Source organism: Exiguobacterium sp. s166 (assembly GCF_018618855.1).
Lineage (GTDB): Bacteria > Bacillota > Bacilli > Exiguobacteriales > Exiguobacteriaceae > Exiguobacterium_A.
Window position 1 is genome coordinate 458,185 of record NZ_JACSMU010000002.1, and the last position, 57,671, is coordinate 515,855.

General features: G+C 46.1%; 52 protein-coding genes (1 of these 52 running past the window's edge). 7 read left to right on the forward strand and 45 right to left on the reverse strand.

Annotation, left to right across the window (positions count from 1 at the left end; genetic code table 11):
- Positions 1-4: 4 nt before the first annotated feature.
- The 5 genes from KNP93_RS06775 to KNP93_RS06795 all read right to left on the reverse strand — a co-directional run bounded on the left by KNP93_RS06775 (position 5) and on the right by KNP93_RS06795 (position 5,624).
- A complete protein-coding gene (locus tag KNP93_RS06775) occupies positions 5-1,849 on the reverse strand; it encodes a GGDEF domain-containing phosphodiesterase (RefSeq protein WP_188005243.1) in 1,845 nt (614 codons plus the stop codon).
- A 147-nt stretch (positions 1,850-1,996) separates the two neighbouring features.
- On the reverse strand, positions 1,997-3,439 hold the full coding sequence (locus tag KNP93_RS06780) for an NAD(P)H-hydrate dehydratase (RefSeq protein ID WP_214854272.1): 1,443 nt from the start codon (positions 3,437-3,439) through the stop codon (positions 1,997-1,999).
- A gap of 157 nt (positions 3,440-3,596) precedes the next feature.
- Positions 3,597-4,019, reverse strand: a complete 423-nt coding sequence (locus tag KNP93_RS06785) for a Fur family transcriptional regulator (protein WP_114596389.1) — start codon at positions 4,017-4,019, stop codon at positions 3,597-3,599.
- A complete protein-coding gene (locus tag KNP93_RS06790; protein WP_131503172.1) occupies positions 3,991-4,860 on the reverse strand; it encodes a metal ABC transporter permease in 870 nt (289 codons plus the stop codon). Before KNP93_RS06790 ends, KNP93_RS06785 begins: the two co-directional genes overlap by 29 nt.
- Positions 4,857-5,624, reverse strand: coding sequence for a metal ABC transporter ATP-binding protein (locus tag KNP93_RS06795; RefSeq protein ID WP_131503173.1), 768 nt, complete (start codon positions 5,622-5,624; stop codon positions 4,857-4,859). The genes KNP93_RS06790 and KNP93_RS06795 overlap by 4 nt, the downstream gene beginning before the upstream one ends.
- Positions 5,625-5,846: 222 nt before the next feature.
- Between KNP93_RS06795 and KNP93_RS06800 the strand changes: the two genes are divergently transcribed.
- The 3 genes from KNP93_RS06800 to KNP93_RS06810 all read left to right on the forward strand — a co-directional run bounded on the left by KNP93_RS06800 (position 5,847) and on the right by KNP93_RS06810 (position 9,796).
- Positions 5,847-7,391, forward strand: coding sequence for a Ppx/GppA family phosphatase (locus tag KNP93_RS06800; RefSeq protein WP_214854051.1), 1,545 nt, complete (start codon positions 5,847-5,849; stop codon positions 7,389-7,391).
- A complete protein-coding gene (locus KNP93_RS06805; protein ID WP_131973198.1) occupies positions 7,388-9,547 on the forward strand; it encodes an RNA degradosome polyphosphate kinase in 2,160 nt (719 codons plus the stop codon). Before KNP93_RS06800 ends, KNP93_RS06805 begins: the two co-directional genes overlap by 4 nt.
- Before the next feature lie 75 nt (positions 9,548-9,622).
- The gene (locus KNP93_RS06810) at positions 9,623-9,796 is read left to right on the forward strand and encodes a XapX domain-containing protein (protein ID WP_012369749.1); all 174 of its coding nucleotides are present in this window, start codon (positions 9,623-9,625) and stop codon (positions 9,794-9,796) included.
- Positions 9,797-10,161: 365 nt separating this feature from the next.
- Here the strand turns inward: KNP93_RS06810 and KNP93_RS06815 are convergent, their stop codons facing one another.
- The 5 genes from KNP93_RS06815 to KNP93_RS06835 form a co-directional block, all read right to left on the reverse strand.
- The gene (locus tag KNP93_RS06815; RefSeq protein ID WP_131973199.1) at positions 10,162-10,788 is read right to left on the reverse strand and encodes a hypothetical protein; all 627 of its coding nucleotides are present in this window, start codon (positions 10,786-10,788) and stop codon (positions 10,162-10,164) included.
- A gap of 20 nt (positions 10,789-10,808) precedes the next feature.
- Positions 10,809-11,708, reverse strand: coding sequence for a deoxyribonuclease IV (locus KNP93_RS06820; protein WP_188005241.1), 900 nt, complete (start codon positions 11,706-11,708; stop codon positions 10,809-10,811).
- Positions 11,709-11,848: 140 nt separating this feature from the next.
- Positions 11,849-13,201, reverse strand: a complete 1,353-nt coding sequence (locus KNP93_RS06825; protein WP_026828969.1) for a DEAD/DEAH box helicase — start codon at positions 13,199-13,201, stop codon at positions 11,849-11,851.
- Positions 13,202-13,269: 68 nt separating this feature from the next.
- Entirely contained in the window at positions 13,270-14,223 is a 954-nt protein-coding gene (locus KNP93_RS06830) for a sugar ABC transporter substrate-binding protein (RefSeq protein ID WP_188005240.1), read from the reverse strand.
- Between the two features lie 2 nt (positions 14,224-14,225).
- A complete protein-coding gene (locus KNP93_RS06835) occupies positions 14,226-15,983 on the reverse strand; it encodes a sensor histidine kinase (protein WP_131973201.1) in 1,758 nt (585 codons plus the stop codon).
- A 144-nt stretch (positions 15,984-16,127) separates the two neighbouring features.
- On the opposite strand from KNP93_RS06835, the gene KNP93_RS06840 reads away from it, so the two are divergent.
- Complete coding sequence (locus KNP93_RS06840) at positions 16,128-17,075, forward strand: 4-hydroxy-3-methylbut-2-enyl diphosphate reductase (RefSeq protein WP_114596400.1); 948 nt, start codon at positions 16,128-16,130, stop codon at positions 17,073-17,075.
- Between the two features lie 43 nt (positions 17,076-17,118).
- Here the strand turns inward: KNP93_RS06840 and KNP93_RS06845 are convergent, their stop codons facing one another.
- The 21 genes from KNP93_RS06845 to rpsU form a co-directional block, all read right to left on the reverse strand.
- Complete coding sequence (locus tag KNP93_RS06845; RefSeq protein ID WP_214854067.1) at positions 17,119-18,234, reverse strand: Nif3-like dinuclear metal center hexameric protein; 1,116 nt, start codon at positions 18,232-18,234, stop codon at positions 17,119-17,121.
- Positions 18,234-18,950, reverse strand: coding sequence for a tRNA (adenine(22)-N(1))-methyltransferase (locus tag KNP93_RS06850; RefSeq protein WP_131503961.1), 717 nt, complete (start codon positions 18,948-18,950; stop codon positions 18,234-18,236). Before KNP93_RS06850 ends, KNP93_RS06845 begins: the two co-directional genes overlap by 1 nt.
- Positions 18,951-19,080: 130 nt before the next feature.
- Positions 19,081-19,422: a cytochrome c550 gene (gene cccA / locus KNP93_RS06855; protein WP_026828975.1), complete on the reverse strand. Its 342-nt coding sequence runs from the start codon at positions 19,420-19,422 to the stop codon at positions 19,081-19,083.
- A gap of 153 nt (positions 19,423-19,575) precedes the next feature.
- Positions 19,576-20,661 (reverse strand): RNA polymerase sigma factor RpoD, encoded by a 1,086-nt coding sequence (gene rpoD / locus KNP93_RS06860; protein ID WP_012369736.1) that lies wholly within the window; start codon positions 20,659-20,661, stop codon positions 19,576-19,578.
- A 34-nt stretch (positions 20,662-20,695) separates the two neighbouring features.
- The gene (gene dnaG, locus KNP93_RS06865; protein WP_131503960.1) at positions 20,696-22,489 is read right to left on the reverse strand and encodes a DNA primase; all 1,794 of its coding nucleotides are present in this window, start codon (positions 22,487-22,489) and stop codon (positions 20,696-20,698) included.
- A 137-nt stretch (positions 22,490-22,626) separates the two neighbouring features.
- Positions 22,627-23,436: a pyruvate, water dikinase regulatory protein gene (locus tag KNP93_RS06870; RefSeq protein ID WP_026828977.1), complete on the reverse strand. Its 810-nt coding sequence runs from the start codon at positions 23,434-23,436 to the stop codon at positions 22,627-22,629.
- Between the two features lie 15 nt (positions 23,437-23,451).
- Positions 23,452-24,081: a transcriptional regulator CcpN gene (gene ccpN, locus KNP93_RS06875; RefSeq protein ID WP_026828978.1), complete on the reverse strand. Its 630-nt coding sequence runs from the start codon at positions 24,079-24,081 to the stop codon at positions 23,452-23,454.
- A gap of 19 nt (positions 24,082-24,100) precedes the next feature.
- The gene (glyS, locus tag KNP93_RS06880; RefSeq protein ID WP_131973204.1) at positions 24,101-26,161 is read right to left on the reverse strand and encodes a glycine--tRNA ligase subunit beta; all 2,061 of its coding nucleotides are present in this window, start codon (positions 26,159-26,161) and stop codon (positions 24,101-24,103) included.
- The gene (gene glyQ, locus KNP93_RS06885; RefSeq protein ID WP_012369731.1) at positions 26,154-27,044 is read right to left on the reverse strand and encodes a glycine--tRNA ligase subunit alpha; all 891 of its coding nucleotides are present in this window, start codon (positions 27,042-27,044) and stop codon (positions 26,154-26,156) included. Before glyQ ends, glyS begins: the two co-directional genes overlap by 8 nt.
- Positions 27,045-27,330: 286 nt before the next feature.
- On the reverse strand, positions 27,331-28,080 hold the full coding sequence (gene recO / locus KNP93_RS06890; RefSeq protein ID WP_214854070.1) for a DNA repair protein RecO: 750 nt from the start codon (positions 28,078-28,080) through the stop codon (positions 27,331-27,333).
- A gap of 3 nt (positions 28,081-28,083) precedes the next feature.
- Positions 28,084-28,992, reverse strand: coding sequence for a GTPase Era (era, locus tag KNP93_RS06895; protein ID WP_012369729.1), 909 nt, complete (start codon positions 28,990-28,992; stop codon positions 28,084-28,086).
- On the reverse strand, positions 28,985-29,383 hold the full coding sequence (locus KNP93_RS06900) for a cytidine deaminase (RefSeq protein ID WP_114596407.1): 399 nt from the start codon (positions 29,381-29,383) through the stop codon (positions 28,985-28,987). The genes era and KNP93_RS06900 overlap by 8 nt, the downstream gene beginning before the upstream one ends.
- A gap of 50 nt (positions 29,384-29,433) precedes the next feature.
- Positions 29,434-29,784: a diacylglycerol kinase family protein gene (locus KNP93_RS06905; protein WP_131503957.1), complete on the reverse strand. Its 351-nt coding sequence runs from the start codon at positions 29,782-29,784 to the stop codon at positions 29,434-29,436.
- The gene (gene ybeY, locus KNP93_RS06910) at positions 29,781-30,257 is read right to left on the reverse strand and encodes an rRNA maturation RNase YbeY (RefSeq protein WP_131503956.1); all 477 of its coding nucleotides are present in this window, start codon (positions 30,255-30,257) and stop codon (positions 29,781-29,783) included. Before ybeY ends, KNP93_RS06905 begins: the two co-directional genes overlap by 4 nt.
- Positions 30,254-32,311, reverse strand: coding sequence for an HD family phosphohydrolase (locus tag KNP93_RS06915; protein ID WP_131503955.1), 2,058 nt, complete (start codon positions 32,309-32,311; stop codon positions 30,254-30,256). The genes ybeY and KNP93_RS06915 overlap by 4 nt, the downstream gene beginning before the upstream one ends.
- Before the next feature lie 41 nt (positions 32,312-32,352).
- Positions 32,353-33,315, reverse strand: coding sequence for a PhoH family protein (locus KNP93_RS06920; protein WP_131503954.1), 963 nt, complete (start codon positions 33,313-33,315; stop codon positions 32,353-32,355).
- A gap of 227 nt (positions 33,316-33,542) precedes the next feature.
- A complete protein-coding gene (locus tag KNP93_RS06925; protein ID WP_131973205.1) occupies positions 33,543-34,010 on the reverse strand; it encodes a hypothetical protein in 468 nt (155 codons plus the stop codon).
- 13 nt (positions 34,011-34,023) lie between these two features.
- Entirely contained in the window at positions 34,024-35,007 is a 984-nt protein-coding gene (gene floA / locus KNP93_RS06930; RefSeq protein ID WP_131503952.1) for a flotillin-like protein FloA, read from the reverse strand.
- Complete coding sequence (locus tag KNP93_RS06935) at positions 35,004-35,513, reverse strand: NfeD family protein (protein WP_131973206.1); 510 nt, start codon at positions 35,511-35,513, stop codon at positions 35,004-35,006. The genes floA and KNP93_RS06935 overlap by 4 nt, the downstream gene beginning before the upstream one ends.
- A gap of 189 nt (positions 35,514-35,702) precedes the next feature.
- Positions 35,703-36,149, reverse strand: coding sequence for a GatB/YqeY domain-containing protein (locus KNP93_RS06940; RefSeq protein ID WP_026828988.1), 447 nt, complete (start codon positions 36,147-36,149; stop codon positions 35,703-35,705).
- A gap of 21 nt (positions 36,150-36,170) precedes the next feature.
- Positions 36,171-36,344, reverse strand: coding sequence for a 30S ribosomal protein S21 (gene rpsU, locus KNP93_RS06945; protein WP_012369719.1), 174 nt, complete (start codon positions 36,342-36,344; stop codon positions 36,171-36,173).
- 308 nt (positions 36,345-36,652) lie between these two features.
- On the opposite strand from rpsU, the gene KNP93_RS06950 reads away from it, so the two are divergent.
- Positions 36,653-37,906 carry a dicarboxylate/amino acid:cation symporter gene (locus KNP93_RS06950; RefSeq protein WP_188005236.1) on the forward strand — a complete coding sequence of 418 codons (1,254 nt, stop codon included), beginning with the start codon at positions 36,653-36,655 and terminating at the stop codon, positions 37,904-37,906.
- A gap of 68 nt (positions 37,907-37,974) precedes the next feature.
- Here KNP93_RS06950 and pulA read toward each other — a convergent pair whose 3' ends face one another.
- The 13 genes from pulA to KNP93_RS07015 form a co-directional block, all read right to left on the reverse strand.
- Positions 37,975-40,887: a type I pullulanase gene (pulA, locus tag KNP93_RS06955; protein WP_214854073.1), complete on the reverse strand. Its 2,913-nt coding sequence runs from the start codon at positions 40,885-40,887 to the stop codon at positions 37,975-37,977.
- A gap of 167 nt (positions 40,888-41,054) precedes the next feature.
- A complete protein-coding gene (locus KNP93_RS06960; protein WP_131973209.1) occupies positions 41,055-41,987 on the reverse strand; it encodes an LCP family protein in 933 nt (310 codons plus the stop codon).
- 11 nt (positions 41,988-41,998) lie between these two features.
- The gene (locus KNP93_RS06965; protein WP_214854076.1) at positions 41,999-43,180 is read right to left on the reverse strand and encodes a DHHW family protein; all 1,182 of its coding nucleotides are present in this window, start codon (positions 43,178-43,180) and stop codon (positions 41,999-42,001) included.
- Positions 43,181-43,195: 15 nt separating this feature from the next.
- A complete protein-coding gene (locus tag KNP93_RS06970; protein WP_131973211.1) occupies positions 43,196-44,584 on the reverse strand; it encodes an MBOAT family O-acyltransferase in 1,389 nt (462 codons plus the stop codon).
- A complete protein-coding gene (locus KNP93_RS06975; RefSeq protein ID WP_214854079.1) occupies positions 44,574-45,068 on the reverse strand; it encodes a hypothetical protein in 495 nt (164 codons plus the stop codon). Before KNP93_RS06975 ends, KNP93_RS06970 begins: the two co-directional genes overlap by 11 nt.
- Entirely contained in the window at positions 45,065-46,165 is a 1,101-nt protein-coding gene (wecB, locus tag KNP93_RS06980; protein ID WP_131973213.1) for a non-hydrolyzing UDP-N-acetylglucosamine 2-epimerase, read from the reverse strand. Before wecB ends, KNP93_RS06975 begins: the two co-directional genes overlap by 4 nt.
- 23 nt (positions 46,166-46,188) lie before the next feature.
- A complete protein-coding gene (locus tag KNP93_RS06985; protein ID WP_214854082.1) occupies positions 46,189-47,019 on the reverse strand; it encodes an ABC transporter ATP-binding protein in 831 nt (276 codons plus the stop codon).
- A gap of 11 nt (positions 47,020-47,030) precedes the next feature.
- Positions 47,031-47,831 carry an ABC transporter permease gene (locus KNP93_RS06990; RefSeq protein ID WP_214854085.1) on the reverse strand — a complete coding sequence of 267 codons (801 nt, stop codon included), beginning with the start codon at positions 47,829-47,831 and terminating at the stop codon, positions 47,031-47,033.
- Complete coding sequence (locus KNP93_RS06995; protein WP_214854101.1) at positions 47,828-49,120, reverse strand: nucleotide sugar dehydrogenase; 1,293 nt, start codon at positions 49,118-49,120, stop codon at positions 47,828-47,830. Before KNP93_RS06995 ends, KNP93_RS06990 begins: the two co-directional genes overlap by 4 nt.
- 301 nt (positions 49,121-49,421) lie before the next feature.
- A complete protein-coding gene (locus tag KNP93_RS07000) occupies positions 49,422-50,660 on the reverse strand; it encodes a glycosyltransferase (RefSeq protein WP_214854104.1) in 1,239 nt (412 codons plus the stop codon).
- Positions 50,657-51,979, reverse strand: coding sequence for a glycosyltransferase family 4 protein (locus KNP93_RS07005; protein WP_251138684.1), 1,323 nt, complete (start codon positions 51,977-51,979; stop codon positions 50,657-50,659). Before KNP93_RS07005 ends, KNP93_RS07000 begins: the two co-directional genes overlap by 4 nt.
- The gene (locus KNP93_RS07010; RefSeq protein ID WP_131503940.1) at positions 51,871-52,875 is read right to left on the reverse strand and encodes a methyltransferase domain-containing protein; all 1,005 of its coding nucleotides are present in this window, start codon (positions 52,873-52,875) and stop codon (positions 51,871-51,873) included. Before KNP93_RS07010 ends, KNP93_RS07005 begins: the two co-directional genes overlap by 109 nt.
- Positions 52,875-55,517 (reverse strand): glycosyltransferase, encoded by a 2,643-nt coding sequence (locus KNP93_RS07015; RefSeq protein ID WP_214854107.1) that lies wholly within the window; start codon positions 55,515-55,517, stop codon positions 52,875-52,877. The genes KNP93_RS07010 and KNP93_RS07015 overlap by 1 nt, the downstream gene beginning before the upstream one ends.
- 274 nt (positions 55,518-55,791) lie before the next feature.
- Here KNP93_RS07015 and KNP93_RS07020 point away from each other — a divergent pair, with 274 nt between their 5' ends.
- Positions 55,792-55,953: a hypothetical protein gene (locus tag KNP93_RS07020; RefSeq protein ID WP_165871660.1), complete on the forward strand. Its 162-nt coding sequence runs from the start codon at positions 55,792-55,794 to the stop codon at positions 55,951-55,953.
- Positions 55,954-56,021: 68 nt separating this feature from the next.
- Here KNP93_RS07020 and KNP93_RS07025 read toward each other — a convergent pair whose 3' ends face one another.
- Positions 56,022-57,014: an NADP-dependent oxidoreductase gene (locus KNP93_RS07025; protein WP_131973215.1), complete on the reverse strand. Its 993-nt coding sequence runs from the start codon at positions 57,012-57,014 to the stop codon at positions 56,022-56,024.
- Between the two features lie 190 nt (positions 57,015-57,204).
- On the opposite strand from KNP93_RS07025, the gene KNP93_RS07030 reads away from it, so the two are divergent.
- Positions 57,205-57,671, forward strand: partial view of a PTS sugar transporter subunit IIC gene (locus KNP93_RS07030; protein WP_131973216.1) — the start only. The gene runs 595 nt beyond the window's last position; the window shows 467 of its 1,062 coding nt (coding positions 1-467); it begins with the start codon at positions 57,205-57,207; its stop codon lies beyond the right edge, outside the window.

Sequence of the window (57,671 nt, forward strand, 5' to 3'; positions counted from 1 at the left end):
GACGTCACTCTGTCGTTTCCGTTTGTTTCGTTTCCAGCAAACAAATGATTTCTTCCAGCAGAACAGGTTTTGCAAAAAAATAACCTTGGAATAAATGAATACCGATGTCCTTTGCAATTTGAACCTCTTCTCCTGTCTCAACTCCTTCGACGATACATTCCACATGCATCGACTGACTCAGTTGAAAAATCGATTCCAAGATGGACTGTCGCTTTTCAGACTCTTCGACTTGTTCAATGAATTGCTTCGGTACCTTAAGCTGACGAAGCGGTAATAAACGTTCGAGAACATGATAAGAGGCATGTCCCGTTCCAAAATCATCCAGTGATACCGGGAAATCCAATGTCTTAATCCGGCGCAAAGCCCGGAGAATCGGTTGGCTTTCAAAATCCAAAGACTGACTTTCTGTAATTTCAATCTTAATTTGTTTTGGTTTTAAGCTGTACTTTAACAACATCCGTTCAATAAACGGCATAAAAGAATCATGTGTCAATTGCCGGCGAGATACGTTGACGGACAGACTAAAATCGTCTGGAACCAGACTAATCAGTCGTTTTCTTGTTTTACATCCCTCTTCAAAAATCCACTCGCCTAGACGGATGATCAGGTCACTTTTTTCTGCGATTGGAATGAATACCGTCGGACGTCCGGCTCCCGGAATCATCGTATTCCAGCGAATCAAAGCCTCTAATCCAATGAAGCGGTCCTGATTCGAATCATACTGTAATTGGTAAACGAGGTAAAAATCGCGATTCACATCGGCTCTTGATAAGGCTTTTGCTGCTGCTATGCGAAGTGACTGTTCGTGCCGCCATTCTTGATTCAAGCACATCACTTTTTCTGAATCCCGGATACTCTCCGGGAAGGCGGACGTGATTTGATGAATCCGTTTCGTCATACTAGTTTGATCCACTTCTCCATCATCGATGACCATATACAGGTTCACATAAATCTGATGGTGTTCGATTTGATACGGAGTGGACATCCGCTGACTGAGACGTGTCATTTCTTCCCGGCACGATACTCCAGGCGGCTTTTTCATGACGACCACCAGTGTTCCTCCCTCGACTCGAACCATCGTCAAATAAGGCGGTAACAATGTCTTTAATCGTTCGATACAATCAAATAAGACCTGTTGCTGAATTTCCTCTCCAAAATACCGCACGAGTTCATGATAGTTTTCCAAATGAACACCGACTAAGATAAGATCTGTTTGATTTGTGTTCATAAATCGTTCTTCGAGTCCCCGGACATTCAGTAATTGTGTCTGTAGATCATGACGAGCGGACTCATGTAATTGATCAGCCAATTGCTGAAGACGACTGAGATTACGAAGGTGCAGATGATTGATGATTAAGGCGATACAGATTGCAATCCCAATCATCCCTAGTCGGGCATAATGATCTGTCGGATCAATTTCAACAAGTATCGTATTCGATCGAACCATGATAAATACGTTAGTCGCGACGATGATGACAATGGCGTACCAAATCATAATCCGGTCATAGGCAATCAAGGCAATCATTAAAAATAAAAAACAGTTGGCCCAGACGGTGACTGCCGCATAGGGCAACATACTGATAGATACGAACGGGATGCTCAGTAACATGATGGACAAAAAATGTGATTTATAGTGAGTGGACAACTGACTCCGGCTAATCAAAAATGTCGCTATCCCAACACAAAATAAAACGGCCACAGTCGTCGATTGATTTAAGTACGCGTTTTGAATCGTTTGATCTGTCGTCCCTAAAAAAATCAGTGCTCCGACACTCATTAAGAACAACGCAAAATTCCCAATCCACCGCTGCTGATTGCGGACAATCTCATCTACTGGTTTAACAGGCATCTGTTTCCTCCTTTCTTAAAAATTCAGGCTGTCATAGCCATTCGGCGCCACTTCATCATACTCCTGCTCTTCCACTACTAGCAATTATTTCCTTGAAAATAGGCATCTTTCTTCTGTGCTGAAGAAACATACCTATTCTTGACGCTTTTACTGATGCTTTACCTGTCCGAGCTGATCAATCACATCAGTCGCGACAATACTACTGGGATGAAGCTGTTGTTCCACCTGTTTGGATGCTTGAGCATACCAAGAAGCACCAAGTGCAATCAATTGTTCGACCGAAATATGTTTAAAATAATCTTTTTGACCAATCAGACTCGTGAGGATACCAAACAATGTATCACCACTGCCTCCTTTCGCTAATCCACTCGATGCCCCGTTGATGACATAACCGCCACCCTCCGGCGTCGCGACAAGAATCACGTGGGCTTTCAAGACAACAATCACTTGATGTAAGACAGCATATTCGCTTGCTTGTCCAAATAAATCATCCTGAACCTCTTCAACAGTTTGATTTGTCATCCGTGCGAATTCACCGATGTGTGGTGTAACAACAATCGCTTCCTTCCGTTCCGGATAGCTGTCGCGAATCAAGGCACCTGCATCGAGGATTACCGGAACGTCTTGTGCGAGCAGGAACTCCACCCAGTCAGCGGTCGAATCCGAGGTAAGTCCTGGTCCGATTCCAACGACATCCACCTGCTTCATCATTTCTTGGATTGCTGTCATCGTCTGTTCGAGAACCATCGCTTCCGGCGCGTTAACGATGAGTCCGATCTGAGCTGCCGGTACCGTCGCAACTTGTAATTTCCCCACTCCTGACCGAAGTGCTGCACGCGCAGCCAGTTGAATCGATCCCGGCATCGTCTCGCTTCCACCAATCAGTAATGCCGTTCCGTAGGTTCCTTTGTGCCCGTAAGGATCGCGGGTCAACAACGGAGCAATCGATTCGGTCACTAATTGCCATCCGCCAAAGGCCGGCAAACCCAAATCAATCTGTTCCGGTTTTCCAAAAAATGAGGCTGTCTTCAACAAGAAGGCAGACCGTTTAAAGGCATGAAGTAAAAACGTAACATCTGCTTTTAGTGCTTGTCCGGAAAAATCGGTCGTTTGGTCGGACGGCACGCCACTTGGTATGTCAATCGCATACAATTTCGCCCCTTGCTGTTGTTGTTCACTGACCCATTCAAATAAATCATGTATTGTTTCCGTCAGTCGGGTTCCGTCAAATCCGGTTCCAAAGACACCATCTACAATCAAATCGTATTGCCCGCAGACCGCCTCCGTCACGAGTCCGAAGTTTTCCGCATAATGCTGATGAAGTTGAGCCGTCGTAGTCTTCGTCTTACCGAATGGCGCATGTATCGTAATATCGTATCCATCACGAACGAGTTCACGGCCAATCACATAACCGTCTCCCCCATTGTTTCCCGTCCCACAAATGATCAGAATCCGTTCTTTTTTCGTATGCATGCTCTTGATTCGCTTCGCGATTTCACTACCTGCTCGTTCCATCAAAACTTCCAGCGGCAGACCGGATGTCTTGGCCCATTCATCAATTTGGCGTGCTTCCTGTGCATCATAAATCATTTTTATCACCTCTGTTCGTCCTATTCCCGTTTTGTTTCATTTCAAGCCAGAACAAATCGAGAGGGGTCAACCCAAAAAAAGGGGAACGGATATAAATCTCCGTCCTCCCTCTCTTGCGTTGAATGATGCTTTCACTTGGAATACACCGGATAACTCCTTATTTCTGACAGGCGGCACAACGGCCATAAATCTCAAATTTATGATCTTCGACCTCAAATCCTGAATCTTTAATCGGTGACACCCATTCCATCGGACAAACATCCAGTGTTTCCGTCTTTCCACACGTCCGGCAAATCAAATGATGATGGTGATGACCAGACTGACAGGCGGCCCGGAATTTCATTTCCCCGTCCAGTTCAGTTGTCTCTAAAATATCGATTTCCGCAAAATCATTTAAATTCCGGTAAATCGTATCGTAACTGAGCGAAGGATGTGATGGGCGCAACTCTTCCGCGACTTCCCGCGCACTGACATACCGATTGGCTTCAAACAGATACGCCAATAAATCAAGACGCTTCGGTGTCATTTTGAATCCGGATGCTTTCATCCGTTCACGCGCTTGTTCGATGTTTTTTTTCATGCATTTTCCCTCCGATCCAAAAACGTTCAATCAGCATCACGAGAATAAGCTCTGCGACCGCCAGCATGACAATCATGCCGCCGGGCGCTAAATCAAATTGATACGCCAAAATCAAACCGCTAATCGTCGCCACTTCGCCAAACACGATGGCATAAAAAATCGTCGCCTTAAAACTTTTGGCAAGTCGAAGCGCCGCTGCGACAGGCAAGGTGATTAGACTCGATACCAGTAAAATCCCGACGACACGCATACTAATCGCAATCACCAGGGCAACAACGATCATGAACAAAATGTGCACCAGCCGAAGACGAATTCCGGACACGCGCGCCTGTTCCTCGTCAAACGATAAAAATAACAACTCTTTATAAAACGAAATCACAAATAAAATGACGACACCTGTAACAATCAAAATCGTATAAACATCTGTCAAAGTCACAGCCGAGACCGTTCCAAATAAAAAGGATACAAGATCCATTGAAAAGCCGTTCGCCAGACTGATGAAAATAGCACCTAGCCCCATTCCCGTCGCCATGATGATCGGTATGGCAAGCTCTTGAAAATGTTTGTACTTCGCGCGCAGCCAATCAATCGTCAACGCTGCCATGACCGATGTCACGATTCCGAGATAAAGCGGATTTAAATCGACCAGACTCGCAACCATACCGGATATCAACAGGCTGAGGGCAATTCCGGCTAGTGTGACGTGTGATAACGCATCCGCAATCAAACTCATTCGCCGGACGACGACGAATGAACCGATCAACGGAGCCGTAAAACCGATCAATACCGCCGCAACAAGCGCATATTGTAAAAACTTTAATGTCATGAACGCTTCAATCACTGGACGACCTCCCCTTGGTGGACAAGAACACGTCCCGGAACAGGATACAAGGACCGAATCGTCTGCTCGTCCAGTTCCCAGTATTCTTTAATACCGCAATTACAACCGAGTCGCCCGTCAACGAGATGAATCACATCCGTCACGAGCTTGCTGACGAAGTGGATATCATGTGTCACAAGGACGAAAGTCCGTTTTTTATCACGTCGCAATTCTTCCAAGATTTCATAAAACTCTTTGACGTACCGTTGATCGACTCCGACCGTTGGTTCATCTAAAATCATCAAATCCGGATCGTTGACGAGCGCCCGGGCGATAAAGACCCGCTGTTGCTGACCGCCTGACAAGTCACCGACTTTCGAATCGCGTCGATCCCACATGCCGACTGTTTCAAGCGCCGTCTTTACTTTTTCACGGTCCTGCTTCGTCACACGCCGAAATAATCCTTTTTTCGCATACAACCCCATCTCGACGACTTCAGCGACCGTGACCGGAAATCCTGAATTGAACGATGCCGCTTTTTGAGATACGTAACTGATCCGCCACCAGTCACTGAAGGCTGCTTGATCCTGTCCGAACAAACGAATCGAACCTTTAGGTTTTAATAAACCGAGCATACATTTGATTAACGTCGATTTGCCGGATCCATTTTCTCCGACGATGGCCAGGAATTGTCCCTGTTGTACATTAAACGTCACTTCATTCAAGACACGTCGATCCGGATAATCATATGTCAGTTGTTTAATTTCAATAATGGGTTCTGTCATGTTTATTCTCTCCTTCCGTCTCATGTTAAAACGGAATAGTTACGTCTTATCAACTGTCTTATTATAGCGCCAGCCTTCATTCGTTGCAACCGATGTAACTTTTTTGTGAATAGACGCTTTTAGGGAGAGGCACAAGGTACAATAAAAGGATACAAGCTGTCGTTTTCAGAATCCCTGATTCGGGAAAAGATGGATTGAGTACTCAAAGGGGGCGGATTTGTTTTGAAGAATGAATTAGCAGTCATCGATATCGGATCCAACTCGATCCGGTATGTCGTTTTCCATCCAATCGATTCCGGTCGATATATCGAAAAAATTAATGTTAAGGTCGTCGCTCGCCTCTCCGCTCATATTGATGAGAATGGTGCCCTCGACTCAGTCGGTATCCGGTTACTGTGCGAAACGCTACAACGGTTTCACGAAATCGGCATTACCCACCACGTTGAAGAAACCATTTGCGTGGCGACAGCGGCCATTCGAAATGCGAGTAATCGGCAGGACATCGTCCAAGCTGTCGAACAGGAAACGCCCTTTACGATGCAGGTCCTGTCTGATGAACAAGAAGCTTACTACGGCTATTTCGCGATTATCAATTCCACTTTCCTGACCGATGGATATTCCGTTGATATCGGCGGCGGATCCATGGAAGTCACGTTGATTGAGAACCGGGAAATGATTGCTTATCATAGTTTTCCTTTCGGTGCTGTCACGTTGACTCGTCAATTTCTCTCTGGAGAAACCATGACGTCAGGTGAACAAAAGAAACTGATTAAATTCCTGCGTGAACAATTCGACGAGATTCCTTGGATGAAAAATAAAAAACTTCCATTAATCGGTGTCGGCGGATCCGCACGAAACTTCGTCCGCATTCATCAGTCTACACTCGACTATCCATTGCATGGGATCCATCAATACCAAGTCCGGTCGAAAGAGTTAGGGAAACTGATTGACGAACTGGAGGACAAAGCGCCTAAACAGTTGATGAAAGTCGAAGGGTTATCCAAGGACCGGGTCGATATCTTCTTACCAGCGTTAATCGCAATTCATGAACTGGCACTACATATCGAGGCAGACCAGTTCGTGATGAGTAATTACGGGTTACGGGAAGGTCTTGTCTACGAATATGATTTACACGAACAGGAACAGCGGCGTATCGAGAATGTACGCGAAGAAAGTCTTTATCAACTGGAAAGTGATTACAAAGTCAACCGTGACCGGATGAACTATCTCGGCACGATTGCCAAATCAATTTACCGCCAATTGGTGACGCTCGAAATTATTCCGGAACGGGCCGCTGACTTACGATTACTGGATTCCGCCAGTCGCTTACTTTATTGTGGGCAGTACATCAATCCGGATACCCGGTCGAATCAAACGTTTTATCTTTTGACGAATACCGATTTAAAAGGAATGACGCATAAAGACCGTTTAGCTTTGGCACTCGTCAGTTCATATTCGTCTTCGAAACGGATGCAACAGCTCTTAAAACCGTTTAAGGATTGGTTCACGGATAAATCGATCGAGCGGTTTGATTTACTCGGATCCATTCTGAAATTGACGGAAGCACTTGATGTGACAGAACGTCGTGCCGTCGACAGTCTTGAAGTTACTCTTGAAAAAGATAAAAAAGATATCCGGATCATTCTCGATACCGGTGATCATGATTACGGTTTTGAAGTCGAAAAAGCAGAGAAACAAAAAAAACACCTGGAACGTATCATTGATCGGTCCATTCAGTTTGACAATAAAGGAGGCGGCCTTAAGTGAAGATTGACTCCCCAGAGTTTTTTAATAACCGGGAAATCAGCTGGTTACAATTCAACGAACGTGTCTTAGGAGAAGTGACGGATACACGAAATCCATTGATGGAACGATTTAAGTTTTTAGGTATCTTCAGTTCCAACCTAGATGAGTTTTATATGGTTCGTGTCGGTGGATTAAAGGATGAAGTACTGGCTGGATTCAATAAACCCGAAAACAAACAGCAACTCACACCGAAACAACAGTTACGTGCCATCGCTACGAAAACAAAAGAGCTTGTCGATCAACAATACGAAGCGTTTAAAGACGTCACCCAGGCGCTAAAAGCAGAAGGAATTTCTTTCCTGAAGAATGACGAGTTAAATGAAATGCAAGCAGAATATGTGAAAGCATTCTTCAGAGAACAAGTTTTTCCGGTTCTGACACCTGTTGCGGTCGATGCGTACCGTCCGTTCCCGATGCTTTCGTCTAAATCGTTGAACATTGCGACGGCCCTTGAAGCGGAAGACGGTTCAAAACGGAACCTGGCACTTGTTCAAGTGCCGGCCGTCCTGCCGCGTTTCGTTGATTTACCGGTAGAGGATGAGGAAACGACTGCTGTAATTTTACTGGAAGATGTCATCATTTCCTTCATTGACTCTTTGTTTAAAGGCTATCGTGTCTTATCAGCGATGCCGTTTCGGATTACACGAAACGCAGATTTACCGTTCCATGAAGAAGGAACACACGACTTATTAAAATTGATTGAAAAAGAACTGAAAAAACGGCGGTGGGGAGTCGGCATTCGACTTGAAATTCAGAAGAATGCCATCAACACGAACTTACTCAATATGTTACGCGATGTGCTCGACTTACAAGACCGGGATATTTATGCCGTCGATGGTCCAATTGATTTGACATTCGCTTTTGCGTTTTACAGCCAGATCGGGGTCGAATACGACCATTTGATTTATCAGACGATCATGCCTGTCGAACCGCCGGCACTTGAAAAATCGAAGAATTTGTTTGATCAAATTCTGCAACAGGATTATTTGCTGCATCACCCGTATCATACGTTTGATCCGATCGTCCGTCTGATTGTGCAGGCTGCTAACGACCCGAACGTCCTGGCGATTAAACAAACGTTATACCGCGTGTCCGGCGACTCTCCGATCATCAAAGCATTGAAGACTGCTGCAGAGAACGGGAAACAGGTTACGGTGCTCGTTGAATTAAAAGCACGTTTTGACGAAGCGAAAAATATCGAATGGGCCAAACAGTTGGAAAAAGTAGGTGCTCACGTCATTTACGGTTACAGCGATTTAAAGACACACTCAAAAATTACATTGATTGTCCGGTTACAGGAAGGCCGGATTCAACGGTTTGTCCATCTCGGAACAGGTAATTATAATGATTCCACAGCTAAATTATATACCGATATCGGTCTTTTGACGGCACGGGAACAAATTGCAGAAGATGCAACGAACTTCTTCAACTGGTTGTCCGGTTATGGAGAGCAACCTAAATGGAATGCCCTTCACACCTCCCCGAACTCGATGCTCGAGAAATTTTTATCATTGATTGATGAAGAAATCAAATATCATAAAAAACATGGTAATGGTCGAATCGTCGCTAAAATGAACAGTTTGACGGAAAAAGACATTATCGTGAAACTGTATCAAGCGTCACGCGCAGGAGTCAGAATTGAATTGATTGTTCGCGGCGTCTGTTGCCTTCGCCCTCAAATCAAAGGTATCTCGGAAAATATCCGTGTCACGTCCGTCGTCGATCGTTATTTGGAGCATTCCCGGATTTTTTACTTCCACCACAATGGAGACGATTTGATTTATTGTTCCAGTGCCGACTGGATGACACGTAATATGCGGAAACGGATTGAAATTCTTTTCCCGATCATTGATGAGGAACAGAAAAACTACATCAAGGATTGTTTGGCTTTAACGATGGCGGATAACGTCAAAGCACGCGAACAGGATGAATCAGGAAATTATCATTATGTAACAAAAGGCAAGCAAGCCTGTGAATCACAAATCCTGATTCAGCTCTATACGAACGGGAAATTAAAAGTAAAACCGTCTTTTGAACACCCACTCGAACAAAAATGGACACCGGTTGAACGGGCTGAAGAAAAGATCACCTTTGATCCAACTGCTGCTAAAAAATAATCGTTGTTTAACGTCAGACATCTTCATATAATAAGCTTGTAAGCGTTTTTTCATATGAAGAAAGGACTGGGCCTCATGCTTCAACAAATTTTATTATCATTGCTAGCAGGTATCATCTGTGGTGTCGTCTTTACTGCTCTTAAATTACCAATCCCTGCTCCACCTGTCTTTCCGGCCATCGTTGGAATTTTCGGTGTGTTCCTTGGGATGAAGGTATTTTTATTCCTCGCTGATCGCTGGCCGTTTTGATTGACAGAAGTATTCCTATTCCACATAAAAAGCGTTTTCTTCTGTTATCGAGAAGAAAAACGCTTTTTGTTATTTCTATAGTGCGTCCGCAATGACTTTGTCCCAATTGACGTCATAACAAGCTGTTTGACAAGTCGGTTCTACTTAGCATGTCGCACATTTTCCTTTTTTCGCTTTTTGGTGAAACGGAACAATGAAAAACCGGCATATCCAAAGATAAGCAGTTCAATTAAAATATCAATCATATGCATCCTGTTTCACTCCAGTTACTCCATTTTCAATGATAATAATTATCAGCCTTGATTATATCATGGAGACGCCATCTGAAAAACAGTAAGCGATTCAGGAATAACCCACTGAGACACTTACTGTTTGGGAGAAGTTTGATCCGACGTGGCAGCAACGTCTTCCATTTTTTCGATACTTTGATGTGCGACTCGATGACACGTCGGACAAAGTGTCTGAAAGTGCCCGTGATGTTCGTGCCATTCGAGAATTGATTGCTGCGTGTTTCCACACATTTCGCAACACGCTTTTAGCGGCGCGGGATGATTCCGCTCACGAAAACGTTCCATCCGACGGTTTTTTGCTTGATCGATTGTTGTCACATCCGACTCAAAATGACCGGCTTGCCAGGCTTCGACCAACCACTGTCTGACTTTCAAATCCGTTTGTCCGGGATTTACCTGTAACCCTGACAACGGTGACCCTAACAGCGGGTGTCGTAAATCCACGCTAATCAAATCCAGGCAGGCATACGTGCGTTCCTGTTCATCCGCCTCTGTCAGCCAATGCGGATCTGCCGGTCGTGTTGTGTATTCGCTGAACAAAACTTCGGCATACGCAACGATTCCATCTTTCGTCGCCAAAAATACTTCTTCCCCTTCGGCTAGCTCCGCCGGTAAATAAAACGGTTCTTTCGTTTCATAATATAAGACGACTGCTCGCCTTAAGGCAAATTCTGATTCTTCAACGACTAGTAGATGGCACACGCGACAGACACCTCTCTCATTTAAATGGATGTACCGATCAATGGCAAACGCCACTCGGCGTCAAAGTTTCCTGAGCGTAACATGGCAATTTCTTCACGATAAGGTGCGACCTTCTTTTTGGGATCCAGTCCGATATACGGTGTTTCGAGGACTTTTGGTAAATGGGCCAGATCCTGATGATGAACGATTCGATGTAACGGATCAAAACCGATTTCACCAAATCCGATATTTTCGTGACGGTCTTTTTTGGCACCGCGAATATTTTTCGAATCATTGACATGGATCACGCCAAGACGGTCAATTCCGACGATACGATCGAACGATTCCAATACTCCGTCCAGGTCATGAATCAGGTCATAGCCGGCATCGTGGACGTGACATGTATCGAGACAGACGGACAGGCGGTCATTATGCGTCACACCGGCAATGATTTCTGCCAGCTCTTCAAATGTCTTACCGATTTCCGACCCCTTTCCGGCCATCGTTTCGAGAGCGATTTTTACTTTTTCATCTCCCGTTAATACTTCATTGAGCCCTTCAATAATTCGTTTGATTCCGATTTCTTCCCCGGCACCGACATGTGCTCCTGGATGCAGGACGATATGTTTTGCTTTTTCGAGAGCTTCCGCCCGCCGGATTTCTTCTCCTAAAAATGAGACGGCTAATTCAAACGTTTCCGGTTTCGTCGTATTGCCTAAATTGATGATATAAGGTGCATGGACGACGATTTCTTCAATCCCGTTTGCTTCCATATGCAACAAGGCTTCTGGAATCCGCAAATCCGAAATCGGTTTCCGTCTTGTATTTTGGGGTGCTCCTGTATAGACCATCATGGTCGTTGCACCATAAGAGGCTGCTTCTTCACTCGCACCGAGTAACATTTTTTTGCCAGACAGAGACACATGTGAACCGATTTTCATTAAAAATTCCACCCTTCTTCTGCTTCTAGTGTACCAAATGTCAAAAAAAACAAGAACCTTTAGCGATACTAAAAAAACAAAGTCCACGAATTCTTTCGTAGACTTTGTTCAAGCCGTTCGGCTGAAATGCCGAGGACTGATTATTTTGTTTTACTGGCGTTCGCTTTACGCTCAGCACGCCCGATTCCGCGCTGTTCTTTGATTCGTTCGCGTTTTGCTGTTTCTTTCAGCTTATACTGGTGTTTCTTTTTATAACCTGGTTTGACACGTTTTTTCGCTTTTGCAGCTTCACCGGATAAACGGCTGTGAGCTGTTTTCGAAACCGCTGTCTTCATGTGTGGTTTTGCACGGCGTCGTTCTTTCACTTCGCTGACTTGACCACTCTTCACATCCACGTTGATGAATTCGATACCACGGTCCTCAAGACGGTTGATCGAACCGTTCTCATGATCTTCAAACAATGTGTAAGCCAATCCGTCCTGATCAACACGACCTGTCCGACCGACACGGTGAACATAGAAGTCGAGATCTTTCGGAATCCCGTGGTTGATGACGTGGGAAACACCTGAAATATCGATGCCGCGTGCAGCAAGATCCGTTACGATGACATACTGATATTTGGCTTCATTAATTTCCTTGATGGCTTGTTTCCGGCGACGGGCCGGCAAGTCACCATGAAGCGAACCGACATTGAGTCCCGCTTCAAGGAAGAGAGCTTCGAGTTCGATGGCTTCTGTTTTCGTATTCGTAAAGACAAGACAAATATACGGGTTGAGGGCTTTCGCCAGTTTCAACGTCAAATCAGAACGATCGCGGTGCTTGACCGGAACCGTATGGTGCACGATTTTTTTCGCTGTCTGTTGTTTTGGATCCACATGCGCATAACGTGGATTGTTCATGTATTTTTTCAAGAATGGTTGCAGTTTTTCAGGAATCGTTGCGGAGAATACCATCATCTGCAACTTCTCAGGAAGCGCTTGAGCAATCCGGTCGACTTCCGGTAGGAATCCCATGTCGAGCATTTGATCCGCTTCATCGATGATGTAATGTTTCACGAAATGCGGTTTCAATGCTTGTTCTTTAAAGAGATCCAAAATACGTCCAGGTGTTCCGATCACGATTTGCGGTGAGACTTTGACACGTCCGATTTGACGTTCGCGATCCATTCCACCTGTGATAAGACTTGTCTTGATGTAATCCGGTTGTTTGACGAGGATTGATTTCAATTCCTCATGAATCTGCCAAGCCAGTTCGCGCGTCGGCGCAACGATGATGGCTTGCATTTCTTGAAGTTCCGGATTGACATTTTGAACGATCGGCAAGAGGAACGATAACGTTTTTCCTGTCCCTGTCTGTGATTGTCCAATGATATCCCGCCCTTTGAGCGCTGCCGGAATAATCCGGGATTGAATATCAGTTGGTTTTTTAATACGTGCGTCTTCGAGTGCTTCGACGACGAACGGGTGCAAATCGAAATGGGTAAATCCATTCATATTTGTCACCATCCTTTCTCTTTCTTTAACAATTAAAGGCGAATCGTCCGCCTTCACCATCTATTTCTTCAGTTCAACATGGGTATTGGTCTACTACCGTCATACAAATATGAATACGTATAGAAACGATCGGGAATTTTTTTGTTTTTCGTATGAAGCTTCAACGCGCTGAAGGCAACTTTCATCATCTCTTCAGCGGACTGGACGACTGTCGCGTCCATCGATTTCATGTCAACAGCTTCTAATATAGCACGATTCCCATCGATTCCGACAACTATTTTTCCGGAAATCTTCGCTTTTTTCAATGCTTCGAGTACGCCCATCGCAATATCATCATTGTGACAGTAGACTGCATCGAACGGAATTCCGGAGTCAATCACCTGCCGCATGACACGTTCGGATGTCACCGGATCATAGTTTCCGCTGGCCGAATCGACAATCGAAAGCGTTGGCTCATTTTCGATTCCTTTTAAGAATCCCCGGTGCCGTTCGTTTGTCGTATAGACGTTTGCCGTACCCGTGATCTCGACGATGCGACCCGTTGACTGACCTGTACGCTTGATTAACTCATTCTTAATATAGGAAGCCAATTGTTCCCCAATCACTTGATTATTAGATGTAATCGAACTCACGACAGCATCTGAGTGAATCATACGGTCAATCGCAAATACAGGAATCCCTGCTTTTTTGGCTTCTTCGATGGCACTGCCGATATAGACATCATCCAGTGTCGTGATAAAGATGGCATCGACTTTCAGTTGAACGAATTCTAAAATCTGTTCGCGTTCACTGATGCGGGAATTTTGTGACGTCGCTACTAACGCTTCATATTTATTCGCTTTCGCTTCCGCTTTAAAGGCATTGATCAACCGTTGTGCAAATTCATGTTTGTCATTGACAATCGTAAACCCCACGACATTCCGTTTAGGACTTGTTTCCTTTTGGACAAACATGTTGGAAATGACGAGGACGGATGCAATCCAAATGATCAAAACAAACAACCAGGACTTGTTGAACCTCATTCCTACTCCTCCCGTCTTGGGAAAAAGAGTTGTACCGTCGTGCCGACACCGACTTTACTGTCGACTTCGATTCTTCCATTATGCTGACGGACAATTTGATTGGACATGAACAATCCCAACCCGTTGCCGTTGATTTTGGATGTGTTAAACGCCTGACCCAGCATTAAAATCTGATTTTCGTCCATTCCGACACCGTTATCTTGAACGATAAACACAAACTGATCCGGATAGACATGAAGGTGGACGTGACAAATTCCGTCCGACCCTTTCGAATCGACAGCGTCAAGCGCATTTCCGATACAATTCGACAGCACCTGCAACAGGCCATTTTCCGAAGCATACAACGACGGCATGTGTGCCGGTGTGTAAATCTTGCAGTCTGCTTCATAAGGATGTGATTTCGATTCGAGGATGAACGTTAACTTCTCCATCATTTTTTTCATGTCAATCTGTGCCATCGCCAGCGTTGTTTTATCATTTTTGGATAAATCAAGCATTGTCTGAATCAGCTGGTTGGCCCGGTCCAGTTCAGACAATGCAATCTGCATCATATCCGGATTATTTTGTTTTTCTTCTGACAGCAATTGCAACGCCATCTTAACCGGCGTCAATGGATTTCGGATTTCATGGGCAATCCCTGCTGCGAGTTGTCCGAGCGATGCCAGTTTTTCCTGATGTAAGATTACCTGTTGCTGACTCAACTGTTCGACCCGTGCATGTTCCATCCGTTGCGCATATTCATTGTAGGCGGTGACCAAGGTCTTGACTTCATTTGAGCCGGAACGTTCCAGGGTAATCGGTTGCGGCGTCGTACTTTTTTCGATTTTTTGAACAAGCTCCAGTAGCGGTGCCGTCAATTGCCGTGACATCAAATAACCGACGATCAGACTGAGCACCAGTGTAAGTGCTGCAATGACCAGATATTGTTGTCGTGTCGTATAGACAGGTTCGTAAAATACACTCCGCGGTGTCCGCACCAGTATTTTCCAATCGGTCACCTTCAAATCACGTGCAAAATAGTACATATCTTTATTTGTACTAAAGATTTCATACGGTTTGCTGCTTTTGAAAGCCCGATCGACAACACTTTGACTCAAGAGGCGTTCTTGATCGGTTACGAGGTTTTTCGAGGTTGCGAGCGGCTCACCTTGGCTGTTAAACAAATAGGCCATCGTATCATCATCAAACGATTCCAGTGAATTTCGAAAAACGACGGAATTCATCAGACTGAGCCCTCCACCAAATACACCGACCCGCTCATTGCCATTTCGAACCGAGACATACATATAGGTCAAAGAATCATTTGTTATATCATAACGTGGACTCATATGAAAATCCGTACTCGTCAAGGCTTGTATAAAAGAGTCATCGCGACGAATCTTCGAATCCGAAATACGACGATCTTCACTCGAAAACCAGGTGATCTTATCGGTTTTACGATCATAATAAAAGAAGCTTTTAAATCCGGTATCGATATCGAGCAAATTCGAATCCCGGATCGCCCGATCGAGATTACTCATATTTGTGACATTCAATTGAAGACTCATGATTTTTTCGTGTAAGTTCCCGACGCTGTCACGCAGCGCATTACTTGAGACTTCGACACTTTTTTCACTCTGTTTTTCTGTCTGCTGTTCGACTCGTGAAATCGTGACGCGGTCTGCTGTAAAGGCAAGTGCCGAGATGACAAGACAAATAAGAATGAACAAAACAGCCGTGATTTGGAAAAAATAGGACCGCATCATCTTTTTCGTCTCCATCTTTTCACCCCTTCCTCATTTCTAGACAACTCAATTAGTATATCATGATATTCTCTTTCGGCAGACTCCTCTATTTTCATTCAACTTGAATCAATGGTACACTCTAAATAATCATTCTTTCCATACAAAAGGAGAATTTAGACTATGCTTGTTAAAAAAATCAGTCCCCGTGGTTATTGTTACGGTGTTGTTGATGCGATGAAACTTGCTCAACAAGCTGCACTAAACGATAACTTACCACGACCAATCCATATCTTAGGCATGATTGTCCATAATGCACACGTCACACGCGAATTCGAACGGATGGGTGTCTTGACCGTAGATGGTCCTGACCGTTTAGAAGCACTCGAAACGATCAAAGAAGGAACCGTCATCTTTACAGCACACGGAATTTCGCCAGCAGTCTATGCCCGCGCAGCCGAGAAAAAATTGACTGTCGTCGATGCAACATGCCCAGACGTCACCCGGACACATGACTTGATCCGGACTGTTGTCGCTGATGACTATGAAGTCATCTATGTCGGTAAACACGGTCATCCGGAACCTGAAGGAGCCGTAGGTGTGGCACCAGAACACGTTCATTTGATCGAAAAAGTCGAAGACATCGAAGCGTTGCCTGCTCATCTCGCTAATAAAAAAATTATCGTCACGAATCAAACGACGATGAGCCAATGGGATGTCCAAGCGTTGATGGGGCATGTCCGCGAAAAATATCCGCATGTCGAAGTGCATAATGAAATTTGTAATGCGACGCAAGTCCGCCAGGAAGCTGTTGCAGAACAGGCTGGTGATTGCGACTTAGTCATCGTCGTCGGCGATCCACGTTCAAACAACTCGAACCGTCTGGCACAAGTTTCATTTGATATTGCCGCAACGCCGGCTCACCGGATTGGTGATTTAACGGAACTCGATCTATCATGGCTCGACGGTGTCAACCAGGTTGGTGTAACATCAGGTGCTTCAACGCCAACACCGATTACTAAAAAAGTCATCGACTTCTTACAACAGTATGATCCTGCTGATATCAGTACGCATGACAAGACGCCGTTCCTCGAATTGCGCCGTATCTTACCAAAAGTTAAAATACTTTAAAAAAATGATTCCTGACCGTACTCGACGGTCAGGAATCATTTTTTTAAAGAAATTGAAACGGATTTGTATTCGTCTCTGAGACAAACAAGTCGACACCTTTGATGTTCTGTTTTTCAAATCGTTCTGCTAATAGTTTGACGACACCCTGTTTCATGACCGACTCAACGTGATGTCCGGGATCAACTACGGCAAGTCCAAGTGCCATCGCATCATGTGCGATATGGAAATATAAATCACCTGTCACTAATACATCTGCTCCGGCAAAGGCTGCTGTCGAAACATACTTGTTCCCGTCTCCGCCTAATACAGCTACTTTTTGAATCAATCGGTTTTCATCACCGACAAACCGTAAGTTCTCAACCCCAAAGGCTGACCGGACCTGTTCGGCAAACATTTTTAAGGGAACGGCTTCTTTTAATCGGCCAATCCGCCCGAGACCAAGTGACGGCGATTCAATCTCTTGACGAATCACGTCGTACGCGACTTCTTCATACGGATGGGCTTTTATCATCGCCCGAATGATTTGTTTTTTGTTTAATTCCGTGACCATCGTTTCGATTCGCACTTCTTTAACATGCTCCAGTTGTCCAGGTTGTCCTACATACGGATTCGCTTCCGCCGTTGCTTTAAATTGCCCGATTCCCGTCATGTGGAACTGACAGTCACTGTATGCTCCAATATGCCCCGCTCCTGCTTTCCCTAACGCTTCCGAGACCTGTTGCACGGCAGATTCCGGAACGAAGACAACGAGTTTATACAGTGTGTTTTCGAAAGACGGCACCAGAACCTTTGTATCCGTGATGCCTAATGCCGTTGCCATCAAGTCATTGACACCGCCTTCCGCGACATCTAAGTTCGTGTGGGCGGCATAGACGGCAATATCATGTTTGATACATTTCATGACAATACGTCCCGCAGCCGATTGATCCGTCACTTTTGGAAGTTTGCTGAAAATCGGCGGATGGTGGGCGATGATTAAATCGATTCGTTTTTCAATTGCCTCATCCACGACAGACTCCAATACATCTAATGTGACAAGGACCCGTTTGACTTCTTTATTGAGTGTCCCGATTTGCAAGCCGATCGGATCTCCTTCAAAGGCAAATTTTTTCGGCGCAAATGTCTCAAACTGCTCGATGACTTGTTGACCGTTTGCCATCAGTTCGTCACCTCTTCCATTTTTTGAATCAACCGTTCGATGTTCGCGATTTTTCCCTGCAAGACATCCGAATCGTTCCCGCGCTGCATTTGTTCCAGGATATATTGTCGTTTTTGTTTTTCAGTCTGCCATTTTTCAATGAATGCCGGTGCCTTTTCCCGTGTCAATTGCGGACCAAAATACAATTCCCACTCTCGTTGTTCGACATCATCGGAATATAATGATTCTTCTCCTTTTTCCGCAACAAGAATTTCATAAATCTTCTCATTTTCTTTGACAATCGCTTCTGATAATAAGGCATAGCCGTTAGCGAGCAGCCACTTCCGCACATCAACGGCATCGACGTTTGGTTGTAAAATCAATCTTTCTTCTCCGGATAAGTGATTTTTACCTTCTTCTAAAATCGAAGCAATCAACGTTCCGCCCATTCCGGCAATCGTTACTGCCGTCACTTCACCCGGTGTTAAGACAGTCAGGCCACTCCCGAGCCGGACATCGACTTTATCTTCTAATTGAACAAGCGCAACCTGTCCTTGTGCCGCTTCCATTGGTCCCACGTTGACTTCACCGGCAATCGCGCGTTCAATCAAGTTTTGCTGGATACAGTAACAAGGCACAAAAGCGTGATCGGATCCGATATCTGCGAGTACGGCTCCTTGTGGAATATAAGACACGACTTTTTGTAGGCGTTGATCAAGTATGACGTTCGTTTGCATGTATTTCATCCTTCCTGATTCATGTTCTCATTTAAAAATAGCGGACTTGGCGTAAAAAAGAAACAGTCGTTTCCCTAAAATTCATCACAAAAAAACATCCATCTCGGAGAAGAGACGGATGTTGATTGACTTATTTCTTTGCAGCGAGCCATTTTGCTAAAGCAGCGGCTTCTTCGTCATTCGCAAGACCGCCAGGCATTTGCCCTTTACCGTTCATAGCGATTTCTTTAATTTCTTCTTCTTTCAGCTTCGCGCCGATCTTTGTTAAGTTCGGACCGACTCCACCTTCAAGATTTCCACCGTGGCATCCTGTACATCCTTTAGATGCAAACAGATCTTCCGGCTTCATTTCAGCTGTTGATGGACCTTTTTCTGCTTGTTTGACCTGATCGACCCCAAAGTATGACAATGAAATCATGGCGATGATGGCGATGATCGCAATCGATGCGAACGGTACTAACGGATTACGCATTTGGATTCCCCCCCATATTCTCTACCCAACCAAGTTGGTGACTGAATGGTATTCCCCGTTACTATTCTACTGTAAAAAAAACAGAGAAGGAAGAAAAAAACAAAACTTTTTCTCCCTTCTCACTAAAATTTCATATTTTCTTCACACTTTGAATTAATCGAGGAAATCTTTTAGACGTTTTGAACGACTTGGATGACGTAGTTTCCGTAACGCTTTCGCCTCAATCTGACGAATCCGTTCACGTGTGACACCAAATACTTTCCCGACTTCTTCAAGTGTGCGTGTCCGACCGTCGTCTAGACCAAAACGAAGACGTAACACATTTTCTTCGCGGTCCGTCAACGTATCGAGGACATCTTCGAGCTGTTCTTTCAATAACTCGTAGGCCGCTGCATCTTGAGGGGCTGTCGCATCCTGGTCTTCAATGAAGTCTCCGAGATGTGAATCGTCCTCTTCCCCGATCGGTGTTTCCAGCGATACCGGTTCTTGTGCAATCTTCAGAATCTCACGTACTTTTTCCGGTGTGATTTCCATTTCTTTCGAAATTTCTTCCGGAGTCGGTTCACGTCCTAAATCCTGAAGTAATTGACGTTGGACACGGATCAATTTATTGATCGTTTCGACCATATGAACCGGAATCCGGATCGTCCGTGCCTGATCGGCAATTGCACGTGTGATGGCCTGACGAATCCACCAGGTAGCGTAAGTCGAGAATTTATATCCTTTTGTATAGTCAAACTTTTCAACCGCTTTGATGAGTCCCATGTTTCCTTCTTGAATCAAATCAAGGAACAGCATGCCGCGACCGACGTAACGCTTCGCAATCGAAACGACCAAACGTAAGTTAGCTTCCGCTAAACGTTTCTTAGCTTCTTCGTCGTTCTGCTCAATTCGTTTCGCGAGTTCGACTTCATCTTCGGCGTTCAATAGATCGACACGCCCGATTTCTTTCAAGTACATCCGGACAGGGTCATTGATTTTAACGCCCGGCGGGACCGAAAGATCGTTTAAATCCGCTTCTTCCTTGTCGTCACCCGTCCCATCGTTATTGACCTTGATGCCTTCTGTTTCGAGCAGTTGAAGGAATTCTTCGAATTGTTGCGCATCCATCGATTCAAACGAACTGAGTTTATCCTCGATTTTTTGATGCGATAGTTCACCATTCTTGTGTCCGAGCGCGATTAGTTCATCCTTCGCGAGACGGAGTATTTCCGCTTCTGATCTTGCTTTTTCTGCCATCGAACCATACACTCCTTCCACATCATGCAGCAGGTCATCGATCTTTCAAACGTCGTTTCCGTTCGATGATCGCCTGCATTAGCTCCGCTTGAGCACGGATATCTGTTTGTTGACTCAACTGCGACTTTTCCTCGTCCAGCGTCCGTCGTTGCCGTTCGTTTTGAACGGCACGAATATAATGACTCAATAAATCCGGATCATATTCCGGCATTAACATAAACTCCAGATCCGCTACGATTCGCTGAAGCGATGCATCGTGGAGCATCGTCAGAAAACGATCAGGATCCGCTGGGGTGTTTGTTCCGTAAAATTCATATAGTTTCCCTGCAATCAGTTGATGGGCTGGATCGTTAAACGCCACACCAAGCTGATCACGTACCTCAAGACCTACTTCCTCTGAACGGATCATATAAGCGAGCAGAAAACGTTCGGCTCGTTTCCAATTCGAGAAAGTACGGTCCTGAGGAGAAGAGGTTACGACTTGTGTCTCCTGCCGTCGCTCTTGTTTCGGTTTAGCCTGTTGCGGTTGCAACGGCTTAACTTGCGACAACAGTGATTCTTTCGACAAGTGGAACTCTTCAGCCAGTTTACCTAAATAGATATCGCGTAACAATGGATTGGCCGTTCGACCAATCTCCTCAAGCATAGTTTCAATATAACGGACCCGTTCTCCTTCTAATCGAAGGTTTTTTCCTTGCCGAAAATAAAAAGATTTGAATTCAAGGCTTGAAATCCGTTCCTGCTCGATTAAACGAAGAAAGGTCTCTTCCGACTGTGTACCGATAAAAGAATCGGGATCTTCTCCATCCGGAAGACGAATCACAGAACAATCGACCGCAACATCCTCCAATAAACGTAATGCTTTAAGGGTCGCGGCACGTCCCGCTTTGTCTCCGTCATAACAAACTATGACTTCATCGACGATTCTACCTAAATTTTGAGCATGGACGGGAGTCAGTGCCGTTCCAAGAGAAGCTACCGTATAGGGTATACCCGCTTGAGCGACACGTACAACATCCAAATTCCCTTCGACAAGTAAAACCTGCTTATTTTTCCGCATGGCACCACGTGCCTGGGCAAAACCAAACAACAATTCGCTTTTGTTAAAAAGAGGGGTTTCCGCTGTATTCACATATTTCGGGTCTCTTCCGTCAATGGAGCGACCACTGAATCCAACAATCGTGCCATCACGATCTGAAATTGGAAATACGACCCGTCCATTAAATCGATCGCGATAATCGCCATCTCTGCCTATTGAAATCAGGCCTGCTTCTACCATCTCATCCAAATCAAAGTTACGCCGTGCCAATGAATCTACCGTAAACCGGTCCTGGTCCGGTGCGTATCCCAACTTAAATTCCCGCATCGCCGGTTCCTGGATGCCCCGTTGCTCGAGGTATTCTCTTCCGGCGTCACCGGCAGCTGTCTGCAACATGACTTCATGGTATAAATCCGCTACAATCCGGTGCGCTTCCCGCATCCGATATTTCTTTTCTTGATCGGGTGTGGACTCCGTTTGATCAGACCGTTCAAATTCTGGTAATTTGATGTCTGTTCGATCCGCCAGCTTGACGACGGCTTCCGGAAAACTCATCCCTTCCGTCTCCATGACAAAAGTAATCGCGTTTCCCCCTGCCCCGCATCCAAAGCAGTAATACATGCCTTTATCAGGAGAAACAGAAAAAGAAGGGGATTTTTCAGAGTGAAAAGGACATAACCCTGAATAACGATTCCCTTGTTTTTTTAATTCTACACGTTCTGATATCAATTCAACGATATCCGTTGCTTGTCGGACTTGGTCAACCAATTCGTCAGGAAGCCGTTTCAATTGGTCACCTCTCCTTTCGAACGTTTATATACATATACCCGCAATGAAACGGAACGAATACTCGTTCCGTTTCATTAGAAAATTTGCATCATCTCATTAAGCAGCTAGATTAGTATACTACGTGAAAGCATACTTTACTAGTCATGTGATTTGCCGGAAATCCCTGTCAAGATGAGATTCGCCGTTTCCTCGACCGCTTTATTTGTCACATCGATGACTTGGCAACCAATCCGGTCATACAGATTTTTTGCATAATCGAGTTCACGATTGATTCGATCCATCTGTGCATAAGCGGCTTCCGGTTTCAGTCCAAGCGAACGGAGACGTTCCATCCGGATGTCAATCAGCTTCTCGGGAGAAATCAATAATCCAAAACATTTTTCTTTCGGGATATCAAACAGTTCTTCCGGTGGAATCGATTCCGGGACGAGCGGTACATTCGCAACTTTGTAACGTTTTAACGCCAAGTATTGAGACAACGGCGTCTTCGAGGTACGTGATACACCAATCAATACGATATCCGCCCGTTTGATACCGCGCGGATCGCGACCGTCATCATATTTCACGGCAAATTCAACGGCTTCGATTTTCCGGAAATATTCTTCGTCCAGCCGGTAAATCAGTCCCGGTTCTTCTTTCGGCTGCATCCCAAGACGTCCCTCCATTGTATCCAGTAACGGACCCAACAGATCAATCGCCTTGACTTCGTGTGCATGTGCCGTTTCAGCAAGAAGCCGGCGATGGGTGGCATGAACGATGGTATAGACGATTGTCGCCTGCTCTTCTTTTGCGTGTAACACTAAATCATAAATGACTTGATCGTCATCGACGAATGGAATCCGGACTGTTTCAATCGCTTGTTCCGGAAACTGAATCGCTGCTGCCCGCACGACCAATTCACATGTTTCACCAACCGAGTCACTTACTACATAAATACGTTGTCTCATCTGCGAACCCCCCTATTAAAGTTCTTCATCTCGTGCCAGCGCGACCAACACTTTTGTCATGTTCGTCTTCGTCATGCGTCCGACGACTTTTAAGATTCCGTCCACCTGCTCGACGACCGGCATGGAATCGATCTGTTTTTCGATGAGTTTCATTCCTGCTCCGATCAATGTCTCTGATTTCTCACAAACCGTCAGATTCGGCATCCGTGTCATGATGATGTTGACCGGTAACGAGTCCAGTTCCTGATTTCCAATTGCTGCCCGTAAAAAGTCTTTCCGCGACAAGACACCGACTAACGCATGGTCTTTGCCGACAACGAACAGCGAACCGACGTCTTCGAGGAACAGATGAACGATCGCATCGTAAACCGTCATTCCTTCATGAATCACTTTCGCAGAAGACATGAATTCGCCAACCGTCAACGTATCCAGTTTTTCATGCAACATGGAGGTATTCTTTTTACCGACATACATATAACCAACGCGGGGACGTGCTTCCAGCATGCCGGTCATCGTCAAAATCGATAAGTCCGGACGTAAGGTCGCCCGCGTCAAGGAGAGTTCAGATGCAATCTGCTCTCCTGTGATCGGACCGTTTTCTTTAACGATTTGGAGTATTTTTTTCTGCCGTTCATTTAACTTCATCGGCTCATCCGTCCTTTATTCACACTAAAGTGAGTGCATTGAATCGTGCGACTTGTTCGATCGCCGTCGCAAACCGCTTCATCTCGCTAAGACGATTCGTCCGAACTGCGTTGTCATCCGCCATGATCATCGTTCCATCAAAATAAGCAGTAATGGCCGGAACACTCGATTCGAGCACTTGAATCGCTTCGTTATAGTCAGAGGCTTGAACTGCTGCTTCGACTTTTGGAATCAGTTGCTCGATTTGTTCATGCAAGGCACGTTCTGCTTCATTTTCAAAGAGCGCTGGATTTACCGCCACAACCGTCTCTGCTTTTTTCGAGATGTTCAAGACACGGCTGAGTTGCTCCACTGTCTTCTTAAAGGTTGGTTGTTGTGTGGCCTGTTCAAGCATCGCTGCCCGTTTTTCATTTGCTTCGACTGTTAGCTTCGGCTCAAGTGCCGCTTCGATGACATCATGACGATATCCTTTTTCCGATAAGCGGAACTTTAGACGCTGATTGAAGAAGTCTTCCATTGCTGCTTTAACTGTTTCTGCATCCGCTTGATAAAGACCTGCTTTTAATTGAGAAGACACGACGAAATCGATTAGCTCTGACAACGTCATCTCAATCTGACGGTCTGAAAGAATCTGAACGATTCCTTGAGCTTGGCGTCGTAACGCATATGGATCAGCCGAACCGCTCGGAATCATACCAACACCGAAGAATCCAGCCACGCTGTCCATCTTGTCAAGAACAGCTAATACCGTACCGGTTGGTGTGCCTGGACTTTCATCCCCGGCAAAACGTGGCAAGTAATGTTCCCGGATCGCCGCTGCGACTTCAGCGTCTTCCCCTTTCATGTTGGCGTAACGTTCACCCATCATACCTTGCAGTTCTGTGAATTCATACACCATCTGGCTCACAAGATCGAACTTATAAATCGTTCCGGCACGTTCGACTTTCGCTTTATCCGCATTGAATCGTTCCGCCAACTGCAGCGCCATCCCGCGCACACGACGGACTTTTTCACCTGTCGTTCCAAGTTTTTCATGGAAGACGATTTTATCAAGTCGCGCTGCTTGGGCATCGATGTCCGCTTTTTTATCTTCTTCATAGAAGAACTGTGCATCGGCAAGACGTGCCCGAATGACTTTTTCGTTTCCGCGGGCTACGTTCTCGAGATGCATCGCATTCCCGTTACGGACAGTGACGAAGTAGTGCAGCAACGTTCCGTCTTTTTTAACCGGGAAATAGCGTTGGTGTTCCTTCATCGTCGTGATCAGTACTTCTTCCGGCAATTCGAGGTACGCTTCGTCAAATGCTCCGAATAACGCAGTCGGATATTCGACCAGATTCGTGACTTCCTCAAGTAGCGTCGGATCAATCGGCACTTCAAAACCTTCTTGTGTGCTGAGTTTTTGAATTTGTTCCTCAATCAACCGGCGACGCTGTTCGTAACTGACAATGACATGTTCTCCGGCAAGTGCCTCAACATAGGCATTCGGTCGTAAAATCGTAATGTCCTGTCCAAGGAAACGGTGTCCGCGTGTCGTCCGCCCAGTCGCAACATTTGCCACCTCAAACGGAATCACTTGATCATCCAGTAAAGCAATCATCCAACGAATCGGACGCATGTAGCGTAATGACTGCGTGCTCCAACGCATATTTTTCGGGAACGACATCGCTTCAACGATTTGTTTGAGTCCCGGTAAAAGTGTTGCTGTTTCTTGCCCTGATTCTTTGCGCGTCGCAAAGATGTATTCGATCCCCTTCTCTTCTTGAAGGAACAGATCATCCGTCGTCAAACCTTTACCGCGTGCAAATCCTTGGGCGGCTTTTGTCCAATTGCCGTCCGCGTCCACTGCAATCCGTTTCGCCGGTCCTTTAAGCGTCTCTTCCAAGTCAGTCTGACGTTCCGACATTCCGGTTACGAGAACGGCCAAGCGACGTGGCGTCGAAAATGATTCAATCGCGTCGAACGTGATACGTGCTTCATTTAAGAATGTCGTCACACGTTCTTTTAATTGTGTCTCCGATTGTAAGACAAAACGGGCAGGCATTTCTTCAAGACCGATTTCAAGTAATAACTCATGCATGCGATTCACCAGCTTTCGATTTAATCAATGGGAAACCTAAACGTTCCCGTTCTTCGATGAAACTTTGGGCACAGCGGCGCGACATGTTTCGGACACGGTGAATAAAGCCCGTTCGTTCCGTGACGGAAATCGCCCCTTTGGCATCCAACAGGTTAAACGTATGTGAACATTTCAAGATATAGTCATAGGCCGGGAAGACGAGGTTCTCATCCAGTGCCCGGTTGGCTTCTTTTTCGTATTGATCGAACAATGTGAACAAGAGATCGACATCAGATGTCTCAAACGTATACTTCGAGTGTTCGAACTCCGGCTGGTAGAAGATATCGCCGTATTTGAAGCCGTCTGTCCAGACCAAATCAAAGACACTTTCGACATCTTGGATGTATGATGCGAGTCGTTCGATTCCGTACGTGATTTCAACTGCGATCGGATTACATTCAATCCCGCCGACTTGTTGGAAGTACGTGAACTGCGTGATTTCCATCCCGTTCAACCAGACTTCCCATCCGAGTCCGGCGGCACCGAATGTCGGGTTTTCCCAGTTATCTTCGACGAAACGAATGTCATGTTCAAGCGGATTGATGCCGAGCAATTCAAGACTTTGTAAGTACAGTTCCTGAATGTTGTCCGGTGACGGTTTCATGATGACTTGGAACTGATGATGTTGATACAAGCGGTTCGGGTTTTCGCCGTAGCGTCCGTCCGCTGGTCGGCGTGATGGTTCTGTATAACAAACGTTCCAGGGTTCTGGTCCAAGACTTCGTAAAAACGTCATCGGATTCATTGTTCCGGCGCCTTTTTCCACGTCATAGGCTTGCATCGTCAAGCACCCTTGTTCAGCCCAAAATTTTTGCAGTGTTAAGATCATTTCCTGTACTGTCATCTTCAAGACTTCCACCTCCAAATTTATGCGGGAACGCAAAAACGTCCCTATGTACAACAAGGTTGTACATAGGGACGAGACGAGCCCGCGGTTCCACCCTACTTGCATGCGTCGGCATGCCACTCTTTGACCGGGAACACTCAAAAATGCCGTTCGCACCTGCTTCATTTCCGGCTCGCACTATCCCGAAATCGCTTGACTGAACATCAGGTGTTACTCCTTTTTCTCATCGTGTTCGTTTAGTTAGTTCTTCCGCACCTATTCTACCGAACGTAGAGCGCATCTGTCAATCGTCTCCGAGATTCAGTAATTGATCGAGAACCCGTTTCGAACGAAGGCGGAGACCGCTGTACCGTTCCATATAAGCATCCATGATTTGACGCAATAAACGTTTCGTTTCCGGCTTCACCTCGACTGTACCAATCCGGGAAAAGTCATAAACGGAAAAGACATACAACATCTTCGCCACGGATTCCGTCAAAGAAACAGCATGTTCATCTTCATGACGATGTCGTCTGCAAAGTAAACCACCGTGATTCAACGAAAAGACAAACGGCGCTTCGGCACTGCCACAAATCGTACAGCCATTTAAGTGCGGGGCGATTCCCAGATGACGTAATAACCGGAGTTCGATGATGAAGGAGACGACATCCGGGTCGAGTCCTTCGTCCATCGCTTCAAGACCATCGACAAACAAATCATAGAGTGCCGGCTGCGGGACCCGTTCATCAAGTGCTTTATCTGCCAGTTCAAGAAGATACATCGCATAAGCCATCAAAAACACATCTTGACGAATTTTCGAATACCCTGTGATGACGTCTGCTGATTTTAATTGACCGAGACCACGCGAACGTGGATACACGTAAATGGCCCGGATAAACGGCTGGCTCGCTGCATTGAAACGGCTGCCGGGTTTTTTAGCACCACGCGCCATGACGGCGAGCTTGCCATATTCACGTGTCAACAGTGTAATGATTTTATTCGATTCACCATACACGACCGTCCGTAAGACAAGCCCTTCCGCCTTATCAATCATCGATTAATACTCGTCGTCTCGGAATCCGAGTTCACGCAGTTGACCTGCTTTGTTCCGCCAGTCTTTTTGAACCTTCACCCAAAGGTTCAAGTAGACTTTTGTTCCAAGCAGCATCTCGATGTCCGTCCGTGCTTCTGAACCGATTTCTTTTAACAGGGCACCACGTTTGCCGATGATGATTCCTTTTTGTGAATCACGTTCAATCAAAATCGTTGCGTGAATATCGACCATGTTTCCGTCTTCACGTGTCTTGATCTGATCAATGGCGACAGCAATCGAGTGCGGCACTTCGTCACGTGTCTTCTGCAGGACTTTCTCACGAATCATTTCCGAGATAATGAATCGTTCCGGATGATCGGTGATTTGATCCGCCGGATAGTACATCGGACCTTCCGGTAAGATTTTCGAGATTTCTTGCAGAAGCGGTTCGACATTATTTCCTTGAAGAGCAGAAATCGGAACGACTGCTGCGAAGTTCAATTCGTTTTGATACGATTCGATGATTGGCGGGATATCGTTCGGATGAATCAAATCGACCTTATTCATGACAAGAATGATCGGTGTATCCAAATCCTTCAACTTCTCGATGATGAATTCGTCACCTTTACCTTTTGGTTCGGTCACGTTAATCATGAAGAGAATTGCATCAACTTCACGTAAGGCGTTTGTCGCAACTTTCATCATGAAGTCACCGAGTTTGTGTTTCGGTTTATGGATTCCCGGTGTATCGATGAAAATCGTTTGCACATCATCTGTCGTATAGACACCTTGAATCTTATTCCGTGTCGTTTGTGGTTTATCCGACATAATGGCGATTTTCTGTCCGATGACACGGTTCAAGAACGTTGATTTCCCAACGTTCGGACGACCGATAATCGAAACGAATCCTGATTTAAATCCTTCTTTAAACATGAAGATCTCCCTTCGTGAATGCACCCGGTAAGAGAGCACCAACTGTCGTTTCCGTGACGTCACCCGTCAGGTTCGTCAAGTAGACCGGCATATCCGCGTCACACATTTCAAACAGAACTTGACGGCATTGTCCGCATGGTGCGACAGGTCCTTCCGTATCTGCTACGACAGCCATCGCTGCGTATTCACGTGCATCTTGTGCCCATGCCGAGAAGATCGCTGTCCGCTCAGCACAGTTGCAAAGACCATACGCCGCATTTTCGATATTACAGCCATGGAAAACCTGTCCGTCTTTCGTGAGCAAGGCAGCTCCGACTTGGAATTTTGAATAAGGAACATACGCTTTTTGGCGTGCAAGTTTAGCCTGTTCGAGTAATTGTTCTGTTTTCATGTCATTTTTCCCCTTTTAGGAACGGTATTGGCCAAAAAAAGGCCGGATTCTTATTGTACCAAATATGGAACGAAGATGCATAGTGCAATCGCAATTGATGTAAGCGCCAACACAAGCACAGCTCCGCTCGCGATATCCTTTGTTGCTTTTGCAAGCGGATGCCATTCTTCCGTGACGAGGTCAACGGTCCGTTCAAAGGCGGTATTGAACATTTCCGCACTGATGACTACGCCGATTGTTAAACATAAAATCGCCCGTTCCATCCATGTCAACGGTAAATACAAGGCAAGCGCCAGGACAATCAACCCAATCGTAAAATGGACCTTCATATGCCGTTCTTCCTTTACCGCCTGACGGATCCCGTTCATCGCATGGGTGAATGGTAACCACCACGTCTTCACAATTTTCCTCGGTACAGTTCAAAGTGATGCAGGATTTCCTCCTGACGCTTCGTCATGATCTCTTCATCTGCCTTTTCGATATGATCGTATCCGAGAAGATGCAGGAAACCATGAACGGCCAGGAACCCAAGTTCCCGTTCGAAATGATTCCCGTATTCCGCCGCCTGTTCCCGGCAACGTTCCACGGAAATGATCAAATCTCCAAGCACAACTGGTTCATCCTCAAGCAATTCAAAATCAATCTCATCTTCTCCCAGTTCATCCATCGCAAACGAAATGACGTCCGTTGCTTGATCCTTCCCACGCCATTCCCGGTTGATTTGCTGAATCTCATCATTTGTCACGAACGTGACGGATAATTCACTGTTCGCTTCAATCTTTTCTTCTGTTGCGGTATAGACCAAAATCGCTTCCACTAATTTCAGTTGTTCTTCCGTCAACAATGTACCTTCATCTGTCATGTAAATATTCATGTAAGTTCCTCTTTCTTTAATTCAGGATATTCAATCCGTTCATGGAATAACCCGGATAACGTGTGGCAGGCGCTTTCACCGACCCGGTAAATGTCACGTGTCGTCAGTTCACAGTCCGAAAATTGATCATCCAACAATTTTTCGCGAATGATTTTTTTGACCAGTTCCTGAATGCCCTCTTCAGTCGGAGACTTCATGGATCGGACCGCTGCCTCGATGGAATCGACAATCATGATGACTGCCGCTTCGCGCGTTTGTGGTTTCGGACCCGAGTAACGGAAATCCGCTTCATTGACTTCACCTTGTTCCGTTGCCTTGACGTAAAAATAACGGAGTAATGACGTACCATGATGCTCCCGGCAGATATCGACGATGACACTCGGTAACTTTTCTTCTTCCAACAGTTCCACTCCGTCATCCGTATGGGCAAGAATCACTCGAGCGGATTCTTCCGGTGTCAGACGGTCATGCGGATTAAGTCCATGCTGATTTTCAATGAAATAGAGCGGACGCCGTGTTTTCCCTAAATCATGATAGTACGCACCAACGCGGGCAAGCAACCCGTCCGCGCCAATCGCTTCACAAGCCGTCTCGGCAAGATTTGCGACCATCATACTGTGATGATACGTTCCCGGAGCCTCGACCAATAGTTTTTTTAACAAGGGATGGGTCGGGTTTAACAATTCCAAGAGACGTGTCGGGGCTAAAATACCGAATGTCATCTCAAGAAACGGTAATAATCCAATCGCCAAGATCGCACTGAAGATACCACTGACAACGGCAAACCCTAACAGAATCGACGTCTCTTTCACTTCCAACTGTCCACTACGCATGAGTACGAAAGCGAGGAAAACCGCTACGTTCGCTAAAGCAATCGTCAAACTGCTGACGAAAATCCGCCGGCGTGACAAGCTGGAACGTAGGAAATAGGTGGCCACTAACCCGCCGACCAATAAGTAAATCGCGATATTAAAGCTGAAATTTTGGTTCGTACTGTAGAAAAAAGTACCTGCTAGAGCCATGAACAAGGTACTGGATAAAGCGATTCGCTCATTCAATAAATTACGCAAAACTAACGCTGAAAATGCAGTCGGCGTTAGTAAATACAGAGCCGGATTAATATCGTCTGCCAAGAAAGCCATCCCGTACGTCACGACAAGTTGCAATATCACAACTAAATACACCAAACTGAACAGCTTTACTCTGCCCATCTTTGCATAACGTAAGTTGGATCGACTGATGAATCCGAACAACAACAGTGTCATCAGAGCACTGACAATCAACGTTCCAAACAAAGGTTTAAGGGATTGCCGGTCAGAAATCAGACCGACGAGTTGCAGTTGACGGTAGGCATCCTGGGAGATGACTTCTCCCCGTTTGACGATGACTTCTCCCTCAGAAATCAAGACCGGTTCCACTTTATCGCTGGTCTGCTTACGCAACTGCTCTGTTTTCTCGGGATCGTACACATAGTTCGTAACAATCAATTGATCAGTCAGCGTTTTTCCGACAGCCTTCATCGAAAACGATAAGGCGGACCGTTCAATATCAAGTCGTGCATTTTCACGCGCTTCCGCCACTTCACCGCCATCAGAAGAAATTCGTTGCCGCATCGCTTCCTCAATGGCCGTAATCACAACGTCGCGTGTCGTCGTCCGCATTGCTGTAGACGATGTGGCAAGAAGCCGCAATTCATCGTCTTGCAGTAAATCCGCGGCTTCCGTTCCCCGGAGCCGCTGTTTGATTCGACCGATGTCTTCTGCTTTTTTAATGCCTTTAAGACTTGCAAACAGTTGCTCGACTTTATCGATTTGCTGTGCAGCATATTCCTGTTTAATCGTGTATTGGCTATCAATTGCGGCTACCGTATTTTCTTTCAGTAACCGGGTGGCTTCCCGGTCTTCCATCGTCAGCGGTGACCGAATATCTTCTTCTGCAATCGAAAATGGATCTGCTGACAGTGCTTCGGGCCGGACACTGACATACATCATCGTCGAAACGATGATGTAAAAGCCGAGTGTCAGCAGACTGATCCACATACCTACTTTGCGCATCCGTTCGTCTCCTTTCCACTTCAAGACTCACCTGTTGCGCTTCAATCGAGTTCTTGACTATACGCATCAATGATTTTCCGAACAAGTGGATGCCGGACGACATCAGCCGAACTAAAGTGTTCAAAATGAATGCCGCGAACATTGCCAAGTAAATTCAACGCTTCTTGTAAACCGGATGCTTTTCCCCGAGGTAAATCAACTTGCGTTAAATCGCCTGTGACAATCATCTTCGAGTGAAAACCAAGACGTGTCAAAAACATTTTCATTTGTTCTCTTGTCGTATTTTGCGCTTCATCCAAAATGACGAAAGCATGCTCCAGTGTCCGCCCCCGCATATAGGCGAGCGGTGCAATTTCAATCACACCCCGTTCCAACAAACGGGCTGTGTGTTCCACACCAAGCACGTCATGTAACGCATCATAAAGCGGACGTAAATACGGATCGACTTTTTCTTTTAGATCCCCCGGTAAGAATCCGAGATTTTCCCCTGCTTCAACTGCAGGTCGTGTTAATACTAATCGTTTGACATAACCTTCTTTTAAGGCCTTTGCTGCCATGACGACCGCTAAATACGTTTTCCCGGTTCCGGCCGGTCCGATACCGAATGTTAAATCACATTTTTCAATTCCCCGGACGTAACGGGCTTGACCAAGTGTTTTTGCCCGGAGCGGTTTTCCCTTGTGATTCGTATGAATGACCGTATCGTATAATTCGAGTAATTCATCGACCCGGTCTTGTCGCGCCAGTTGAATTGCGCTTGTTGCGTCACGTTCCGTTAAGACGGCTCCCCGATCAACCAGTTGCTTTAAGACACCGACGACCTGTTTTGCTAACACGACAGACCGTTCTTCTTCCGCCTGCGCCAGCAATTCATCACCACGATGGGTAAGTTGGACTTCCAGCTCCGCTTCCATCGTTTTTAGTACGGCATCGTTCGGTCCTACGAATGCTTGAATCTGTTCTGAATTCGAAAATACGAATGGGATTCTTTCATTGAATATCACGTTATGATTGGCCTCCTAATGATGGATAACAGTACGTCATCTCTATAAATCTGTTCTAGTCCACTTTATCATTTAAGAAGATTAGATGGAAAGAAAAACCCATCCTCAAGATGTGGTTTCCTTGTTTTAACTCTTTTCGTTTTCTATTCTTGCTGAGCCCGTGATTTTCCCATCGTGTCTTCACAAAAAAAAATCAGCTCTCCACTTACACGAGAGCTGACCTGTTTTTAACGATGCGGGGATTTTGACGCCCGTTTTGATACCGGCGGTCCAAGGACTTCGCTCCAGATGATTGCCTGGCGGATTTCCTCTTGCGTTGTCTGCATCCCTTTTTTCTTATCCCGTCTTTTTCCAATCTCATCACTTGAAATACTTCCAGTAATCTTGCCCAGATTCGATCGTGATTGTTTCTGAGCTTTCACACGATCCCGTTCATCCAAGCGTTGTTGCAATTCGGTCCGCTGATGCTTGACCGGTTGTGTCTGCTTTGGTTGTTTCCGTTTGATCGGAGGTGGAACCTCCCGATTTTCCGGAAGCTTCGTTTCCACTTGATCGACCATTTTCTTGACATAGTCGCCAAATTCTTTAGAGGGAACACGTGTTGAAGAACTGGTCTTCTTTTGATCGGCTGCTTTTGAGATAACCGAGATTACACCAAAGGCAATCATCAGTCCGACCCAAATTAAGCTTTCCATCTAGATCATCCTTTTATTGTGTGTCGTTCGGCGATGATTGACCACCGATGGCTTGACGCATCTTCGTATCAGCCGTCACGTTCAAGTAGTTGGCATAATCCATTACACTGAAGTTTCCGTCACGCAGTGCTTCCGCAATCGCAAGCGGGACTTCCGCTTCTGCCGCCACGACTTTCGCACGCATTTCTTCGACACGTGATTTCATCTCTTGTTCGCTCGCAATCGCCATCGCGCGACGTTCTTCCGCTTTCGCTTGAGCGATGTTTTTATCGGCTTCCGCCTGATCCGTCTGAAGAACGGCACCAATGTTTTTACCGATATCGATATCGGCAATATCAATCGAGAGAATTTCGAATGCTGTTCCTGAATCAAGACCTTTCGCAAGGACCGTCCGGGAAATCATTTCCGGATTTTCAAGAACTTCTTTTTGATCTTGACATGAACCAATCGTCGAGATGACCCCTTCACCAACACGGGCGATGACGGTTTCTTCACCCGCACCACCGACGAGGCGGTCGATATTGGCACGGACCGTAATCCGAGCTTTTGCTTTAACTTCAATCCCGTTCATTGCAACACCGGCAATGAATGGCGTTTCGATGACTTTCGGGTTAACGGACATCTGTACGGCTTCAAGCACGTTCCGACCTGCTAAATCAATCGCTGCCGCCCGTTCAAAACTGAGTTCAATATTCGCACGGTGTGCCGCAATCAAGGCGTTGACGACACGGTCGACATTACCACCGGCAAGAAAGTGACTTTCCAGTTGGTTTGTATTGAGGTTGATTCCTGCTTTCACTGCCTTGATCAATGGATTCACGATTTTTGACGGTGTAACACGACGGAGTCGCATTCCGACTAATGTAAAGATGGAGACACGGACCCCGGCGGCAAGTGAACTGATCCAAAGCGGGATCGGGACAAGCGTAAAGAAAATCGCGAGGAAAATAAGTATTCCTCCTGATACGAGTAGAACGGTCAATAGTTCGGGTGTCATATGAGTGACTCCTCCTTCGTTTTTTGGACTCGAACGATGACTCGTCCGTGTGTGACGTCTTGCACGACGACTTGTTCACCGGCGTTAATAAAATTCCCTTCCGTGACAGCATCGACTCGATTTCCATCAATCTCAATCGTTCCTGCCGGGCGAAGTTGTGTCAAACTAATCCCGATTTTGCCACGCAGTTGTTCTTTATCTTGATGAGAGAGATATCCTTTTTCCGACGATGTGGAGTCTGTTAAAATCAAACCTCGCCATAATAACGATTGGTTCGATTTGATCCGACGATACGCCCAAAATCCGGCAGCAAGCGATAAAAAGACTGCCAAACCGACAGCAAGACCCACCTGACCGACCGTCGCACCCGCCATAATCAAGCTGGCAAGAACTGCGCCGATGCCAAGTACGCCGAATATCCCGAACCCTGTCACGAATATTTCGACCAGCAACATGAGGACACCGATCATGAAGACCGCTAAAATCATCCCTAAGCTAAAAGACATTACTTCGTTCACCCCTTTTTCATCAGAATCAGACGACAACATGTTTCATCTTTCTGAACATGGCTCATTGTTACTTTTATTATATACGCTTTCATCTTAGAAAAGGTTTCATAACTTTTATCAATTTTCGAATTTTTCCGATTTTATTGCATAAAAAAAGGCATCCCGGAGGACACCTTTCAAAACGGGTTAATGTAGTTGTTGTTTAACAAGGCGATTAATTAAAGCACCGTCCGCTTTACCCTTAAGTTGCGGCATGACGACACCCATTACTTTCCCCATATCCGAAGGAGCCGAGGCACCCGTCTGCGCAATTGCTGCGTTGACGATTTCCTGAACTTCTTCTTCCGAAAGTTGTTTTGGCATATAAGCTTCGAGCACGATTATCTCTGCTTGAATCTTCTCGACGAGGTCGTGACGATCAGCGCGTTCGAATTCTCGGAGGGAGTCGTTGCGCTGTTTCATCTCACGTGAGAGTATAGTTAGCTCTTCCTCATCAGTTAATTCTTGCTTACCGAGTTTAATCGCTTCATTTTGCAGGGACGACTTCACCATCCGAATCGTCGTAAGACGATCTTTCTCACGCGAACGCATGGCTTCCTTCATATCCACTGTCAAACGCTCTTGAAGACTCATGAGGATACACCCTCTCTTACGTTAGAACTTCTTACGCTTACGCGCAGCCTCCGATTTAAGCTTACGTTTTACACTTGGCTTTTCGTAGTGTTTACGTTTACGAACTTCAGCAAGCGTACCATCTTTTGAAACACCACGTTTGAAGCGACGAAGTGCGTCTTCAAGTGATTCATTTTTACGTACACGAGTTTCCACTAGTTTTCCCTCCCTCCGATATTACCGACTAAAGGAAACGTGTCAGACACGTCATACAACATTATAGTAGAAATATACAAAATGGTCAATAGTTGATTAACCAGTTTTGCTTCATTCCTGAGATGTTCCTTTTTGTTCTTTTCTATAGTCTCATGTTGCTCCCGTATTTACAACAAATTCATGATTATTCAACTAAAAAAACCGAAATATTTTGTAAGCGTTTTCTGAAATTTTATGAAATGTTTTGTCAAAATGGTGAATGATGTGTCAAAATAGACACAGTTATCTGAAAAAGGAGTTGTTTTCATTTGAAAGAAGCCAAGCGAATCATTTGGGGATTGATTTTAGGAGTTATCCTCGGAATCATTCTCGCCATGTTACCAGACAAATCTATTTACGAAGGATTGAATAAGTATGCGCTTCAACCAATCGGTACGATCTTCTTGAACCTGATTAAGATGCTCGTCGTCCCGATCGTCTTCTTCTCGATTTCCCTTGGAGTCATGGGACTCGGAAATCCAAAAGAGCTTGGCCGTGTCGGCGGAAAAGCCATCACGTATTTCATGACGACGACAGCTGTTGCCATCGTCATCGCACTTGGTTTGTCGTTACTGATCAAACCGGGTACGTTTGGCAACTTTGCGACGGACAACTTGAAATATGACCAAGGCAACTTACCGGATACGAGTTTGATCAATACGATTGTCGGTATGTTCCCGACCAATCCGATTACGTCGATGGCAGAAGGCAACATGTTACAAATTATCGTCTTCAGCGTCTTCATCGGTTTCGGCATCACGTTCCTTGGCAGCAAGGTCTCGACATTACGTTCATTCATCGAACAAGGAAATGACTTGATGACGTATTTGATTGGGCTCGTCATGAAGATGGCCCCGCTCGGCGCATTTGCATTGATTGCTTCCGCCGTAGGTGCACAAGGATTTGCTTCGCTCAAAGCGATGTTCTTCTACATGATGGTCGTGGTACTTTCTCTAATCATTCATTCGTTGTTGACGTACGGATCAACCGTTTCACTGCTCGGAAAAATGAATCCGTTTTTCTTCTTTAAAAAGTTTGCTCCGGTCATGCTGTTCGCCTTCTCGACTTCATCGTCGAACGCGACATTACCGGTCGCCATGCAGACAGCGCAGCGTGAGCTGAAAGTCCCGCGCTCGGTATCCAGTTTTGTCCAACCGCTCGGAGCAACGATCAACATGGATGGAACGGCGATCATGCAAGGGGTCGCGACGGTCTTTATCGCTCAGGTGTATGATATCAACTTGTCACCGGCGCAACTAGCAACCGTCGTCCTGACTGCCGTTCTCGCGTCTGTCGGAACAGCCGGCGTACCGGGTGTAGGTCTCGTCATGCTGACGATGGTTCTCCAGTCCGTCAATCTGCCTGTCGAAGGGATTGCCTTGATTATCGGTGTCGACCGTCTGCTTGATATGATGCGGACAGCCGTCAATATCACAGGTGACGCCGCTTGTGCCGTTATCGTCGCAAAATCAGAAGAAGGTAACCTGAACGAAGAAGAGGAAGAAGACGAGCGTTACGCTTAACTTTTCCTTAGATGAAAAACGCGCTACCCTCGTGAGTCATTCACAGGGGCGGCGCGTTTTTGAGTTGATTATTTTTTTAGGACGTACGAGCTGAGCGGATCAACCGTCACGTTGCCTGATACTTTCTTCAGTGTTTTTGTTCCGGCGGTTTTACCATCGACGATCACATTCCATGTTCCTTTTGGTAACGTCATCTTGACGGCTTGACGTTTCGCATTGTGAACGACATAAAGATCTGTTTTTTGCTGAGGCGCATCATCTGATAATTGATACGCTACAACCTGCTCTGGTGACGATGTGAACGTCAGGTAGCGGCGGATGTCTTTTGCTGTTCCTAAATGAAGAGCAGGATTTGCTTTCCGGACTTGAATCAGACCTTTCATATAGTCGACATCAGTTTGACGGTCCATTTTACGTTTCCAGTCGAGCTGGTTAACGGAATCCGGTGACTTGTACGAGTTGTGGTCGCCGCCTTTTGTCCGCATGAAATCTTGACCGGCATGGATGAATGTTGTTCCTTGTGACGTCAGCAGAATACTTGACGCCAAGCGGTGCATCTTTGTTTTCGTCGCATCCGTATCTGTCGGATTCGTTAAGTTCAACTTATCCCATAATGTGTGGTTATCATGGGCTTCGACGTACGTGATGGCTTGATTCGGTTCTGCTGCGAATCCCGTGATGTCTTTGCTGTACGCAATCTCACCGACGATTCCGCGTTTAATGCGTGTTTCAAGACCTGTTTTACCGTTGATGAAACCGGCATCCGTGTCTTCAAAGACACTTCCTTTAAGTGCATCGCGCAAGTTATCGTTGAAATGAGCGATTCCCGGCATTTGCTTGGCATTCGTCTGGTTGGCTTTGTCTGCTTCCGGAAGCGGTGTTCCGAGACTCCAGCCTTCCCCGAAGACAAGAATCGACGGATCGATTTTAGTTGTTGTTTTTTTGACGGCATTCATCGTCTTGACGTCATGAATCCCCATCAAATCGAAGCGGAAACCGTCCCACCGGTATTCTTTTGCCCAGTAGGCGACAGAATCAACAATCAATTTATGCATCATTTTCCGTTCGGAAGCCGTATCGTTTCCGACACCTGTTCCGTTGGCGAGATCGCCGCCTTCCGTGTAACGGTAGTAGTAACCCGGAACGATTTTATCGAGATTCGATGCTTTCGCGTCAAACATATGATTGTAGACAACATCCATGACGGCACGAAGTCCGTTATCGTGCAAACCTTGAATCATTTGTTTCATTTCTTTAATCCGGACTTTTGGATCGTACGGATTCGTCGCGTAAGAGCCTTCCGGTGCATTGTAGTTTTTCGGATCATAGCCCCAGTTGTATGTTTTAAGCGGATTCGTTTCGTCGACAGAAGCCGTATTGAAATCATAGACCGGAATGAACTGTACATGCGTGATGCCAAGCTCTTTCAAATGATCGAGTCCTGTTTTCGTTTTCGTTTTTTTACCATCCTTCAACAAACGTGTTCCCGGCTCGACAACACCGAGATACTTTCCTTTTTGCTTGATGCCTGAATCGTACGTGTTTCCTGTGACATCAAACATCGACAAATCCCGGACATGCGTTTCGTAAATGATGGCATCAGTTGTTTGTTTCAGCGGCATTTTTGATTTTGTCCAACGTTTTGGGTTCGTCTCTTTCAGGTCGACGACCACTCCTTGATCTCCGTTGACAGCGACGGCTGTCGCATAAGGATCAACGGCGCGTGTCGTTTCTTTAGCGTGTTTGACTTCATAGGTGTATCCTGCTCCGTCAAGATCGCCTTTGATCGTTACACTGAAGACCCCGCGGTCGCCACGGACCATCTTCACTTCACGGACGATATTCTTTGTAGTGGCCGCTTGTGTTTTCGGTAATTTGTAGAGTTCCAGTTCGACGGCTTGCGCAGTCGGTGCCCAAACGCGGAACGTCGTTTTTCCTTTTTGATAGGACGTGCCGAGTTTTCCATCATACGCATATTTTTTGTCAAAAGCATCGGAACGCAACACGTTTCCTGCTTCTAAAATCCCTTCCCCGAACACCGGGTGCGAGACCGTAATGACATCTGCTAAATCAATGTCCGTCGTGACGGTTACTTTTAACGTCTTCGCATCCACTTGTGTGACAAGCGGATTGACGAGTCCTTTAAAGGTCAGCGTTTTTAAATCTTCTGACGTAATCGGCGAGTTCGTTTTCAACGTCATCGTCTTAAAATCATCGGCCAGGAAACTTGTGAATTTTGGCGTCCGATCGATATCCGGTTGGCTGTAATAAACCGTTTGATCGCCTTCAATCAGCCAAATATCCTTCGCTCCCGCATAATAGAAACGATCCGCTCCGTCTTTTTCAGACCATCCTTCGATATGAGGAATGATTCCGACAAGACGTTCCTTCGTCTTATTCGCCAGTATGACGTTTGCTACAGCGCCAAATGCGTCTTGACCGTCAAATTCAAACCGTTTTCCATCCTGAGCGTTTGGCCATGCCCACACCCCGTACTTCTCGTAGTCATTGTCATACCGGTAATAATGAATGTTCGTGTTGACGGACTCGACGTCATTGCCGCCCGTCGGATTAACCGGTGAAACTTCTTTGCTGCCCGATTCAATCCAAACTTCGGCAACACCGTCTTTGATCATGTCTTTTGTGATGAAGCGGTCGTTTTCCGAACCGGCATCTTTGTTCCAGGAATCATCGCGGACGATGAAACCGATTTTCTCCGGTTGATCAACCGGAAATTCGTAAGCGGCAATTTTTCCGTAAGCATCTTGACCGTTAAAGGCATGTGCCTTGTTCGGGAAATAATCCGGCCCATTTGCCCACAACCAGAGATTCCAATCTTTTTCTGACGTTTTATCTTCTTTGTAGTGAATGATGACCAGTGTCGATTCTCCTTTTTCCAGTGCCAGACCATTTACCGGAACTAAACTAAACATCAGTGCAAACGTTAGCACAACTGCACAGACTGATCTCCATCGATTCATGCCGTATCCTCCTTGGATTTATGTAATCGTTTTCATTTTCATTCTCCATTCGTTCGGCTGCTCTGTCAAAGCTTATTTTAGTTCACTAAAGAAAATAAGACTTTTGGACCAACGCGGACGTATGACCATAAAAAAGAGGCTGACTTCCCAGTCACCCTCTTATATTTTCATTTTGATTGACGATCCGTCACTTCAGTAATTGCCTGCTTCGTGACTTTCATCGAGTGATCCGATGCAAAGAAATACCAGACACCGTCACTTGCGATGTAGCCTTCCCCTTCAAGTTTTAACGGTTTTAACCGCTCGAATCCCGCCTGATTTTCTTGTGCGAGTTGGGCTGCTTCGGAAAACGTGACATTTGTACTAAAGTTATTTTTCAGGACCCGACTGACATCTTCCAAGTTCGTCAGGATATCGGGTCCGGCAAGCTTCATGCCGACAGCTTCAAGTACCTGCCGCTGACGAATTTGCCGTCCCATGTCCCCGAGCGGATCCTGTTTTCGCATGCGTGCATAACCGCTCGCTTCAAGTCCGGTCAGTTTTATTTTTCCTTCAGCGTAGTCTTTTTGTAAACGCCGGTCGTTCCAACTAAACGCAGACGGATTATCGACAGTGACTCCGCCGACCGCATCGACCAGCTCGATCAGACCTTCCATATTGATTTTGGCGTAATACGGAATCTTGACGTCAAAGGTCTTCTCAACCGTCTCAATCGTCTCTTCCACTCCACCGTAAGCATAGGTATGATTAATTTTCGTTTTCGTACCATCTGACAGTGTCACCTGCATATCACGTGGAATCGACAGTGATGTCGCTTTTGGTGTTTTCGGGTTAAACGACAATAACATGATGGCATCGGCCCGTCCCGGATCGTTTTTTCGTTCATCCACACCAATCAACAGGACGTTGACCGGCTGCATCACTTCAAGCGGAAGCTTTTTTTGCCCTTTTAGCGGAGTAATGAAACCGTCCGCCGTATGTTGCAACTTTAAAAAAGCATACCCGGTCGTAGCGCTGACAATCAAGATGCATGCCAATAACAATGCACTGATTACACGCCATCCAATCCAAGGTCGCCTCTTTCGCAAACGTGATTCCACAGCGGTACCTCCTATAATTTCTGCTGATACGTCTTCATTAATCCGGCGATATTCGCATTGTGTAAAAAGACGACGGCATCCACATTTTTTTGCTTCGCAAATTCAGAGGCATCAAAGTCTTTATGGACATAGCGGATATCAACGACTTCGAGATTCGCACTTCGGGCAAGAAACGGCAGCACAGGATTGGCGAAGGAGTCTTTGAGGACAAGTAACTTCGGTCCTTTCGTTTTTGACGTCATTGATAAAATACCGTGGTTACCGCGCATAAAGACTTCGTAACGGTCGGCATAGTCGCCCTCTTCCTTAATAAATTGCTCATCAATCAACGGCTGACCGCATTTTTTGTCGTAGCAGACGTCGATACCCTTAAATTGGCCGGCATCGTAATATTCAATTTTGTCTCCTGTGCTCGCATACGCAAGTGTCGTCTTGCGGGCGAGTGAACCAAAATACAGATGTTCCGATGCGCGTTTTGATTCAGGATCGACTTCTACTTTTTTTAACGTCGGTTCTGTTTTGGCGACTGTACGGATAATTTCGCCATAGGCTTGATAGGCACCATCTACGTTCCAGTGATGATCTGTCTTAAAGTAATCCGTCAGCTTTAACGCATCAAGGGGAATCGATGTAATTCCTGCTTTCATAAAGCCGGCTTGCATCGTCTTGTACCGTTGCTCAGCGTTTGAGGCGACATAGTCCGGAATGATTCCATCCCGTTCCGCAATAACGGTCTTGGATGGTGCAAGTGCGAAGTAGACAGGCCGATCAACATCTTTCGTGAACTGTTGAAAAGCACTCGGAATGACCGGTTGTGCCGCTTGACTCGGTTCAATCATATAGCCGTTTTCAGCAGTGTAGATCCCATTTCGAAACGGCTGTTGAAACAGATTTTTCGATAGACGTGCCTGCATTTCAACGAAAGTACCACGTAACAATAACTGATCCGCAAAATAGCTTTCCATCTTCAGCATATCCTTACCGGAAGCCACTCCTTGCATAGTCGGTTGAACGGAATGTGCAAGTGTTCGATTTTCAAGTTGGGAACTGACACGGTCGTCGCGAAGAATCGTTCCAATTCCGATTGTCAGCAAAATGATAAAAAAACTGATGATCGTCAGCCACATCATCTTTTTCTCAAACGTAGTTCCCGGTTGTGTCTGTTTCTGATTCTTTTCAATAGGTTGCGCCACTGGTGTTCCTCCTCTCTAGAAACGGAAATAAATGAAGGGATTGAATGTACTTGCAACCAGTGCAGATGTCGCGAGGAATAACAAAACCATCGCATATCCATATTGCAACGTCTGTCCGATTTTGCCCGATGACTGGACAAATCGTTCTCCAATCCGTTTTGGAATCGGTGTTGCGGCAAGACATGCAAGTGCTAAGATGACACCGTTTTGGACAAGTTGGTAACTCGCACGGTCATCCCAAAGTACGTCCGGCATAAACATTGCTTGAATATACGTGATGGCTTCCGGGAACGTTTCCGATCTGAAAAAGACCCAACCGACCAGAACCAATACGAGTGTCCAGACCGTTGCCAGTACCGGGACTCGCGCCAATAACTTCCCGAGAAATGCTTTTTCAAGCATGATCCAGATTCCGTAATAGACGCCCCAGGCGACGAACGTCCAGCTCGCTCCATGCCAAAGTCCGGTCAACATCCAGACGATTCCGAGGTTCCGGTATTGTCTCCAGGGTGAAACCCGGTTCCCTCCAAGCGGAATGTACACATAATCCCGAAACCATGATCCAAGTGAAATGTGCCAGCGACGCCAAAATTCAGACACTGATTTCGAAATATACGGATAGTTGAAGTTTTCAAGAAAATGAAAGCCGAACATTAATGCAAGTCCGATTGCCATGTCACTGTATCCAGAAAAATCAAAATAGATCTGCAGGGCGTAAGCAATGATCCCAATCCATGCGAGCCCCATTGATAAATCCTTCATATCAAAAATGGCATCTGCTACTTGACCGCAGCCATTTGCTAAAATCAACTTTTTTGATAATCCGATGATGAATCGGCGGACCCCTTTCGAGAAGTCCGATACGGTTTCTTGACGGGATTCAATCTGACTCGCAATCGTGTTGTAGCGGACGATCGGTCCTGCGACCAGTTGCGGGAAAAAGGCGATATACAATGCTAAATCAAGCGGATTTTTTTGCACGGCTTCCTTTTCCTTGTAAATATCGATGACATAACTCATCGCGTGAAATGTATAGAAGGAAATTCCGAGTGGTAAAACGATTTCCGGAACAAAAAAATCGGCATGAAACGTCTTATTGACAGACTGAACAAAAAAACCGCTGTACTTGAACCAGCCAAGTAATCCTAAATTGACAGCAATCATGCTGAACATGATCCATTTCACACCGATGCGGTGGCGGTAGACGTCTACGAATAATGCAAAGAAATAATTAATGCCGACACTTAACAGCATCAATAATGCAAATCGCGGTTCACCAAACGCATAAAAGAAAAGGCTTGCTACGAGGAGCCAGCCATTTCGAAAGCTTCTCGGCAACAGATAATAGACAATCAGTACCGTCGGCAGAAATAAAAACAGAAAAATCGTTGAACTAAATAACATGATAGGATTCCTCCTGTTTGAGCGGAACAAGCCGATTGATGTGTAACATCGTCAACCGGACCCGCATGTCCCCTTCAAGTAAAAATTTGAATGCGATTTTGAAATAGTCGGCTCCTTTAACTCGATTCAGTTGAAAGAAACATGTAGTCGGACCGTCCACTGTCAACCATTCCGTTTCGGAATGCATCCGTTTTTTTTGTCCGTACTGCATCTTAAAGATTTGAATATCACACGGTTCGGTTGCTTCTAATTCACAAGTGAGGGTGATTGTCTCCGCCTGTTCAAAGGAAGCATCTGCCCGATACAATTTTGACGGAGGATACTGAAACCCTTGATCAAACAACTGGATGTACAATTTATTAGTCGGATCGGCTTCTTGAAAATCAAACCAGACCCCTTTCTGATCTTCTTCAAGTAAAATCTTTTCCCGGTTGCCTTGCGGAAAAAATTGATAACTCGCCAGTTCCAGTGGTCGTGAACTCATACCGGTACCTCACTTAAAATAGCATCGACGATCCGCTCAGCCGCATGCCCGTCTCCGTAGGGATTCGCTGCTTGCGCCATCGCGTCGTATGCCATCGGATCTGTCAGCAAGTGATGACCGGCTGTATAAATACGTTCCGGATCCGTTCCGACGAGTTTCAACGTACCGGCCTCGACACCTTCCGGCCGTTCCGTCGTCTCACGTAATACGAGAACCGGGACACCTAACGAAGGAGCTTCTTCCTGAATCCCGCCGGAATCCGTCAAAATCAACGTCGCCCGGGCTGCCAAGTTATGAAAATCGAAGACATCGAGTGGCTCGATTAATCGGATACGCGGATGGTGCTTCAATTGTTCGGCTGCTTCGAGTACAACCGGATTCGGATGGACCGGATAGATAATTTCAATATCCGGATGACTGTCTGCTAATCGTTCAATGGCATCAAAAATCTGCGATAATTGCAGATGATTTTCCCGACGGTGAACAGTCAACAGAATCAACTTGCGACCGCTTGCTGCAAGACTTTTTAAAACGGGATGCGTGTAATCATCAGACACAGTTGTTTTTAATGCGTCAATGACGGTATTACCGGTCACGATGATCGGACTTTTTTTATTCTCGAGGCGCAGATTTTCTGCTGCTTGATCTGTCGGCGCAAAATGGTAATCCGCGAGTACACCCGTCAATTGACGATTCATTTCTTCTGGAAACGGTGCATACTTCTGATACGTCCGTAAACCGGCTTCGACATGTCCAACCGGAATCTGTTGGTAAAAGGCGGCGAGTGAAGCAGCGAATGTCGTTGTCGTATCCCCATGGACCAACACCAAATCCGGTTGCTCTTTTTCCAGGACACGACGCATCGCATTCAAAATCCGTGCCGTCATCTCTTCGAGTGTCTGGCGTGGACGCATCAAATCCAAATCATGATCCGGAACGATTTGGAACAGTTCTAGGACTTGATCCAGCATCTCCCGGTGTTGTGCCGTCACGACGACAATCGGTTCGACTCCTTCTCGTTTTTCCAATGCTTTGACGACAGGTGCCATCTTGATTGCTTCCGGTCTCGTTCCGAACACTAACATGACTCGTTTCATTCGTTCCATCCCCTATCCGTTATTCATGACGACAATTCAATCGTTTCACCGCGTGTTGAACGCTCGATTTCATCACTTCGCCCTGTTCGTTTTTTCGTAACATAATGTGCCGCTTGTTTTTTTGTAAGTTGTTTGTACCAATAAAGGTACTTATTGTACTCCGCCATCGTTTCCGTTGTCGGACCAAACATCCGGACTTCTCCGTACTCGAGCCAAAGGACTTTCGTACAAAAACTTTTGACTTGATTCAAGGAATGACTGACAAAAAAGATTGTTTTTCCTTGGTCACGAAACTCCCGCATCTTATCGAGACATTTTTCCGTAAACGTCTGGTCACCGACTGACAAGGCTTCATCGATAATCAAGATGTCCGGATTGATGTTGATCGAGATTGCAAAACCAAGCCTTGCCCGCATACCGCTCGAGTATGTCTTAACCGCCTGATCAATGAAATCCCCGATATCTGCGAACTCGAGAATTTCCGGCGTGATGGCTTGAATCTGTTTTTTATTCAATCCCATCATCAAGCCTTTCAGTTCAATATTGTCCCGCCCGGTCAATTGGTTGTTCAGACCACTCGAAATCGCAATCAATGCGGATTTACCACCGAGCGTCACACGACCGTAAGTCGGCGGTGTCACGTTCGCAAGCAGGTGCGACAATGTCGATTTACCACTTCCATTGATTCCGACCACTCCAACAATCTCACCTTGCTTGACGGAAAACGAGACGTTTTTCAACGCATAAAAGGGTTTCCCGCTGACTTTACCAAACAACACTTCTTTTAATTTATCGATTGGGCGTGAATATAGGACGTAACGTTTTGAAACATTTTCAAATACGACGTGACTCATGTTTTCTCCTCCTAGACGTAATCAATGAAGTACCGGCGGAATCTCAAATGGACCGCTGCTCCGACTACCAACAGCACGGATGTCACCGTCCAGAAGTAGAAACCGTACCAGACATGATCAAGTAAATAACCGGTTCCAATCAACGCCGAACGGTATCCTTCAATCAAATAGACGAGAGGATTAATCATCAGCAACGTCTTAAACAAACTGTGGTCCGGCGGGATCCACATGATTGGGGTCAAGTACATCAACATCCGGATGGCTGACGTCACCATATTTTGGACATCACGGATCATGGTCGAAAGGGCCGATAACAACAGTGAAACGGCATACAGGAAAATGACACCTGCCGGCACGATATACAACAATTCAAACGTATGCCAGCCCGGGAAATAGCCGAATGCCATCCCCAGAACAATCGTCAACGCAATCATGGCAAGGTGGCGATAGAACTGCGCCAAGATGACATACGCCGGGATTGTACTAAGCGGAAAGTGCATTTTCGAGACTAAAGCGACCCGACCGTAAATCGAACGTGAACCGCTCGGAATCGTACTGCCGATGAAAAACCAGGCAATCAATCCACTGACCAACCAGAAGACAAATGGAATTCCGTCAACAGGATGTCCGCCGCGAATCCCGAAACCAAAGACGACCCAGTAGACACCAATTTGCAGGAGCGGCGTCATGATTTCCCAAAACCAACCGAGGTATTGCATGCTGTATAGACTTTTTGTCTCATAAAGTGAAAGACGAAAGATCAGATAAAAATGATCTTTCAACTCTTTCCCAATTGTATGAATTCCGTTCATATCGCTTTTGCGTCCACTTCCGTCGTTTGATGCGTATGCAAGTTACCGAAGTTTAAGACTGTAACGTCTTCGAGCGGCTGGACGATTCCTTTCGTATCAAATAAGAGTGGTGTCCGCATCTGGTTGGCAAGACGACGTGAATCAAAACGTTTAAACTCATCATGATCGACGAGTACCAGGGCAAGATCCGCTCCTTGAATCGCTTCAATTTCATCTACTAGTTCAAAACGTGAGGAAATCGAACGTTCGACATGCGGATCGCAAACTGCGACATCCAGTCCACGGTCAATCAATTGTTCAATCACATCGACAGCCGGGCTCTCCCGCATATCATCAACGTTTCCTTTATACGTGACGCCAAAGACAGCAATTTTCGGTCGAACACGCGAAGAGACGAGACGCTCGGCCTGTTCTGCGACGAAGTGTGGCATGTTGACATTCGTTTCCCGCGCTGTATGGATGATTCGTGCAAGGGACGGGGCTTTCGCGACAATGAAGTAAGGATCGACTGCAAGGCAGTGTCCCCCGACACCTGGTCCCGGATGATGCAAGTTGACACGTGGATGCATATTCGCCATCTCAATCACGTCCAGCACGTTGATTTCGAGCTTATGGCAGACTTGCGTCAGTTCATTGGCTAACGCGATGTTGACATCCCGGAACGTATTTTCCATCAGCTTCGACATTTCTGCCGTCTTCGCATCCGTCTTAACGATTTCCCCTTGAACAAACGTTTCGTAGACCGCTGCTCCGGCATCTGCACAAGCTGATGTCAAGCCGCCGACGATCCGGTTGTTATGAATGAGTTCATGAAGAATTTGTCCCGGAAGGACACGTTCCGGACAATGGACGACGAATACGTCGTGACCAATGATGAATCCTGCCTCCTCGATTAATGGTCGGACATGATCATCCATCGTCCGTGGAGCGATCGTTGATTCGACGATGATGACGTTGCCTTTTTGAACGTGTGGCAACATATTCTGAACGGCTGACAGGACATACTTCAAGTCACACGATTTATACGTGTCATTTAAATTTGGTGTCGGTACGGCAATCAAAAAGACATCTGCCGGCTCCGGTGTCAAGGTCGCCCGAAATTTTCCGTTTGCGACGACACGTTTGATGACTTCTTCAAGCCCCGGTTCCTCGATGTGAATATCTCCCGCATTCAACATCTTGACGATGCGCGGATCGATGTCGACCCCGACGACGTCCGCTCCGTGATCTGCAAACATGGCTGAAGAAGGTAATCCAATATATCCGAGTCCAATTGTACAAAGTTTCATTTTGTCATTCCTCCATCTAGGTACGAGTTAGTCCTTCACGTCAGAAAAAACTGACTGTGTCGTGGCTGTACCTAGACCATAACGACAATTGCTTGTGTTTCCAATGCTTCTAACCATCTCTTAAACCATTCTTCACAGACCTTACATTCCGCCCTGTTCCTATGCTTTTTGTAAAGCTTGTAAATAAACAACGAACTTTTGTTGCATTCGCGAGAGAAACAACACAATCTGGTCCGTTCCATTGTTTTTCAGCGTGGAATTACCTGTATCTTTGTTGTTTCCTGCCTCTGTTCTCGTTCATTTACTTCACTAATTCATGGTAGACAGTCAATAATCGGTCTTTTTCTTTATCCCAGTTGTATTTCTGCCGTGCCTGCTTTGTCCGTTCTTTCATCGCCTGACGTAACCCGTCCTCTTCGACGATTTGATTGACGGCAGCGGCAATCGCTTGCGGTGATTCAACGTCAACAATCAGTCCGACGGCCTCTGTCTCGACGACACGACGGATTTCCGGTAAATCTGCTGCCACGACCGGGACAAGGGCTGACATGTATTCAAATAACTTATTCGAAGAGGCCGAATAATGGTTAAAACACACGTTTTGTAACACTTGAAACCCAACCGTCGCCGCTGCTGTATAACTCGGTAACTGATCAAGCGGTACCTTATCCATAAAATGAATACGTTCTCGTTCTGAGGACGCAGCCGCCAGCCGTTGAAGCTCCGGTTTGATTTTTCCGTCGCCAATGAACAACAGTGTGCCGTTTCGAATCAACGGCATCGCTTCAATCAACCGCCCGAGCCCCCGTCCTTCCTGAATACCGCCTTGGTACAATAAAATCGGTTCGTTTTCGTCAATTCCGAGTTCTTGACGGAGCGGGCGTGCTTCCGGTACCGTTTCTTGATAAAACGGATAATTGTGCAACACGGCCGGCCGCTCTCCGTAAAGGGCTAAGTGGTAATCGGCACGTGTCTCATTTTCGACCATCGTCTGATCCACAAATCGTAATAAATGACGTTCCAAACCGCCTTGTCCTTTTCCGTAGCCCGTCCGATCCGTCTGGACTTCATGCGAATCGTAGACGATTTTTGCCCCTCTCGCGGCCGAAATCGCTTGCGGTAATGTATTTAAATCGTTGGCATGCATGATATCGTAGTTCCGCTTACGTGCTGCCCGTGTCATCCGGACAATCCCGAAGCTGTTATACAGTGCATAGCGGATAAACCGGCTTTTCTGCAACATATACAGAATGACGGCAACCGGAATCAGCCAAGGAACGAACAAGAACAATCCTGCGCCAGCCAGAAGCGTAACCGGGTTACGCTTCTTCAGACGACGAAGGATTGTTTCAAAAGGAGGTGTCCGTTCAATTCGGATGATTTGAAAGCCGCTCGGGTGATACTCCATCGCTGGTAATGTGCCATCATTGAGACAATATAAATCGACGTGATACCCTGCTTCCGCGAGTGCCGTACACTCCCGTAAAACACGTGCATCATTCGTAAACGTATTCCAAACAAACATCCCGACCCGTTTCATTCACTCACCCCTACTACTTGAAAATTAGTTTTACGAATCGCTTCAAACAATCGTTCTTGATTTTGTTCCCAGTCAAAATGGGTCTGAACATACGCTACACCCGATTGGCCCATTGCTTCACGCGCTTCCGGATGTTCTGCGAGATACCGGATTTGTCCGACGATTGTCTCACGACACCGCTCCCGTGAGACGAATCCTGCACCGGCCTCTTCAATCACTTTTGCCGCATGTCCTGAAACGGCTCCGACAATCGCACATCCCATTGCCATATAGTCGATGATTTTCCCGGGCGTTACCGTATCGAATGCCGGACTTTCGACTAACGTCGCAAAGGCGATGTCACTTTTCGCAAGTTGTTTCAGCGCGTCCCATCTCGGCATCGCGTTCATGAAATGAATATTCGTCAGTCCGCGTTTTAAGACATGTTCTTCAAACTTTTCTTTATGGTAGCCGTATCCGACGACGTGAAATTCAATGTTTCCATCCTCTTGTAATTGCTCCGCTACATCAAGCAATAAGAACACATCCTGTGCCAATCCGATATTGCCCGTATAGACGACGCGGACCTGCTCCGACACTTTTCTCCGTTTAATCAACCATTCGTTTTCTTCGATTGAATTCGGAATGTAATGAATTTTCTCTGGTGCGATCCCTTTGCTCTCGATATACGAACGAAACCCTTCACTGTTGATGACAATTTGATCGGCCCGATGATACATCCATTTCTCAAGCCAGTAGAGCGGGGCAAGCAACACACGTGACTTCGTGATACCGACACCGACCAGTGATTCCGGCCACAAATCGCGGACATCTAACACGAGTGGTGCTTTTTTGATGAACTTGGCAACGACTCCGACCAGTCCCATAAAGATGGAAGGCGTCGTCGCATAGATGTAGCTATACTGTTTTTGATCCTGCCGTACTTCCCGGACCGCCAGGACAAACTGTTCTAAAAACAACCGGAGCCGTCGCCATAAGTTTGTCGTCGCCCGCAGGTCACGTGGTTGAATCCGGGTAATGTTAGCTGCATCCAAACTTGGTTCGTCCCAAAACATCGCGTCCGTATACAATTCCGCCGTCGGGTACAGTGGTTCTGATGTCAGGACGTGGACGTTACTTCCTTGTTGTTCCATCCGTTTAAAGATATTTTTCATCCGATTGGCAGCACTGCCGATTTCCGGATAGAAATTTTGACAGATCATCAACACATTCATCGTCTCCGGGCCCGTCTTTGTTTGAGCTTTCGTCGGAACTTCCAGTAACGGACGGCGATTTTTCCAAGTTTTGAATTTGCCAGTGATCGGTATTTTAATTTCCATTGCGTATTCGCCTCCAAGACATCCAGATTCGATACAAGTGCTCCTTCATACCGTTCGAGGACCAACTGATACTGTTGTGCCAACAGTGCAATCGTTTCTTCTTGTTCGGTCACTTGTTGTAACAGCCGCTCATGTTCTGATGATAACTCCGCATATTCCTGCTCATTGGTCTGCTGTTTCAGCTGTTTCTGCTCCCATTTCTTTTGCTGGTTTTTTAATCGAACGATTTCAGTCAAATGCATCCGCTCGATTGCTTCAAAAGCCGTTTCCAACCAGTCGATTTCTTGATTCGTCATACTGCGGACCGGTTGTTTTTCCTCATGAAGCGTCACAATCACGCCTAACCACTTGTCCATCCGCTCCAATCGATCAATCGTTCCATAGGGTGTCAATTGCTCCAACAAATGACGTAAATAATACGTCCGCTTATGGTCAGCATAGTCATTGACACCAAACGGAACCGTTACGACAAGCCGTCCACCCGGTTTCAGGAAGGAACAGGCTTTTTGGACAAACCGTTCAGGTTCGCCGATATGCTCGAGAACTTCCGTCATCAAGACCGTATCAAAACGTTGACTGTTTGAAAACGTCATCAGATTGGCTTCTTCAAACTGAATCAACTCTTTGACCGAACGTGCTTCTTTTTCCAATGCTTGTCTTGACTCTGTGATGGCTTCCGGTGAGACATCGATTCCCACAACCTGTTTCCCTTCACGACCGAGTAAAATCGGGACGAGTCCTCCTGAACAACCGATGTCGAGAATCTGACTGCCCTTTGTCTCGCGAATAATCCAGTGAATCCGTGAGCGGACTTTTTTTCCGAACTGGACTCCGAGTTGGTCATAATAAGCGGCACGGATTTCATCTTTTGGTCGTGTCATCTGTTTTGTCGGCATCACCGTACCTCCTCTAATAACAATGCTTGAATAGCATCAGTCTGTTTTTTATCCGCAAGTTCAACGAATCGGCGGATCAACGGATTCGTCAATGTCACCGGTTCATAAAAAGCGACAATCATTCGGAGGAGCGCGACGCTCGGACCAAAATCTTTGTCACTGCAGTAACGAAGTTTCACCAAATACCAATGTTCAAAAAAGTGTTCGAAACGGGTTTCTTTGTAGGCATCGAGGACACCATAACGTGCAAACTTTTCAGCCCGGGCCTTTTCCCGGACGACGCTGCGTTCAAAGAAGCGAACGGTCAGGGAGTTGACAGTCGAACCTGCTACTGCGGCGTAGTAATAATGAATGACACGGTTGACGAGTAAGACACGGTCCGCATGCAACATCATTTCTTGGAAAAACAAGGAGTCTTGTCCGACGGCTCCGACGACTTGCTCCAGCTGATGATTCTGCAAAAAGCTTTTCTTGACGACTAACGCTTGAATACTTTGGACGGAAAAGCGGTTCTCTAGCAAATACGTTTTAGGTTGATCGCAAACCATCCGTCCTTCTTTCCGAACTTTCGGTAAAGCGATGATACTTGTTTTTTCGGCCAGCTTTTTCATATGTCCGACTGCAAAATCGAGTGTCGGGTCTTGATCGAGTTCCTTCAACAATTCGGCATACCGGTCACTCAACACTTCGTTATCAGGATCCAGGAACGCAATCCGTTCGGCACGCGCCAGTTCAACACCCTTATTGCGCGGACGTGACGCACTGCCGCTTCCGCCTGTCGGGAACAGGTAGGTTACGACGTTGCCGTGTCGTCGCGCGAGACGATTAATCGCTAGTAACGTCATCCGGTCTGTTGATCCATCATCCACTAAGATAATTTCCGTCTCGGCAAATCGATCCATTCGTTTTAAACTGGCAAAGCATTTATACGTGAGATGATATCCATTATTAAAAATCGGCACGACGACGGACAGTATCGGTGTTTCAACAGCAGATGACTTCCCTTGTTCGTTCCACTCGAGTGGATCAAGAAGCAATGTTTTGCCTGCCATCTTCCCTTCACTGAACTGTTCATAAGAAAAGTCAGCACGCCAAATCATACTGCCACCCGTCCGGCCCAGCTCGTCCTGAATGACGAATGGTATCTCATCTTGAGCTGTTTTACGGACAATGCTGGCATCACTGTATTTAAATCCGTTCACTAAATCTTCAAGGTAGTACTCTCCGTATGACTCCGTCCCATCAAGTACAGCGACTAAATCGGTCTGCTCATATAATTCTTTCGTCAGGTCTTCTTCGCGGTAAATCCAATCCGGTGTTACAGTTTGGTGTTCTAGCATCCGGTTTAGCTCCGGTGTCACTTTTCGTAAGACAACCAGGAGTTTTCGTCGCAACGGCTGGACCGGTAATTTCAGCAAACGAGCCATCTGATCAATCCGGTCATAGACGGTATGGGATGACATGACGGAACGAATGCCTTCTGCCCGGAGTCGCTTCACGTCATCCCCGGTCGTACGTTCTAAAATCGCTTGCGCCTCTTGATGATCATGGACGGTAAACACGTTCGGAAAATCATTGTTGACGGCGATGCTGTAATTCGACAAAATCAGATTTCCGAGTGCTTGGGATTCATAGATTCGTCGTGCACACATCGTTTTACTATATTTAATGCTGTTTAAATTCAACACCCAGTCATAACACTTACTGACTTGTTGCAATGTCTCATAAGGAATCGATGGTGCGACGCGCGAGACGTAACGTTGCGGAAAATGATAATCCGGTAAGTTCAACTGATAGTTGCGGTCAACGATATCGAGTGTATGATCGGAACGTAAGACACCATCAAATAACATCTCGGTGTCTTTGACACGCTCCGGATACTTTGCCATCCAGCTGCCGGCAAACAACACGTGTTTGTTTCGACTGCGTGTCGCACCAATCGGATTATGGATGATTGGATTCACCCCGAACGTCGTCGCTTCAATCCGGTCATGCCCGCATAACACCTGATATTCCGGAATCATCGCTTCGTCTGACGTCAAAATATAATCCGCTTCCTTTGCCACACCACTAAAACGGTCAAAGTTGCTTGGATCCTCTGTCGATTGAAAAACAACCGGTATTTCTTTCCCCTTCACCTGCCGAATCATTTCCATCAGACGGGCCCGTTTTTTGGAGGTCGGTGTGGCGACACCTTTCCAGTCATCTCCCTGCAGTCCTTTCCATGAGGATACGACCAGGAACAGGTCAATCGGTTTTTCAAATACCTCTTCAAACGTTGCCGGATTGACGTAGTGTAAGTGGAGCGCATCTTGATAGTAGGCATACATGAATTCGGAACAGACGATGGCGACTTCCAGTGGCCGCTGCTCAAAATAACGAGTTCCGCTGTGCAGGGGAATATCTGCATATGCAATCTCCTGTAACAATCCGCTGTTACTTTGTTCGTGATAAGTCGTTGTTGTTGAAGGACGTCCGGAAGTATTAGGCCGGATTCCGGTCTTCATCGTCAGTACCGGGAGTTTCTGTAAACGTTCAATGGAAGCAACACTTGCCTTTGATTCCAATCGAAGCCGTTGCTTCTCCTCGCGTACCCATTGAAGTTGTTTCATGACTGCTTTTTTAAATTGTTGTCCACTCACGCGTATACACCCTTCCTTCTTTCATCTCCCTATCAGTCTACGAGTCCAGTTCAAAGGAGACTTAAAGGATCTGCAAGGTTTTTGTAAAGACTTGGTGAAGCCTTTAACGGTTTCCCGGACATTCGTCATGAAATCAGGACAAAAATGCGTGGAGTCGATTTGGTTCACAACGTGTTTCGCACAAAACAATGAACTCAAACCTGTCGCTTTTCGTTTTAGAACAATCAATTGGGGTAAATGTAAAAGTATTGATGATAAGGGAGATGACAGAATCATGACGGATAAAAAACAAGACTTGCCAAACAAAACAGCAGATGTCGGCTTACACCCGGATCCGGAACCCGCGGAAACATCTGATCCCGGTATCAAACCGGCTGAAACACAGCATCCGGATCCAGACTTGGAAGAATTAAAAAAAGATCCCGCTGATCAATAAATAGGATTTTCCATAAAAAAAGGTTTTGCTCTCCCATAAAGGAAAGCAAAACCTTTTTTGACGTCTTCTTATAACTTGACCAACAATTTTCCTGTATTCGAACCATCAAACAGTCCGAGAAACGCATCCGGCACTTGATCAAACCCTTCAAAAATCGTTTCTTCATACTTTAATTCACCGTTATTGACCCATTGTCCCAGCTGTTCCGCTGCCTCTTTAAAACGTTTTCCGTAATCTCCGACTAAGAAACCTTGCATCCGGGCACGGGCGATGATCAGTTTGGATTGCACACGTGGCCCAATATCTTCTTTTTCATTGTAACCGGAAATTGCTCCACAGACCGGGATACGGGCAAATGGATTTAAGCGGTTGAGTACTGCATCACCGATTTCCCCGCCGACATTTTCAAAATAGACATCGACGCCGTCCGGACAGGTCCGATCGAGTGCTTCTCCGATTTGCTCCGTTTTGTAATTGATGACTTCATCAAATCCGAGTTCTTCTTTGAGATACTGAATTTTTTCATCACTTCCCGCAATACCGACGACCCGTGCACCTTTGATTTTAGCAATTTGTCCGACAATCGAGCCGACTGCTCCGGCTGCTGCCGAGACGACAACCGTTTCACCGGGCTGTGGATTCCCGATATCCAGTAATCCGAAATAAGCCGTCATACCAGTCATCCCAAGTACACCAAGTGCCGTTGAGACAGGTGCCAATGATGCATCAATTTTACGGACTTGTTTGGCATCCACGACTAATTTTGTTGCCCAATCAAGCATTCCGACGACGATGTCGCCGACTTCGAGTGTATCCGCTTTTGATTCGATGACACGTGCGACTACGCCTCCTTGAATCGGTGCATCCAGTTCAAATGGCTGAGAGTAAGAGCGGGAATCGTTCATTCGTCCCCGCATGTATGGATCAACTGAGATATAAAGCGTCTCTAACAGGACTTGATCCGTTTGCAACTCATTCAGTTCAATCTTTTCGTACCGGAACGTCTCCCGTGTCGGACGTCCGTCCGGTCTGTTGGCTAATACGATTTGTTGTTCTGACATAACTGTTCCCTCCCCGATTTTTACTCTTTCACTCTAGCAGTCCTATCCTGTGAGTGCGAATACTTTGACTTTATTTTTTCAGAAAATTCCATTTTTACCTTGACGTGCTACAGAGACTTTCGTATGATTAAACACAATTCATCGCTTTTATACTGTTACGCACAAAAGTGATACATAAGGAGTGATTTTTATGAAGACAACTTCGAAACGGTTTGACCGCCAATTCGGAATCCATGTGTTAAACGGTCTTAGTATCGGGATTTTAGTTGCACTTATCCCCGGAGCCTTACTTGGCGAACTCGCCAAAGCCTTGCTTCCGTACTTTTCTCCCGCCCAACATATCATCGACTCTACCGCGCTTGCGATGCGTTTGTTACCGATGGTGATTGGTGTCGCCGTAGCGATGCAGTTTAAGACGTCGCCCATCGAGACTACATCGATTGGTCTCGCGACTGTCGTTGGATCAGGTGTCGCCAGCCGGACCGATACAGCAGGTTACTTATTCGTCGGCACGGGGGATGTCATCAATGCCGGACTAACGGCTGCCATTGCAACGGCTCTCGTTATGTGGATCGGCAATCGGTTTAAAACGTATACTGTCCTCGTCATTCCGACTTTAATTATTGTCGGAGCAGGCGGAATCGGTGTCCTGACCTA

Excerpts from the sequence above, each read along its gene's own strand:
- pulA (WP_214854073.1), bottom strand. The coding sequence starts at position 40,887 with ATGAATCGATGGAGATCAGTCTGTGCAGTTGTGCTAACGTTTGCACTG.
- KNP93_RS06925 (WP_131973205.1), bottom strand. The coding sequence starts at position 34,010 with ATGGAAAGCTTAATTTGGGTCGGACTGATGATTGCCTTTGGTGTAATC.
- KNP93_RS06915 (WP_131503955.1), bottom strand. The coding sequence starts at position 32,311 with ATGCGCAAAGTAGGTATGTGGATCAGTCTGCTGACACTCGGCTTTTAC.
- KNP93_RS06795 (WP_131503173.1), bottom strand. The coding sequence starts at position 5,624 with ATGACAGAACCCATTATTGAAATTAAACAACTGACATATGATTATCCG.
- rpoD (WP_012369736.1), bottom strand. The coding sequence starts at position 20,661 with ATGGCAGAAAAAGCAAGATCAGAAGCGGAAATACTCCGTCTCGCGAAG.
- KNP93_RS07000 (WP_214854104.1), bottom strand. The coding sequence starts at position 50,660 with ATGAAACGGGTCGGGATGTTTGTTTGGAATACGTTTACGAATGATGCA.
- KNP93_RS06775 (WP_188005243.1), bottom strand. The coding sequence starts at position 1,849 with ATGCCTGTTAAACCAGTAGATGAGATTGTCCGCAATCAGCAGCGGTGG.
- KNP93_RS06840 (WP_114596400.1), top strand. The coding sequence starts at position 16,128 with ATGCTTGTTAAAAAAATCAGTCCCCGTGGTTATTGTTACGGTGTTGTT.
- ybeY (WP_131503956.1), bottom strand. The coding sequence starts at position 30,257 with ATGAATATTTACATGACAGATGAAGGTACATTGTTGACGGAAGAACAA.
- KNP93_RS06835 (WP_131973201.1), bottom strand. The coding sequence starts at position 15,983 with ATGGAGACGAAAAAGATGATGCGGTCCTATTTTTTCCAAATCACGGCT.
- KNP93_RS06830 (WP_188005240.1), bottom strand. The coding sequence starts at position 14,223 with ATGAGGTTCAACAAGTCCTGGTTGTTTGTTTTGATCATTTGGATTGCA.
- ccpN (WP_026828978.1), bottom strand. The coding sequence starts at position 24,081 with ATGAAGTTAAATGAACGGCAGAAAAAAATACTCCAAATCGTTAAAGAA.
- KNP93_RS06995 (WP_214854101.1), bottom strand. The coding sequence starts at position 49,120 with ATGAAACTTTGTACAATTGGACTCGGATATATTGGATTACCTTCTTCA.
- KNP93_RS07020 (WP_165871660.1), top strand. The coding sequence starts at position 55,792 with ATGACGGATAAAAAACAAGACTTGCCAAACAAAACAGCAGATGTCGGC.
- KNP93_RS07025 (WP_131973215.1), bottom strand. The coding sequence starts at position 57,014 with ATGTCAGAACAACAAATCGTATTAGCCAACAGACCGGACGGACGTCCG.
- KNP93_RS06990 (WP_214854085.1), bottom strand. The coding sequence starts at position 47,831 with ATGAACGGAATTCATACAATTGGGAAAGAGTTGAAAGATCATTTTTAT.
- KNP93_RS06940 (WP_026828988.1), bottom strand. The coding sequence starts at position 36,149 with ATGAGTCTTCAAGAGCGTTTGACAGTGGATATGAAGGAAGCCATGCGT.
- glyS (WP_131973204.1), bottom strand. The coding sequence starts at position 26,161 with ATGCATGAGTTATTACTTGAAATCGGTCTTGAAGAAATGCCTGCCCGT.
- KNP93_RS06935 (WP_131973206.1), bottom strand. The coding sequence starts at position 35,513 with ATGTCTTTTAGCTTAGGGATGATTTTAGCGGTCTTCATGATCGGTGTC.
- KNP93_RS06780 (WP_214854272.1), bottom strand. The coding sequence starts at position 3,439 with ATGATTTATGATGCACAGGAAGCACGCCAAATTGATGAATGGGCCAAG.
- cccA (WP_026828975.1), bottom strand. The coding sequence starts at position 19,422 with ATGCGTAATCCGTTAGTACCGTTCGCATCGATTGCGATCATCGCCATC.
- KNP93_RS06845 (WP_214854067.1), bottom strand. The coding sequence starts at position 18,234 with ATGGCAAACGGTCAACAAGTCATCGAGCAGTTTGAGACATTTGCGCCG.
- KNP93_RS06985 (WP_214854082.1), bottom strand. The coding sequence starts at position 47,019 with ATGAGTCACGTCGTATTTGAAAATGTTTCAAAACGTTACGTCCTATAT.
- recO (WP_214854070.1), bottom strand. The coding sequence starts at position 28,080 with ATGATTGATAAGGCGGAAGGGCTTGTCTTACGGACGGTCGTGTATGGT.
- era (WP_012369729.1), bottom strand. The coding sequence starts at position 28,992 with ATGTTTAAAGAAGGATTTAAATCAGGATTCGTTTCGATTATCGGTCGT.
- KNP93_RS06825 (WP_026828969.1), bottom strand. The coding sequence starts at position 13,201 with ATGAATGGATTTACCCATTTCGATTTGCACCCGTTCGTCGTCGAAGCA.
- KNP93_RS07005 (WP_251138684.1), bottom strand. The coding sequence starts at position 51,979 with ATGGAAATTAAAATACCGATCACTGGCAAATTCAAAACTTGGAAAAAT.
- KNP93_RS06785 (WP_114596389.1), bottom strand. The coding sequence starts at position 4,019 with ATGAAAAAAAACATCGAACAAGCGCGTGAACGGATGAAAGCATCCGGA.
- wecB (WP_131973213.1), bottom strand. The coding sequence starts at position 46,165 with ATGAAACGAGTCATGTTAGTGTTCGGAACGAGACCGGAAGCAATCAAG.
- KNP93_RS06850 (WP_131503961.1), bottom strand. The coding sequence starts at position 18,950 with ATGCAAACGAACGTCATACTTGATCAACGCCTACAAAAAGTCGTGTCT.
- floA (WP_131503952.1), bottom strand. The coding sequence starts at position 35,007 with ATGACACCCGAACTATTGACCGTTCTACTCGTATCAGGAGGAATACTT.
- KNP93_RS06900 (WP_114596407.1), bottom strand. The coding sequence starts at position 29,383 with ATGAAAACAGAACAATTACTCGAACAGGCTAAACTTGCACGCCAAAAA.
- KNP93_RS06820 (WP_188005241.1), bottom strand. The coding sequence starts at position 11,708 with ATGAAAATCGGTTCACATGTGTCTCTGTCTGGCAAAAAAATGTTACTC.
- KNP93_RS06975 (WP_214854079.1), bottom strand. The coding sequence starts at position 45,068 with ATGAGTTCACGACCACTGGAACTGGCGAGTTATCAATTTTTTCCGCAA.
- glyQ (WP_012369731.1), bottom strand. The coding sequence starts at position 27,044 with ATGACAGTACAGGAAATGATCTTAACACTGCAAAAATTTTGGGCTGAA.
- KNP93_RS07010 (WP_131503940.1), bottom strand. The coding sequence starts at position 52,875 with ATGCCGACAAAACAGATGACACGACCAAAAGATGAAATCCGTGCCGCT.
- KNP93_RS06810 (WP_012369749.1), top strand. The coding sequence starts at position 9,623 with ATGCTTCAACAAATTTTATTATCATTGCTAGCAGGTATCATCTGTGGT.
- KNP93_RS06970 (WP_131973211.1), bottom strand. The coding sequence starts at position 44,584 with ATGTTATTTAGTTCAACGATTTTTCTGTTTTTATTTCTGCCGACGGTA.
- KNP93_RS06870 (WP_026828977.1), bottom strand. The coding sequence starts at position 23,436 with ATGAGACAACGTATTTATGTAGTAAGTGACTCGGTTGGTGAAACATGT.